The sequence below is a fragment of the Micromonospora sp. L32 genome, from assembly GCF_052068055.1.
GTDB lineage: Bacteria > Actinomycetota > Actinomycetes > Mycobacteriales > Micromonosporaceae > Micromonospora > Micromonospora purpureochromogenes.
In genome coordinates, this window is the sequence record NZ_JBQHDD010000017.1 from 1 (window position 1) to 55,871 (window position 55,871).

55 protein-coding genes (1 of these 55 running past the window's edge) are annotated in these 55,871 nt (G+C 73.2%); 19 read left to right on the plus strand and 36 right to left on the minus strand.

Features of this window, described 5'->3' with window-relative positions; all coding sequences use genetic code 11:
* Positions 1-149: 149 nt before the first annotated feature.
* Both ACTMTB_RS29660 and ACTMTB_RS29665 read right to left on the minus strand, forming a co-directional pair.
* The gene (locus tag ACTMTB_RS29660) at positions 150-806 is read right to left on the minus strand and encodes a DedA family protein (protein WP_441149461.1); all 657 of its coding nucleotides are present in this window, start codon (positions 804-806) and stop codon (positions 150-152) included.
* A 126-nt stretch (positions 807-932) separates the two neighbouring features.
* Entirely contained in the window at positions 933-1,292 is a 360-nt protein-coding gene (locus tag ACTMTB_RS29665) for a VOC family protein (RefSeq protein WP_441149462.1), read from the minus strand.
* A 160-nt stretch (positions 1,293-1,452) separates the two neighbouring features.
* Here ACTMTB_RS29665 and ACTMTB_RS29670 point away from each other — a divergent pair, with 160 nt between their 5' ends.
* Entirely contained in the window at positions 1,453-4,305 is a 2,853-nt protein-coding gene (locus ACTMTB_RS29670) for an aconitate hydratase (RefSeq protein ID WP_441149463.1), read from the plus strand.
* 71 nt (positions 4,306-4,376) lie between these two features.
* Here ACTMTB_RS29670 and ACTMTB_RS29675 read toward each other — a convergent pair whose 3' ends face one another.
* Entirely contained in the window at positions 4,377-4,580 is a 204-nt protein-coding gene (locus ACTMTB_RS29675; RefSeq protein ID WP_441149464.1) for a hypothetical protein, read from the minus strand.
* A gap of 92 nt (positions 4,581-4,672) precedes the next feature.
* Entirely contained in the window at positions 4,673-4,987 is a 315-nt protein-coding gene (locus ACTMTB_RS29680) for a hypothetical protein (protein ID WP_441149465.1), read from the minus strand.
* Positions 4,988-5,216: 229 nt separating this feature from the next.
* Here ACTMTB_RS29680 and ACTMTB_RS29685 point away from each other — a divergent pair, with 229 nt between their 5' ends.
* On the plus strand, positions 5,217-5,984 hold the full coding sequence (locus ACTMTB_RS29685; protein WP_441149466.1) for a DUF5753 domain-containing protein: 768 nt from the start codon (positions 5,217-5,219) through the stop codon (positions 5,982-5,984).
* Positions 5,975-6,163 carry a DUF397 domain-containing protein gene (locus tag ACTMTB_RS29690; protein WP_377608346.1) on the plus strand — a complete coding sequence of 63 codons (189 nt, stop codon included), beginning with the start codon at positions 5,975-5,977 and terminating at the stop codon, positions 6,161-6,163. Before ACTMTB_RS29685 ends, ACTMTB_RS29690 begins: the two co-directional genes overlap by 10 nt.
* A gap of 176 nt (positions 6,164-6,339) precedes the next feature.
* Here ACTMTB_RS29690 and ACTMTB_RS29695 read toward each other — a convergent pair whose 3' ends face one another.
* From ACTMTB_RS29695 to ACTMTB_RS29730, 8 genes are all read right to left on the minus strand, one after another.
* On the minus strand, positions 6,340-6,942 hold the full coding sequence (locus tag ACTMTB_RS29695) for a GTP-binding protein (RefSeq protein ID WP_346533119.1): 603 nt from the start codon (positions 6,940-6,942) through the stop codon (positions 6,340-6,342).
* The gene (locus ACTMTB_RS29700) at positions 6,923-7,306 is read right to left on the minus strand and encodes a DUF742 domain-containing protein (RefSeq protein ID WP_441149467.1); all 384 of its coding nucleotides are present in this window, start codon (positions 7,304-7,306) and stop codon (positions 6,923-6,925) included. The genes ACTMTB_RS29695 and ACTMTB_RS29700 overlap by 20 nt, the downstream gene beginning before the upstream one ends.
* A gap of 5 nt (positions 7,307-7,311) precedes the next feature.
* Positions 7,312-7,734 (minus strand): roadblock/LC7 domain-containing protein, encoded by a 423-nt coding sequence (locus tag ACTMTB_RS29705; protein WP_088961283.1) that lies wholly within the window; start codon positions 7,732-7,734, stop codon positions 7,312-7,314.
* Positions 7,735-7,820: 86 nt separating this feature from the next.
* Entirely contained in the window at positions 7,821-10,373 is a 2,553-nt protein-coding gene (locus tag ACTMTB_RS29710) for a nitrate- and nitrite sensing domain-containing protein (RefSeq protein ID WP_441149468.1), read from the minus strand.
* A gap of 91 nt (positions 10,374-10,464) precedes the next feature.
* Complete coding sequence (locus ACTMTB_RS29715) at positions 10,465-12,078, minus strand: prenyltransferase (protein ID WP_441149469.1); 1,614 nt, start codon at positions 12,076-12,078, stop codon at positions 10,465-10,467.
* The gene (locus tag ACTMTB_RS29720) at positions 12,075-12,977 is read right to left on the minus strand and encodes a terpene synthase family protein (RefSeq protein ID WP_441149470.1); all 903 of its coding nucleotides are present in this window, start codon (positions 12,975-12,977) and stop codon (positions 12,075-12,077) included. The genes ACTMTB_RS29715 and ACTMTB_RS29720 overlap by 4 nt, the downstream gene beginning before the upstream one ends.
* A 5-nt stretch (positions 12,978-12,982) precedes the next feature.
* Entirely contained in the window at positions 12,983-14,365 is a 1,383-nt protein-coding gene (locus tag ACTMTB_RS29725; RefSeq protein WP_441149471.1) for a cytochrome P450, read from the minus strand.
* A 181-nt stretch (positions 14,366-14,546) separates the two neighbouring features.
* Entirely contained in the window at positions 14,547-15,467 is a 921-nt protein-coding gene (locus tag ACTMTB_RS29730; protein ID WP_441149472.1) for an N-acetyltransferase family protein, read from the minus strand.
* An 84-nt stretch (positions 15,468-15,551) separates the two neighbouring features.
* On the opposite strand from ACTMTB_RS29730, the gene ACTMTB_RS29735 reads away from it, so the two are divergent.
* Positions 15,552-15,800, plus strand: coding sequence for a DUF2630 family protein (locus ACTMTB_RS29735; RefSeq protein WP_210776296.1), 249 nt, complete (start codon positions 15,552-15,554; stop codon positions 15,798-15,800).
* Positions 15,801-15,880: 80 nt separating this feature from the next.
* On the opposite strand, the gene ACTMTB_RS29740 is transcribed toward ACTMTB_RS29735, so the two are convergent.
* The 3 genes from ACTMTB_RS29740 to ACTMTB_RS29750 all read right to left on the minus strand — a co-directional run bounded on the left by ACTMTB_RS29740 (position 15,881) and on the right by ACTMTB_RS29750 (position 18,574).
* Positions 15,881-16,810 carry a serine protein kinase RIO gene (locus tag ACTMTB_RS29740; protein ID WP_441149473.1) on the minus strand — a complete coding sequence of 310 codons (930 nt, stop codon included), beginning with the start codon at positions 16,808-16,810 and terminating at the stop codon, positions 15,881-15,883.
* 186 nt (positions 16,811-16,996) lie between these two features.
* Positions 16,997-17,641 (minus strand): HAD family hydrolase, encoded by a 645-nt coding sequence (locus ACTMTB_RS29745; RefSeq protein ID WP_441149474.1) that lies wholly within the window; start codon positions 17,639-17,641, stop codon positions 16,997-16,999.
* Positions 17,642-17,701: 60 nt separating this feature from the next.
* Positions 17,702-18,574, minus strand: a complete 873-nt coding sequence (locus ACTMTB_RS29750) for a carbon-nitrogen hydrolase family protein (protein ID WP_441149475.1) — start codon at positions 18,572-18,574, stop codon at positions 17,702-17,704.
* A 105-nt stretch (positions 18,575-18,679) separates the two neighbouring features.
* Here ACTMTB_RS29750 and ACTMTB_RS29755 point away from each other — a divergent pair, with 105 nt between their 5' ends.
* The 6 genes from ACTMTB_RS29755 to mug all read left to right on the plus strand — a co-directional run bounded on the left by ACTMTB_RS29755 (position 18,680) and on the right by mug (position 23,115).
* Entirely contained in the window at positions 18,680-19,252 is a 573-nt protein-coding gene (locus ACTMTB_RS29755) for a TetR/AcrR family transcriptional regulator (RefSeq protein ID WP_154936047.1), read from the plus strand.
* A 108-nt stretch (positions 19,253-19,360) separates the two neighbouring features.
* Positions 19,361-20,254 carry a TIGR04222 domain-containing membrane protein gene (locus tag ACTMTB_RS29760; RefSeq protein WP_441149497.1) on the plus strand — a complete coding sequence of 298 codons (894 nt, stop codon included), beginning with the start codon at positions 19,361-19,363 and terminating at the stop codon, positions 20,252-20,254.
* Positions 20,251-21,069, plus strand: coding sequence for a DUF692 domain-containing protein (locus ACTMTB_RS29765; RefSeq protein ID WP_441149476.1), 819 nt, complete (start codon positions 20,251-20,253; stop codon positions 21,067-21,069). The genes ACTMTB_RS29760 and ACTMTB_RS29765 overlap by 4 nt, the downstream gene beginning before the upstream one ends.
* A 20-nt stretch (positions 21,070-21,089) precedes the next feature.
* Positions 21,090-21,575 (plus strand): hypothetical protein, encoded by a 486-nt coding sequence (locus ACTMTB_RS29770; RefSeq protein ID WP_441149477.1) that lies wholly within the window; start codon positions 21,090-21,092, stop codon positions 21,573-21,575.
* 47 nt (positions 21,576-21,622) lie between these two features.
* Entirely contained in the window at positions 21,623-22,384 is a 762-nt protein-coding gene (locus ACTMTB_RS29775; protein WP_441149478.1) for an SDR family oxidoreductase, read from the plus strand.
* Between the two features lie 209 nt (positions 22,385-22,593).
* Positions 22,594-23,115 (plus strand): G/U mismatch-specific DNA glycosylase, encoded by a 522-nt coding sequence (gene mug / locus ACTMTB_RS29780; RefSeq protein ID WP_441149479.1) that lies wholly within the window; start codon positions 22,594-22,596, stop codon positions 23,113-23,115.
* Here the strand turns inward: mug and ACTMTB_RS29785 are convergent.
* The 4 genes from ACTMTB_RS29785 to ACTMTB_RS29800 all read right to left on the minus strand — a co-directional run bounded on the left by ACTMTB_RS29785 (position 23,112) and on the right by ACTMTB_RS29800 (position 28,402).
* A complete protein-coding gene (locus ACTMTB_RS29785; RefSeq protein ID WP_358009880.1) occupies positions 23,112-25,091 on the minus strand; it encodes an ABC transporter ATP-binding protein in 1,980 nt (659 codons plus the stop codon). The two genes, mug and ACTMTB_RS29785, sit on opposite strands and share 4 nt — an antisense overlap.
* A gap of 114 nt (positions 25,092-25,205) precedes the next feature.
* Entirely contained in the window at positions 25,206-25,973 is a 768-nt protein-coding gene (locus ACTMTB_RS29790) for an enoyl-CoA hydratase/isomerase family protein (protein ID WP_441149480.1), read from the minus strand.
* A gap of 46 nt (positions 25,974-26,019) precedes the next feature.
* Entirely contained in the window at positions 26,020-26,247 is a 228-nt protein-coding gene (locus ACTMTB_RS29795; protein WP_007462679.1) for a helix-turn-helix domain-containing protein, read from the minus strand.
* A 550-nt stretch (positions 26,248-26,797) separates the two neighbouring features.
* Complete coding sequence (locus ACTMTB_RS29800) at positions 26,798-28,402, minus strand: ABC-F family ATP-binding cassette domain-containing protein (RefSeq protein ID WP_280840736.1); 1,605 nt, start codon at positions 28,400-28,402, stop codon at positions 26,798-26,800.
* Positions 28,403-28,646: 244 nt separating this feature from the next.
* Here ACTMTB_RS29800 and ypfJ point away from each other — a divergent pair, with 244 nt between their 5' ends.
* The gene (ypfJ, locus tag ACTMTB_RS29805; protein WP_441149498.1) at positions 28,647-29,561 is read left to right on the plus strand and encodes a KPN_02809 family neutral zinc metallopeptidase; all 915 of its coding nucleotides are present in this window, start codon (positions 28,647-28,649) and stop codon (positions 29,559-29,561) included.
* A gap of 114 nt (positions 29,562-29,675) precedes the next feature.
* Here ypfJ and ACTMTB_RS29810 read toward each other — a convergent pair whose 3' ends face one another.
* Together ACTMTB_RS29810 and ACTMTB_RS29815 are read right to left on the minus strand one after the other, a co-directional pair.
* Positions 29,676-30,362: a TMEM175 family protein gene (locus ACTMTB_RS29810; protein WP_441149481.1), complete on the minus strand. Its 687-nt coding sequence runs from the start codon at positions 30,360-30,362 to the stop codon at positions 29,676-29,678.
* Between the two features lie 57 nt (positions 30,363-30,419).
* Positions 30,420-31,079, minus strand: a complete 660-nt coding sequence (locus ACTMTB_RS29815; RefSeq protein ID WP_441149482.1) for an acVLRF1 family peptidyl-tRNA hydrolase — start codon at positions 31,077-31,079, stop codon at positions 30,420-30,422.
* Positions 31,080-31,207: 128 nt separating this feature from the next.
* Between ACTMTB_RS29815 and ACTMTB_RS29820 the strand changes: the two genes are divergently transcribed.
* Positions 31,208-34,486: a penicillin acylase family protein gene (locus ACTMTB_RS29820; protein WP_441149483.1), complete on the plus strand. Its 3,279-nt coding sequence runs from the start codon at positions 31,208-31,210 to the stop codon at positions 34,484-34,486.
* Positions 34,487-34,496: 10 nt separating this feature from the next.
* Here ACTMTB_RS29820 and ACTMTB_RS29825 read toward each other — a convergent pair whose 3' ends face one another.
* The 9 genes from ACTMTB_RS29825 to ACTMTB_RS29865 all read right to left on the minus strand — a co-directional run bounded on the left by ACTMTB_RS29825 (position 34,497) and on the right by ACTMTB_RS29865 (position 42,061).
* Positions 34,497-35,120: a LysE family transporter gene (locus tag ACTMTB_RS29825; RefSeq protein WP_441149484.1), complete on the minus strand. Its 624-nt coding sequence runs from the start codon at positions 35,118-35,120 to the stop codon at positions 34,497-34,499.
* Positions 35,121-35,345: 225 nt separating this feature from the next.
* Entirely contained in the window at positions 35,346-35,780 is a 435-nt protein-coding gene (locus ACTMTB_RS29830; RefSeq protein ID WP_210776281.1) for a metal-sulfur cluster assembly factor, read from the minus strand.
* Entirely contained in the window at positions 35,777-36,250 is a 474-nt protein-coding gene (gene sufU / locus ACTMTB_RS29835; protein ID WP_154943622.1) for a Fe-S cluster assembly sulfur transfer protein SufU, read from the minus strand. The genes ACTMTB_RS29830 and sufU overlap by 4 nt, the downstream gene beginning before the upstream one ends.
* The gene (locus ACTMTB_RS29840) at positions 36,250-37,554 is read right to left on the minus strand and encodes a cysteine desulfurase (protein ID WP_210776280.1); all 1,305 of its coding nucleotides are present in this window, start codon (positions 37,552-37,554) and stop codon (positions 36,250-36,252) included. The genes sufU and ACTMTB_RS29840 overlap by 1 nt, the downstream gene beginning before the upstream one ends.
* Positions 37,555-37,579: 25 nt before the next feature.
* Positions 37,580-38,353 carry a Fe-S cluster assembly ATPase SufC gene (sufC, locus tag ACTMTB_RS29845; RefSeq protein WP_179805760.1) on the minus strand — a complete coding sequence of 258 codons (774 nt, stop codon included), beginning with the start codon at positions 38,351-38,353 and terminating at the stop codon, positions 37,580-37,582.
* Positions 38,353-38,679, minus strand: coding sequence for a non-heme iron oxygenase ferredoxin subunit (locus ACTMTB_RS29850; protein ID WP_280840730.1), 327 nt, complete (start codon positions 38,677-38,679; stop codon positions 38,353-38,355). Before ACTMTB_RS29850 ends, sufC begins: the two co-directional genes overlap by 1 nt.
* The gene (gene sufD / locus ACTMTB_RS29855; RefSeq protein WP_441149485.1) at positions 38,679-39,821 is read right to left on the minus strand and encodes a Fe-S cluster assembly protein SufD; all 1,143 of its coding nucleotides are present in this window, start codon (positions 39,819-39,821) and stop codon (positions 38,679-38,681) included. The genes ACTMTB_RS29850 and sufD overlap by 1 nt, the downstream gene beginning before the upstream one ends.
* Before the next feature lie 90 nt (positions 39,822-39,911).
* Positions 39,912-41,342, minus strand: coding sequence for a Fe-S cluster assembly protein SufB (sufB, locus tag ACTMTB_RS29860; RefSeq protein WP_210776277.1), 1,431 nt, complete (start codon positions 41,340-41,342; stop codon positions 39,912-39,914).
* The gene (locus tag ACTMTB_RS29865; protein WP_346539861.1) at positions 41,339-42,061 is read right to left on the minus strand and encodes a helix-turn-helix transcriptional regulator; all 723 of its coding nucleotides are present in this window, start codon (positions 42,059-42,061) and stop codon (positions 41,339-41,341) included. Before ACTMTB_RS29865 ends, sufB begins: the two co-directional genes overlap by 4 nt.
* 128 nt (positions 42,062-42,189) lie before the next feature.
* Between ACTMTB_RS29865 and ACTMTB_RS29870 the strand changes: the two genes are divergently transcribed.
* Positions 42,190-43,149 (plus strand): COX15/CtaA family protein, encoded by a 960-nt coding sequence (locus tag ACTMTB_RS29870; protein WP_441149486.1) that lies wholly within the window; start codon positions 42,190-42,192, stop codon positions 43,147-43,149.
* Between the two features lie 310 nt (positions 43,150-43,459).
* On the opposite strand, the gene ACTMTB_RS29875 is transcribed toward ACTMTB_RS29870, so the two are convergent.
* From ACTMTB_RS29875 to ACTMTB_RS29885, 3 genes are all read right to left on the minus strand, one after another.
* A complete protein-coding gene (locus ACTMTB_RS29875) occupies positions 43,460-44,383 on the minus strand; it encodes an ATP-grasp domain-containing protein (RefSeq protein WP_441149487.1) in 924 nt (307 codons plus the stop codon).
* A 6-nt stretch (positions 44,384-44,389) separates the two neighbouring features.
* Positions 44,390-44,722, minus strand: coding sequence for a hypothetical protein (locus ACTMTB_RS29880; protein WP_210779747.1), 333 nt, complete (start codon positions 44,720-44,722; stop codon positions 44,390-44,392).
* A 252-nt stretch (positions 44,723-44,974) separates the two neighbouring features.
* Positions 44,975-45,928 carry a heme o synthase gene (locus ACTMTB_RS29885; RefSeq protein ID WP_441149488.1) on the minus strand — a complete coding sequence of 318 codons (954 nt, stop codon included), beginning with the start codon at positions 45,926-45,928 and terminating at the stop codon, positions 44,975-44,977.
* 265 nt (positions 45,929-46,193) lie between these two features.
* On the opposite strand from ACTMTB_RS29885, the gene tkt reads away from it, so the two are divergent.
* The 6 genes from tkt to pgl all read left to right on the plus strand — a co-directional run bounded on the left by tkt (position 46,194) and on the right by pgl (position 54,774).
* Positions 46,194-48,332 (plus strand): transketolase, encoded by a 2,139-nt coding sequence (gene tkt / locus ACTMTB_RS29890; RefSeq protein ID WP_441149489.1) that lies wholly within the window; start codon positions 46,194-46,196, stop codon positions 48,330-48,332.
* Positions 48,333-48,348: 16 nt separating this feature from the next.
* Complete coding sequence (gene tal, locus ACTMTB_RS29895) at positions 48,349-49,527, plus strand: transaldolase (protein ID WP_441149490.1); 1,179 nt, start codon at positions 48,349-48,351, stop codon at positions 49,525-49,527.
* A 72-nt stretch (positions 49,528-49,599) separates the two neighbouring features.
* Positions 49,600-51,249: a glucose-6-phosphate isomerase gene (locus ACTMTB_RS29900; protein ID WP_441149491.1), complete on the plus strand. Its 1,650-nt coding sequence runs from the start codon at positions 49,600-49,602 to the stop codon at positions 51,247-51,249.
* A gap of 10 nt (positions 51,250-51,259) precedes the next feature.
* Positions 51,260-52,801, plus strand: coding sequence for a glucose-6-phosphate dehydrogenase (gene zwf, locus ACTMTB_RS29905; protein ID WP_441149492.1), 1,542 nt, complete (start codon positions 51,260-51,262; stop codon positions 52,799-52,801).
* A 61-nt stretch (positions 52,802-52,862) separates the two neighbouring features.
* A complete protein-coding gene (locus ACTMTB_RS29910; protein WP_334574529.1) occupies positions 52,863-53,879 on the plus strand; it encodes a glucose-6-phosphate dehydrogenase assembly protein OpcA in 1,017 nt (338 codons plus the stop codon).
* Between the two features lie 124 nt (positions 53,880-54,003).
* Entirely contained in the window at positions 54,004-54,774 is a 771-nt protein-coding gene (gene pgl / locus ACTMTB_RS29915; protein ID WP_280840720.1) for a 6-phosphogluconolactonase, read from the plus strand.
* A 52-nt stretch (positions 54,775-54,826) separates the two neighbouring features.
* Here pgl and ACTMTB_RS29920 read toward each other — a convergent pair whose 3' ends face one another.
* From ACTMTB_RS29920 to tpiA, 3 genes are all read right to left on the minus strand, one after another.
* Complete coding sequence (locus ACTMTB_RS29920) at positions 54,827-55,171, minus strand: RNA polymerase-binding protein RbpA (RefSeq protein ID WP_441149493.1); 345 nt, start codon at positions 55,169-55,171, stop codon at positions 54,827-54,829.
* 130 nt (positions 55,172-55,301) lie between these two features.
* Entirely contained in the window at positions 55,302-55,562 is a 261-nt protein-coding gene (secG, locus tag ACTMTB_RS29925) for a preprotein translocase subunit SecG (RefSeq protein WP_441149494.1), read from the minus strand.
* Between the two features lie 95 nt (positions 55,563-55,657).
* On the minus strand, positions 55,658-55,871 hold the end of the coding sequence (gene tpiA, locus ACTMTB_RS29930; RefSeq protein WP_154943656.1) for a triose-phosphate isomerase. 578 nt of this gene lie beyond the right edge of the window; only the last 214 of its 792 coding nucleotides appear in the window; its start codon lies off the right edge, out of view; it ends in the stop codon at positions 55,658-55,660.

Sequence of the window (55,871 nt, forward strand, 5' to 3'; positions counted from 1 at the left end):
CCAGGCCTCCTACCGGATGAGCGTCGACAACCTCGCCGACTGGATCGCCACCCGCGGCTACTCCGCCACCGCCTGACACCAGCACCACCGACAAGGGCCGGCCCCACCCGGGGCCGGCCCTTGTCGTCGTCTCTGGTGGTGGCGGCGGGTCAGCCGTCGCGGCCGGCCGGGACCGGCTCTGCCGGCTCCAACGCGGGCTCCTGGTCCAGGTGCCGGGCCCGGCGCCGCAGCCACCAGGTGCTGCCCAGTCCGGCGAGCACCGCGAGGACCAGGCCCGCCCAGGAGATGTCCTTGAGCCAGTGCTCGGCGGCCCGGCCGACGGTGTAGAGCAGGTACGTCGTGCCGAAGGCCCAGACCAGGCCGCCGGCCGCGTTGGCGACCAGGAACCGGCGGTACGGCACGTGCAACGCGCCCGCGAGGGGCCCGGCCAGGATGCGCAGCAGCGCGACGAACCGGCCGAAGAAGACCGCCCAGACGCCGTGCCGGGCGAAGCTCTGCTCGGCCCGGGCGAGCTGCGCGGGGCCGAGGTGTCGGGGGAAGCGCCGCCCCAACCGGGCCAGCAGCGGACGGCCGCCGCGCCGGCCCACCGCGTACCCGATGGAGTCGCCGACGATGGCGCCGAACGCCGCGGCGCAGGCCACCCACTCCGGCTCGACCACCCCGGCGGCGGCCAGCAGGGCGGAGCTGACCAGCACGATCTCCCCGGGGAGCGGGACACCCATGCTCTCGACACCGATCACCCCGGCGACGATCAGATAGACCGCGACCGGGGGCAGCGCGGAGAGCCAGTGCTGTACGTCGACCACCCGCCACCCCTTCCGATCCGACCCCGAACCCTACCCGCGCCGCCTCGGCCGGGTGGGGTGCTCGGCGGCCCGGCCGTCCCGCTCACCCCCGTCGGAGCGGGACGGCCGGTGCGGACCGGGCGGCGGTCAGCCGGTGATCGGGGCGACGAACTCCAGCCGGTTGCCGTGCGGGTCCTCGGTGTGGAACCGCCGCATCCCGGGCAGCTCGTCGTCACCCCAGGTGACCGGGTGTCCGCTGGCGGCCAGCCGGGCGGCGAGCTCGTCGAGGTCGGGGCGGAGCAGGGCCGGGTGCGCCTTGCGGGCGGGGCGGAAGCCGTCCTCGACGCCCAGGTGCAGCTCCGCGCCGTACCCGGTGAACCAGCAACCACCGCGGGCGGCGAGGGCCGGCGGTTTGGGCTTCTCGACCAGGCCGAGCAGGCCGGCGTAGAAGGCCCGGGAGGCCTCCTCGGAGCCGCGTGGGCAGGCGAGCAGGACGTGATGGATCATGGTGGCACCTCCTCGTCCCGAACCCTGGCACGAGGTTGCGCGGATAGCAAGACGGACGTACGGTTTTGTTGACGACGAGAATCGGCGGTAAGTGTCACCTAACCTGGGCGGCGCTCCGGCCGGTGCGACAGACTGCTCAGGACTACTCACGGTCGCTGGTGTGAAGGAGTACGACGTGGCGAGCCTCGACACCTTCGGTGCGAAGACCCAGCTACGCGTCGGAGACGCGAGCTACGAGATTTTCAGGATTGACAAGGTGCAGGGCCACGACCGGCTGCCCTACAGCTTGAAGATCCTGCTGGAGAACCTGCTGCGGACCGAGGACGGCGCGAACATCACCGCCGACCACATCCGCCAGCTCGGCGGCTGGGACCCGACCGCCGCCCCCAGCGTGGAGATCCAGTTCACCCCGGCGCGGGTGCTCATGCAGGACTTCACCGGCGTGCCCTGCGTCGTGGACCTGGCCACCATGCGGGAGGCCGTCCGCGACCTCGGCGGCGACGCCGCCAAGGTCAACCCGCTCGCCCCGGCCGAGCTGGTCATCGACCACTCCGTCATCGCCGACCTGTTCGGCCGCGAGGACGCCTTCGCGCGCAACGTCGAGCTGGAGTACGAGCGCAACAAGGAGCGCTACCAGTTCCTGCGCTGGGGCCAGACCGCGTTCAACGAGTTCAAGGTCGTCCCGCCGGGCACCGGCATCGTGCACCAGGTCAACATCGAGTACCTGGCCCGCACGGTCATGGAGCGCAACGGCCAGGCGTACCCGGACACCGTGGTCGGCACCGACTCGCACACCACCATGGTCAACGGCCTGGGCGTGCTGGGCTGGGGCGTCGGCGGCATCGAGGCCGAGGCCGCGATGCTCGGCCAGCCGGTCAGCATGCTGATCCCGCGGGTCGTCGGCTTCAAGCTGCACGGCGAGATGCCGGCCGGCACCACCGCCACCGACCTGGTGCTGACCATCACCGAGATGCTGCGCAAGCACGGTGTGGTCGGCAAGTTCGTCGAGTTCTACGGCCCCGGCGTCAGCGCCGTGCCGCTGGCCAACCGGGCCACCATCGGCAACATGTCCCCGGAGTACGGCTCGACCGTGGCGATCTTCCCGATCGACGCCGAGACCGTCCGCTACCTGGAGCTGACCGGCCGCGACCCGCAGCAGGTCGCGCTCGTCGAGGCGTACGCCAAGGAGCAGGGCCTCTGGCACGACCCGGAGCGCGAGCCGGAGTACTCCGAGCGACTGGAGCTGGACCTCTCCACCATCGAGCCGTCGCTGGCCGGGCCGAAGCGCCCGCAGGACCGGGTGCCGCTGGGCAGCGCCAAGACGCTGTTCCGCTCCGCGCTGACCGACTACGTCGCCGACGACTCCGCGGGTGAGCGTGACCTCAAGCCGGGCGTCGCCCGCGAGCAGCTGCCACGCGGCGCCAACGGCCCGGCCGACGAGGCCAGCGCCGAGTCCTTCCCGGCCAGCGACCCGCCGGCCAACGAGTTCAGCGACCCGGCCGACGAGCCGCGCGACCTGGAGACCGCCGCGGCGGGCGCCGGCGGGCGTGCCACCAACCCGGTCCGGGTGACCAGCGCCGACGGCGTCGAGTACGAGCTGGACCACGGCGCCGTGGTGATCGCCGCCATCACCTCCTGCACCAACACCTCCAACCCGCAGGTGATGATCGGCGCGGCGCTGCTCGCCCGCAACGCGGTCGACAAGGGCCTGGCCCGCAAGCCGTGGGTCAAGACCACCCTGGCGCCGGGCTCCAAGGTCGTCATGGACTACTACGACCGCGCCGGCCTCACGCCCTACCTGGACAAGCTCGGCTTCAACCTGGTCGGCTACGGCTGCACCACCTGCATCGGCAACTCCGGCCCGCTGCCGGAGGAGGTCTCCGCCGCGGTCAACGAGGGCGACCTCGCCGTCGTCTCGGTGCTCTCCGGCAACCGGAACTTCGAGGGCCGGATCAACCCGGACGTCAAGATGAACTACCTGGCGTCCCCGCCGCTGGTGGTCGCGTACGCGCTCGCCGGCACGATGGACATCGACCTGGCCAACGAGCCGCTCGGCGAGGACAACGAGGGCAACCCCGTCTTCCTGCGCGACATCTGGCCGAACAGCGCCGAGATCCAGGACGTCATCGCGCAGGCGATCGGCGCCACCGGCTTCAGCGCCGCGTACGCCGACGTCTTCGCCGGCGACGAGCGCTGGCAGTCGCTGCCCACCCCGACCGGCGACACCTTCGCCTGGGCGGACGACTCCACCTACGTCCGCAAGCCCCCGTACTTCGAGGGGATGCAGCGGGAGCCGAAGGCCGTCTCCGACATCGCCGACGCGCGGGTGCTGGCCAAGCTGGGTGACTCGGTGACCACCGACCACATCTCCCCGGCCGGCTCGATCAAGGCCGACTCCCCCGCCGGAAAGTACCTCGCCGAGCACGGCGTGCCGCGCCACGAGTTCAACTCGTACGGCTCGCGCCGGGGCAACCACGAGGTGATGATCCGGGGCACCTTCGCCAACATCCGGCTGCGCAACCAGCTGGTCCCGGGCGTCGAGGGCGGCTTCACGGTCAACCACCTGACCGGCGAGCAGACCTCCATCTACGACGCCTCGATGGCGTACCAGGAGGCGGGCGTCCCGCTGGTCATCCTGGCCGGCAAGGAGTACGGCTCCGGCTCGTCGCGCGACTGGGCGGCCAAGGGCACCATGCTGCTCGGCGTCCGGGCGGTCATCGCCGAGTCGTACGAGCGGATCCACCGCTCCAACCTGATCGGCATGGGCGTGCTGCCGCTGCAGTTCCCGGTGGACACCACCGCGGAGTCGCTCGGCCTCACCGGCACGGAGACCTTCTCCATCAGCGGCGTGACCGCGCTCAACGACGGCGACACCCCGCGCACGGTGAAGGTCACCACGGACACCGGCGTGGAGTTCGACGCCGTGGTCCGGATCGACACCCCGGGCGAGGCGGACTACTACCGGCACGGCGGCATCCTGCAGTACGTGCTGCGCCGGATGATCGCGAGCTGACTTCGTACCGCCGAAGGGCCGCTCCCCGCGGGGAGCGGCCCTTCGGGCATTCTCCGGTCGCCAGGCGGGCCTCACTCCTCCGCTCGCGCCGAGAGCCGGATGGCCGGTCGGCATCGCGTGGGACCGGTCGGCGCGGGCCCAGCAGCCCGGCGCACCCCCTCGACCAGCACGAACAGCTCACGCTTGGTGGTCGCGAGGCCCCGGGAGTCGAGCTGGTAGCCCTCGATCCAGGTCCACCCGTGGGGCGGGTGCCGGTCGCGCATCTCGCGAATCACGCGGACGATGATCGGTGCCACGAACTGCGGAGAGGCGGCCCGGGACAGCAGAACCACGTCGCCGGCACCGAACCTCGCACGCGGCCCGCTGCTCATCGCAACCTCAGCGCGACCGCACGGGCCTCCTCATCGGTGAGGGGCAGGAACCAGAGGAAGCGGCGGACGACGGCGATCGGGTCCAGGCCGCCGGGCCGGCCGCGAAGGTCGCGGATCGCGCGGCGGGTGATCCGGGAGAACTCGGGGATCAGGGTCGCCCGTCGGGACGCGTCCGTCGGAGTCGCGCGCAGCGTCGGACAGGGCCAGTCCCGACCGCAGGCGTCGCACCTCCACCACGGTCCGCCTGCGGTGTGCGCGGCGAGCGGACCACTCCCGGTCCGCCAGCGCGGTCCGGGCACGACGTCCGTCACCCCGCCGGGGCCACGGTACGCAGGGGTGAGCGGCCCGATCGACCCGGGCACGATCGGGCGGGCCGGTGGCGAATCGCTTCTCGGCTTCGGAACCGGCCGCAGCTTGTCCTCAGGCATCGTCTTTGCTCCTCGACATCGGCTAACCCGCAGCTTGCCGAGGGTTGTCGGACAATCACACAGCGTTCGCTAATCTTCTTCGGACGGTTGTTTTGTTCCTGAGAGGACAGGCATGAACCATGCGTTTGTCACCGCGCTGGCCGAGGCGGGCCACACGGCCGAGAGCCTGGCGGGCCGCCTGGGGGTGCACCCGAAGACCGTCGCCCGGTGGGCCAACCCCGGGCACATCCCGCAGAGCCGGCACCGCGCCACCGTCGCGAGCATTCTCGGCCAGCACCCCGACACGCTCTGGCCGGACGCGACTCACCGGCGCGAGCCCGTGTGGTTCCGGCCCTGGGTCGACATCGAGCGTGACGCCGTCGCACTGCGTGCTTTTCAACTCGCCTGGGTGCCGGGGCTGCTTCAAACCGAGGCGTACGCGCGCGCGACGTTCATCGGCCAACCGCTCACGCCCGACGAAGTCGCCAATCTGGTCACGGCGCGGATGGATCGGCAAGCGATCCTCACTCGTGAACGGGGACCCTTGTTCGTCGCGGTGGTCGACGAGCAGATCCTCCGGCGCCCGGCCGCCGGGGACCGGCAACTGATGGCCGCGCAACTGTCCCACCTCGTGGCCTGCGCCGAACTGCCCAACGTTCAGCTACACGTGGTTCCGCACGACACGTCGACGTATCCCGGGTTGGACGGACCCTTCACGCTCGCGGAGCTACCGGACGGGACGCGGGTCGGGCACGTCGACAGTCAGGCGCGTGCGCAGATAATCGAGCAAGGCTCCGAAATTGCTACGCTGGAACGACGGTGGGAACGCATCCGGGGCGAGGCTCTTCCTCGCGGGCGCTCCCTGGACCTCTTGAGAGAAGCGGCAGCAGCATGGACCTGAGCGGTGCCCGGTGGCGCAAGAGCACGAAGAGCGGCGGCAACGGCGGCGACTGCGTGGAGGTCGCGGACAACCTCGCGGGCGTCGTGGGCGTACGCGACTCCAAGGACCCGGCCGGTCCGGCTCTCACCTTCGCGCCGGCCGCCTGGCGGCGGTTCGTGGAGACGACCAAGCGCGGCTGATCCGCCGGCTCCCGACGGCCCCCGGCGATCCGCCGGGAGCCGTCGACGCTTTCCGGGCGCGTACGCGGGTCCCCGCCCGCCCGGCCACGCGCTGTGCCGCACGCGGAATGCGGCGTGTCGCCGTATCCGGGTAGCCGGACACCGCGACACGCCGCAAACGGTGTCGATCGCGCGGGTCAGTCCTCCCGGCGGCGGGCCTCCCGGGTCTTCATGGCGTGCTCCATGAGCGTGACCAGCACGTCCCGGCTGGACTCCCGCTGCCGGGCGTCGCAGAGCAGCACCGGCACGCCCGGGTCCAGGTTGAGCGCCGCCTGCACCTCGTGCAGCTGGTAGCGCCGGGCATCCTCGAAGCAGTTCACCGCCACCACGAACGGGGTGCCCCGCTCCTCAAAGTAGTCGATCGAGGGGAAGCAATCGGCCAGCCGGCGGGTGTCCGCCAGCACCACCGCCCCGATCGCGCCCAGGGCCAGCTCGTCCCAGACGAACCAGAACCGGTCCTGGCCAGGGGTGCCGAAGAGGTAGAGCACCAGGTCGTCGCTGATGGTGATCCGGCCGAAGTCCATCGCCACCGTAGTGGTGGTCTTGTCCTCCACGCCGGACAGGTCGTCGACCCCGATGCCCGTCTCGGTCAGCACCTCCTCGGTGCGCAGCGGCCTGGTCTCGCTCACCGAGCCGACCATGGTGGTCTTGCCCGCGCCGAAGCCGCCGGCGATCAAGATCTTGATCGCGGTGGGCAGCGGCGGCGCTCCCGCCGGCCGGTCAGAGTGCCCGTAGTCCATTGATCACCGCCTCGAAGACGCTCTCGTCAGGTAGGTTGGCGCTGCCGCGCGGCGGCCGCACCAAAACCAGTTCGCGGGCCATCAGGTCGCCTAGGAGGACCCGGACGGTCCCCACCGGCAGGTCCAGATGGGCGGCGACCTCCGCCACCGACTGGATCCGCTGGCAGAGCGCGACGATCGCCAGGTGTTCCGGGCCCAGCCCGGACTCCGCGCCGGCGTCCGCGCGGGTCGCCGTCACCAGGGAGATGAGGTCGAACGTGCCGGTGACCGGGCGGGCCCGGCCGCGGGTGACCGCGTACGGCCGGACCACCGGCCCGGCGTGGTCGTCCACCCACCTGTCCTCGGAACCGCCCTCGACCCTCATCGCCGCTACTTCCCGCCGGCCGGCTGGTCGAGCCCCCGGGTCGGCGACGCGACGAACTTGCCCACCCGGGTCACCAGCATCGCCATCTCGTAGGCGATCAGGCCGACGTCGGCGTCCTCGGCGGCGAGCACCGCCAGGCAGGCGTTGCGCCCGGCCGCCGTCACGAACAGGAACGACGACTGCATCTCGATGATGGTCTGCTGAACCTGCCCGCCGCCGAACCGCTTGCCCGCGCCCCGGGCCAGGCTCTGGATCCCGGCCGCCATCGCCGCCAGGTGCTCACCGTCGTCCCGGCTCAGCCCCCGCGACGAGGCCATCAGCAGGCCGTCGGAGGAGAGCGCCACGGCGTGTTCGGCCTGCTTCACCCGACCGACCAGATCGTCCAGCAGCCACGTCAGGTCGGCACTCGAAGCCGTCTTCTGCCCCACTCGTCGTCCTCTTCTCCCCCGGCTGGTGTCGCCGTACGTCGGTGTTGCCGTGCCCCGTCGCGCGGTCGCTTCTCCTCGCGCCGCCGTCAGGTCGCCTGACCGTCCCCGTTCTCCTGCCCGTTGCCGGACCGCGCCCCGGTGGCGGCGCCTCCCAGCAGGCGGGCGGCATCGGTCCGGCCACGCCGGGTGCCCGTCTGGTAGGAGCTCATCATCTTGCGCACCTGCTCCGGCAGGCGCGCCGCCTGCTCGTCGGGCTCGTCGTCGGCCGCCGCCTGCTCAGCGCGCAGCTCCGGCACGATGTTGGCCTGCCGTACCCGCACCGGCAGGCCGGAATCCGTCACCCGGCCGTCCGTGCCGGCCGGCGTCCGGTCGTCCGTGCCGGCGGGCGTCCGCTCGTCGGTGGCCGCGTCCGACACGGCCGCGTCGACCGGCGTCGGGACCGTCGCGGGCCGCTGCGGCGCGGCGGGCCGGGCCACGGTGGTCGGCAGGCCGGTCGGCACGGTGGGGCCGGTCAGGGCACCCTGCGCCGCCCCGGTCCGGGACCGGGTGGGCAGCCCCGACGCGGACGGCGACGGTGACGGCGCGGTCCCGGCCCGGACCGGCAGTGCCGGAGTGTCCACCGGATCGCCGTCCGCGGCGGTGTCGCTGTCGGCCGCCGGAGCCCCGGCCGGCGGCACGCCCTCGACGGCGGCCGGAACCCCGGCGGCCGGCGGGGCCGACCCGGTGCCGACCGGGAAGCCGCCGGAGGTGTTCGCGTCCTGACCGGTCTCCACCAGGTCGAGGGGGATCAGCACGATGGCGGTGGTACCGCCGTACGCGGACTCCTTGAGCTGCACCTTCACCCCGTGCCGCTCGGTCAGCCGGCTGACCACGTAGAGGCCCAGGCGGGCGGCGTTGGCCAGGTTCAGCTCGGAGCGGTCCGCGATGCGGTCGTTGGCGGCGGCCAGGTCCTCCTCGGTCATGCCGAGGCCGCGGTCCTCGATCTCGAGGGCGAAGCCGTTGGCGACCAGCTGGCCCCGCACCTCCACCGAGGTGTGCGGCGGGGAGAAGGAGAGCCCGTTCTCGATCAGCTCGGCCAGCAGGTGGATCACGTCACCGACCGCCCGGCCGGCGAGCGAGACGGGCCCCAGCGGCAGCACGTTGACCCGGGTGTAGTCCTCGACCTCGGCGACCGCGCCGCGCACCACGTCCACCATGGGCACGTTGCGTCGCCAGGCGCGGCCCGGGGTCGAGCCGGAGAGCACGATCAGGTTCTCGGCGTTGCGCCGCATCCGGGTGGCCAGGTGGTCCACCCGGAACAGGTCCTCCAGCTCCTCGGCGTCCTGCTCGCGGCGCTCCATCGCGTCGAGCAGGGTGAGCTGGCGATGGACCAGGGCCTGGGTGCGCCGGGCCAGGCTGAGGAAGACCTCGCGGACGTTGCGGCGCAGCTCGGCCTGCTCGACCGCGGTCCGCACGGCGGTCTCCTGCACCACGTTGAACGCCTTGCCGACCTGGCCGATCTCGTCGTCGCCGAACTCCAGCGGTGGCGCCTCCGTGGCGACGTCGACCTGCTCGCCGTGCCCGAGCCGCTCCACGACGCCGGGCAGCCGCTCGTTGGCCAGCCGGAAGGCGGCCTCGCGCAGCCGTTCGAGCTGACGGACCAGGGCGCGGGCGGTGGTGATCGAGACGATCACCGAGGCGATGACGGCGATCAGGCCGAGGCCGGCGGCGAGCACCATCCGGACGATCACCCAGATCGCCACCGGGGTGGCCCGGTCGACCAGCGCGTCGCCGCTGGCCAGCACCGTGGCCTCCTGCTCCTGCAACGCCGGCGTGATGGCGGCCTGCCAGTCGTCGGCCTCGACGGGCAGTGGCGCGTTGGGGCGGCCGTCCCGGACCAGCCGGTCCTCCATCGACCGCAGCCGGACGAAGGACTGCCCGTCGGTCATCCGCACGTAGCGTTCGCGGTCGGCGTCGGGCAGCTCGGCCAGCGCCTCGCCGGCGAGGAACCGTTGCGCGCCGACCAGGTGGGCGAACTGGGCGTACTCCCGGTCGTTGATCCGGCCGGCGGCGGCCACCCCGGCGAAGAGGGCGTCCTCCTGCGACATCAGCTCCCGCACCCGGACCAGCTGGGTGAGCGTGGCGGTGTCCTTGGCGATCTGCTCGTCGTCCAGTTTGCCCAGGGAGGCGTACACCCGGAACAGCGAGTCGAGCACCCCCGTGTACGAGTCGACGGCGCCGGCCCGGTCGACGGCCCGGGTGGCCACCGCGTCCCGCACCGCGCCCAGGGCGTCCAGCCGGGTGACCACCTCGTCGATCCGCTCCATCAGCTCGTCGCTGGAGGCGAGCCGGGCCCGCGAGCTGCGGGCCGACTCGGCGAAGTCGGCGGCCCGCTCCTCGCTGCGCCGGCGCTGCTCGCGCAGCTGCTCCGCCTGCTCCTGGCTCGGGCGGCCGAGGTAGGCCGCCGACATCCGGCGTTCCCGCTGGAGTTCGGTGAGCAGCGACTCACTCGGCTCGGCGATCTGCGCGTCGAGCGTCTGCACGCCGAGCACGTTGAGACCGTCGCGCAGGGTCACCCAGGCCGCGAAAGCCCAGAGCGCGGCCAGCGAGACCAGCAGGGCCACAACCTTGGTGCGCAGACTTGCACTGCGGGAACCCATCACACCCGTCCCTCGCCGGTCCTGATTCACGTTTCGGATTGGCCGAATAGCGCGACCCCGGCCCCGGCGCACGCTAGCAGTGTCCGGAAGTTCACTCAAGCAGTGCAGACCAGGGGTCTGTCGGGGTATGGGCGCCATCGCGCAGTCGGTCGCCAGCCGCCTTGCGCGCGGCGATCACGGCCGCCCGTACGATCTGTCCAGGATGGTACAGGTCCTTGTCGTGCCACAGTGGAGGGCGTTCGCCTTGATCGTCCATCACGGACAGTCGGCCCGCCGCTGCCGCCACGGCCGCGTCGAGCGAGGGCGAGGGCCGCCCCGCCAGGAGCACGAGCAGGCCGTACGCGGTCTCCTCCGCCGTGCCGGCCCACCGCCCCCAGGAGCCGTCGGGCTGCTGACTGTCGAGCACCCAGCCGACCGCCCGCTCCACCGCCGGCCGGGCCGACGGGCCGCCGTGGTCGCGCAGGGCGAGCACCGCGCAGCAGGTGGCGTAGTAGGGCGAGGCGTGCCAGCGGTCGGACCACCGGCCGTCGGCCTCCTGCCGGTCGAGCAGCCAGCCGGTGAGCCGGCGCACCACTCCCGCCGCCCGGGGGCCACCGTCGCCGAGTTGCCGGCCCAGCGCCTCCAGCACGTGCGCGTTGGTGGTCACCGACGCGCCGTTCTCCCCCTGCCAGGTGCAGAAGTGCTCCCCGGTGTCGTACCCGGCCAAGCACGCCGGGTCGGCCGGCTGGCCCAGCCGCGCCAGCGCGTAGAGGGTGACCGCGGTGGTGTCGGCGTCGGTGGGCAGGCCCGGCCCGGTGGCGGCGCCGTCCGGGCCGAGCGCGGCCCGCAGCTCGGCGAGGATCCCAGCCGGCACCGACAGGGGTACGCCGACCCGGGCCAGGGTGGCGAGCACCCAGGAGCGTTCGAAGACGGTGATCGGGGTGGCGCAGGGCACCGGGCCCCCGTGGCCGGCGATCGCCTGGCGCAGGTAGTCCACGCTGGCCGGTGGGCTCCCGTCGGGGCCGCCGAACCAGGCGGCCGTGGCGGCCGGGGAGGCGCCGACCGCCCCCGACCCGGTGGGGGTCACGGTGGGCAGCCGCCGCGCCGCCGGGCCGAGCACCTCCAACGCGTGCAACAGCTTCGGCGGCATCGGACGGCCGGACCGGGCGAGCCGGCGTACCCGGTCGAGGCGCTGCGAGTCCATGCCGGCCGGCAGCGGTGGCGGGCCGGCGGCGCGCCAGCCGGCGAGCGCCGCCGGCGGCTCGGCCAGCCGGTCGCCGATCCGCTCGACCAGCGCCGGGACGATCAGGTCCGCGGCCGGCAGGTCCGGCACGGGGTACGTCGCCGGGCCGGCCGCCGGGTCGTACAGCAGGCGCAGCGCCCGATCCACGGCGTTGCGCACGCCGTCGTGGGACCAGCCGACGGGGGCGTCCCGCTCCAGCGCGGCGAGCAGCCCCTCGACGGCGCTCAGCGTGGGCACCAGCGCGTAGCCCTCCGGCCCGCCCCAGCCGCCGTCCGGGCGCTGCCCGGCGAGCAGGAAGCGGATCCGCTCGGCGTGCTGCGGCAGCCAGGGCGCCAGGGAGACCAGCCGGCCGGTCTCGTACGGCGACGCGGACGTACGGCCCGCCGGACGGACGGTCAGCCCGGCGACCAGCTCGCCCGCCGCCATCGCGTACCCGGGATCCTCCGGCGGTGCGGCGTCCCGGGCCAGAGCCTCCGTGCTCACGCCACCCCCCAGAAGTCGGTCGACCGGTAGAAGCCGCTGGTGTAGCCGAGCTGCCTGGTGAGGTAGGCCGCCTCCCGGGGGCAGTCGGGGCGCAGCTCGTCGAGGAGTTCGGTGGCCCGCGCGAGAAGGCGGGTCAGTTCCCGCTCGACGACGGCCCGGTCCTCGACCAGCAGGATCGCGTTGAGGTCGCCCCAGCGCAGGTCCCGCTCGTAGGTGGCCAGGTCGTTGACCAGCCGCAGGGCGCGTTGCACCGCGTCGCTGGCGGCGATCAGCCGATCGAGCCGGTCGGGTGCGTCCGGGTCGCCGGTGGAGATCCAGTGCCCCACGTTCACCACCGTGCAGGCCAGGTTGTCGGCGTTGGCCAGGTAGTCGGCGAGCGACGGCAGCGGCAGCAGGCCGTCGCGGCCGGCCGTCCGCCAGTGCCATTCCCGCCGCATCGCCTCCAGCGTCCGGCGCACCGCCTCCCGCCACGCCCCGCCCAGCGTCGCGAAGGCCGGCGCGGCGGCCAGGTCGGCGCGGAACTCGGCGAGGAACCGGCCCAGCGGGTCGTTCGCCGTCGCGGGTGCCCCGGCGGCGACCGCGAGCTGCCGGCGCACCAGTTGGTCGACTTCGGCGGCCGAGGTGGCCAGGTGGTCCACCTGCCAGTCCAGCGCGAACCCCCAGAGCACCGCCCGGTTGGTCAACCGCAGCTCGGCGGCGTCGCACTCGGGGGCGCTGAACGCGATGGCCAGGGCGACGCTGCTGGCCAGGGCCGCGTCGAAGGGCCCGGCGGCGAAGAGGGCCGGGTGGGCGGCCAGGCAGCGTTGCAGGTCCCGCTGGCCGTGCGCGGCGAGGGCGCAGATCCGTCCGTGCTCGGCGGCCTCCCGCTGCTCGTCGACCGCCCGGATGTCAGGTGCCACGGCGGTCAGGCCAGGGCCGGTTGCCGGTGCGGGGTGAGCATCAGCGGCACCGGCCCCCCGGCTCGCAGGGAGGCGGCGAGCTGCGGTGCCGGCATCCCGGGCTCGCAGAGCCGGTACCGGAACCGGCTGAACAGGGTCGCCAGGATCAGCGTCGCCTCCAGCTGGAACAGGTACTGCCCGATGCACTGGTGGGCGCCGCCGCCGAACGGGAAGTAGGCGTACCGGTGCGCGCGCCGGGGCGCGTCGGGGGCGAAGCGCTCCGGGTCGAAGACCTCCGGGCGGTCCCAGAACCGGGCCAGCCGCTGGGTGACGTAGGGGCTGAGGGCGATCGTCGCGCCGGCGGAGATCCGGGTGCCGCCGATGACGTCGTCGGCGACCGCCGTCCGCGGGACCAGCCAGCCCGACGGATACGCGCGGAGCAGCTCGTCCAGCACCATCCGGGTGTAGCGCAGCTCGCCGACCTGCTCCCGGGTGACCACGTCGCCGGGGCCGACCACCCGGTCGATCTCCTCGTAGAGCCGGGCGGCGACGTCGGGCACCTGCTCCAGCAGCGGGAAGAGCCAGGTGAGCACGGTGTACGTGGTCTCGGTGGTGGTGGCGAAGGTGGACACCACGTCGTCGCGGACCCGCCGCTCGTCCAGCTTGTTGCCGTCGGCGTCCCTGGCCCGGGCCAGCGCGGCGAGGATGTCGTCGCCGCCCTCGGGGCTGGCGCGCTCGGCGCGGACCAGTGGGAGCAGGATCTCGTCGATGTTCCGCACGGCCCGACGGAAGGCCCGGTCACCGGGCATCGGCACGGCGTCCGGCAGGAACGGGGCGAGCAGCCGGAACCGCAGCGCGGTCGCCACGGTGTTCTGCTCGACGACCACCCGTCTGGCGTCGGCAGTGTCGATCTTGGCGCCGAAGAAGACCCGGCTGACGGCCGCGCAGATGATCCGGGAGACCTCGGCGGCCGCGTCGACCGGGGTGCCGTCGCGCGCCGGGCCGGCCAGCTCGCCCACGGCGTCGCTGATCGCCCGGCTCATGTCGGCCACGGCGGCGTCGAGCCGCTTGGGGGTGAAGTGCGGCTGGAGCCGCCGCCGGCTCGCCTCCCACTTCGGGCCCTCGGAGAGGATCCCGTCGCCGCCCAGCTTCCGGACCGACCGCCACAGCATGCTGTCGCCGGCCCGGGTGTAGTTCGCGGCGTTGTCGCGCAGCACGTGCTGGACGTGCGCCGGCTCGGTGACCAGGTACGGCCGGATGGTGCCCAGGTTCAGCCGGACGACCTGCCCGGGCGTCGCGTCGGCGAGACCGACCAGGGTGCCCAGCGGGTCGCGGAGCAGCTTGGGCAACGTGTGGCGGAGGGTGGCGACGTGCGGCTTGCGGTGAACCGGGGCGGTCGATTCAGTCATGGCTCACCTGCACGGGTCCTCCTCCGGTGCTGCACCGCCTCGCGCTGCGTGGTGCCGTGGTGATGGTGCGTGACGGTTGCGGTGAGCATGTCATTGATGAAAAGGCTTTTCCAGATTTTGCGTCCGGAGAAATTCTCACAGTCAACGAAAGACGTCCACTGTGCACGGTCCCAACCGGACGTTAGCCTGACAGATCGCGCAGGTAGCGCCACTCCGCAGCCACCGGCCGGTAACCTAATCCGCGGTTCAGCGTGAGCATCGGCACATTACCGGCGTCGTTGCTGGTGTACGCGTACCGCAGCCCGGCCGCCCGGGCCCGGCTCAGCGAGCGGTGCTTGACCGCGCGGGCCAGCCCCCGGCCCCGGTGCCCGCGCCGGGTGCCGGTCATCCCCGACCGGTAGCGGGTCCGGCCGTCGGTGAGCGCGAAGCCGAACGCGAGCACCTCCCCGTCCCGGACGGCCACCGTGGTCAGGTCCCGGTCCAGCTCGGGGCGCTCCCAGTAGGCGGTCCGCCAGTCGGCGTAGCTGATCTCGTCCATCGTCACCTCGCCCGGCTCGTCCCGGGAGGCGTCGAGGTCGGCCAGGTAGAGCGGGTGCGGGTCGGGCAGCTCGGCCGCGGCGAGCAGCCGCACCCCGGCCGGCAGCGCCGGGGCCGAAGGCAGCTCCACCTCGGCCAGGTCCAGCAGCAGGAACTCGGCCCGCCGTCCGCGCCGGTAGCCGCGCCGCTCGGCGAAGCCGGTGCTGGCCGGGTCGTCGGCCACCTTCGCGTACGCGGCCACCGCCCCCAGCTCGGCGAGCCGCCGCTCGGCGGCGACGAGCAGGGCGGTGCCCGCACCCCCGCCGCGCCACGCCGGATGCACGGAGATGTTGGCGAAGCCCAGCCCCGGATCCGCGCTCTCGTGCAGCAGCCCGGTCCGCGCCTCGCCGACCACTCTCCCGGCGCTCTCGGCGACCAGCACGCCGAACCGCTCGGCGGCCGGCGCGCCGGTGAGGCGCCAACCCAGCCACTCCTCGGTGATCATCTGGTACGGCGCGGCGGCGGCCAGCACCTCGGCGACCGCCGGCACGTCGGCGGGTCGCAGTGGGCGTACGACAGGGGCCATGGTGGCCGAACCTACCCCGACGCGGCGCCGTCCGGGGGGTGCGAATCCGGGCGCGCCGGGGCGCCCTGTGCCAGGCTCAGGGGCATGGACGACACCACCATCCTGAACCGGATCTCCGAACTCGTCGACGAGGAGCACCGGCTGCGCTCCGCGGCGCAGGCCAACGAGTCCGGCACCGACGACGAGGCGCGCGAGCGGCTGCGCGCGTTGGAGGAGTCCCTGGACCAGTGCTGGGACCTGCTGCGCCGCCGCCGGGCGGCCCGGAGCGCGCACGGCGACCCGGACGCCCAGGGTGAGCGGCCGATCCCGGCGGTCGAGCGCTACCTCCAGTAGCGGTACGCCGGGCGGCGATGCCCGGCGGGCGAGGCGGGTACGCCCCGGACGGTCCACGGACCGTCCGGGGCGTGCGCGGCTCAGCGGATCCCCGCCTCGCGCAGCAGCAGACCGGTCAGCTCGGCCGGGTCCACCTCGGCCGCCGGCAGCCCCCGCGCGGCGAACCAGGCGCCCACCACCTTCACGTCCCGGGCCAGGAACTCCGGCCCCTGCGGGTTGGCCACCACGTCGACCACCTGCGGCAGGTCGATCATGACGAGGCGCCCCCGGTGCACCAGCAGGTTGTACGGCGACAGGTCGCCGTGGGCGTATCCGGCGCGGGCCAGCACGACCAGCGCGTCCACCATCTGCTCCCACAGCGAGCGCAGCTCGCCCGCCTCGGGGCGCAGCTGGGCCAGCCGGGGCGCCGCCGCTCCCTCGTCGGCGTCGCCGACGAACTCCAGCATCAGCTCGGTGCCGATCAACTGGACCGGGTAGGGCACGGCGATCCGCCCGGAGTCCGCGCCGATCTCCCAGAGCCGGCTGAGGGCGGCGAACTCGGCCGCGGCCCACTGCCCGGCGATCATCTGCCGGCCGAACGCGGTACGCCCGGCCATCGCCCGGTTCTCCCGGGACCGCCGCACCCGGCGCCCCTCCAGGTAGCCGGCATCGCGGTGGAAGAGCCGGTGCTGGGCGTCCCGGTAGCGCTTGACGGCCAGCAGGCAGGACCGGTCGGTGTCCGGCACCGCGCGGCGGACGAGGTGGACGTCCGCCTCCTTGCCGGTCTTGAGCACACCGAGTTCGGTGTCCCGGGCGGCCAGTTCGGTGACCAGCCACTCGGGGTGAGGTTCGGGGCCGTGGACGGCCTCGTCCCAGGAGGACCAGCGGTCCTCGGGCTCGGGCTCGTCGTCGGGCTCGACGAGGGCCGGCTCGACGTGCCGGCCGTGCTTCAGGAAGTGTGGTTCGTCGTCGTCGAAGCGGCTCTTGCCGCGGCCACGGCGCTGCGGCGCCGGGAGGTCGTGTTCGCGCACGGAAGTGGTGATCCCTTGATCGAGGCTGATGGAGGCAGGTGGAACGACCCTGCAAAGACGGCCATGACCGACCTCCTTCTCCTCGACCGGGCTCGACCCGGCTGCGCACCCGCGCGGGACCATGCTGAACCGACGCCCGATCCGGCGGCAACCGAATTACCGGACCCCGCCCGGGCCGCCCGTGCCTCAGCCGGCGAGCACCGTGGCGACGGCCGCGATCAGCGAGTCGACGGTGCGGGTCGGGGCGAACCGGTTGTCCGGCCAGGTACGCCCCCGGTGCAGCCAGACGCTGGGCAGGCCGACGGCGGCGGCCCCGCCGATGTCCGCCTCCGGGCTGTCCCCCACCACCCACGCCCCGCGCAGCGGCATCCGGGCCCGCTGGGCGGCCAGCGCGAAGATCCGCGGATTGGGCTTGCTGACCCCGGCCTCCTCCGAGATCACCCAGTCGGCGACGTACCGGTCCAGCCCGGTCCGCCGGATCTTGGCGTCCTGCTGGCGGACCGAGCCGTTGGTGACCACCACCGGCACCCAGCCGGCGTCGTCGGCGATCCGCAGCGCGCAGGCGACCAGCGGGTCGAGGCGGGTGTTCGCCACCACCCCGTCGTGCAGTTCCTCCACCAGGTCGATCGAGGGGATGCGCAGCGCGTACCGGTCGCGGATGGCGTCGGCGACGTCCCACCGGTCGGTGAGCCCGTCGGCGTCGATGGAGAGCAGCCAGTCGATGTCGGTGTGGGGCGCGCCGATGCTGTCCAGGAACCGCTCACCCCAGGCGCGGAACGGGCCCGCCCGGTCGAGCAGGGTGTTGTCCAGGTCGAGCAGGAGCAGCGGCACGCGGGCACCTTACGGGAGAGGGGGTCGCCGTCGACAGGGCCGGGCGGTCGGCGACGTCCGTCAGGCCGGCAGCGCCGTTCGGGGGAGCCCCTGGTCGGCGGGCCGGTCGGCGAGCATCGAGTGGGCCGAGCGGGTGGCCGCCAGCGCGGCCGGGTCCAGGGTGGCGACCAGCACGGCCTCGCCGTCGTCGGCGCCGCGCACCAGCGGCCGCCCCTCCGGGTCGTAGACCGCCGCGCCACCGTTGAACCGCCACGGTTCGGCGCCCCCGACGGCGTTGGCGAAGACGACGTACATGGTGTTGTCCAGGGCCCGGGCGGCGTAGTAGAGGTCGCGCCGGTGCGCCGACCCGGCGAGGTAGCCGCTCGGGCAGAGGTAGCCGTGCGCGCCGTCGGCCGCGGCGGCCCGGGCGTGCTCCGGGAAGCACCCGTCGTAGCAGATGCCCAGCCCGAGCCGCCAGTCGTCGACCAGCAGGGTGGCGCCCCGCCGGCCGGCGTCGAACAGCTCCCGCTCGCCGCCCCAGAGCTGCTGCTTGTCGTACCCGACCCGGATCACGCCGGTCGGGTCGGCGATCAGGGCGGAGATGGTCCGGCGGTCGTCCGGGTGGCGGACCGCGGCACCGACGACCAGGGTGATCCGGTTGTCGTGGGCGGCGGCCCGCAGCGGGTCGAGCCGGGGGTCGTCGACCGCGCCGTCGCCGGTCGCGGCCACGTCCGTGCCGGCCGGATCGGCGGCCAGCGTCGGCGGATGGTACGCCGGCAGGAACAGCTCCGGCAGCACCGCGACCCGGGCGCCGGCACCGGCGGCCCGGGCGGCCAGGCCGGCGGCGACCCGCGCGTTGCCGGGCACGTCGCCGGGGACCGGGTCGGCCTGCACGGCGGCGACGGTCAGCGGGGCGGACGGAAGGGGGGCGGAGGCGACCGGGGGCGTCGTCACCCGCCGATCCTAACCGGAGCGCCCCGGCCGGCCCGTCCCACCACGCAAGATCCCAAGCCGTACGTACGGTTTGCGTAACGCAGGGTCAGCTGGAACGATCGACCCGTGCCCAGAGTAAGTCAGGACCAGCTCGACGCGCGCCGACAGGAGATCCTCGCCGCGGCGCGGGCCTGTTTCGCCCGGCACGGCTACGAGGGAGCCACCGTGCGCCGGCTGGAGGAGGCCACCGGGCTGTCCCGGGGCGCCATCTTCCACCACTTCCGTGACAAGGACTCGCTCTTCCTCGCCGTGGCCGAGGACGACGCGGCGGCCATGGTGGAGACCGTGGCCCGCAACGGCCTCGTCCAGGTCATGCGGGACCTGCTGGCCCGGGCGATCTCGCCGGACACCACCGGCTGGCTGGGCAGCCAGCTGGAGGTCTCCCGCCGGCTGCGCACCGACCCGGCGTTCGCCCGCCGCTGGGCCGAGCGCTCGGCCGCCATCGCCGAGGCCACCCGGGACCGGCTGGTCCGGCAGCGGGAGGCCGGGGTGCTGCGCGAGGACGTCCCGATCGACGTGCTGGCCCAGTTCCTGGAGCTGGCGTACGACGGCCTGGTGCTGCACCTGGCGATGGGCCGGCCGGCCGGCGACCTGGGACCGGTGCTGGACCTGGTCGAGGAGGCCGTACGCCGGCGCTGACCGCCGGACGTATCGGCTTGGTAACTCGGTCCGCACGGCGGTCGGCGCGTGGCGGCCCTGCTCCACAATGAGGCCGCGGTCCCCTCGCGTGACAGGAGCAGAGCCATGATGCTGGCGGCCGACACCTGGGGCACTTCCGGCCCGACGTTCCTCCGGTTCTATCTGCTGGCGGCCCTGGTGGTCGTCGTCGGCTCGATCGTGTACCGGTCCCGGATCCTCGCCGGTCAGCCGGCGGCCGGGGCCGGCCAGCTCGGGCCGCAGCAGGTCGCGTACCTCAACGGCGGCGACCAGCTCGCGATCTGGACGGCGCTGGGCGGCCTGCGCGGCTGCGGCGCGGTCGGGGTGCGCCCCGACCGGCGGCTCACCACCGGCGGCCCGCCGCCCAGCGGCCTCACTCCGCTCGACCAGGCGGTTCTGCACGCCGCCCGGAACGGTCTGCACGCCCGGGAGCTGGCCCGCGAACAGCGGGTCTCTCACGCCCTCACCGAGCTGCGCGAGGGCCTGCAGCGGCAGGGCCTGGCGCTGCACCCCGAGCAGCGCACCGCGGCCCGACGCGGCGCGTGGCTGGTGGTCGCCCTGATGGCGCTCGGCGCGGCCCGGGTCGCCGCCGGGCTGGCCAACGACCGACCGGTCGGCTTCCTGCTGCTCGCCGTCCTCGCCCTGATCGTCCCGCTGGTGCTGCTTTCCCGGATGCCGTGGCGGACCCGCGCGGCCGACACCGCGCTGCGTGAGCTGCGCCGGAGCAACATCCACCTCTCCCCCGCGTCCGCACCCGCCTACGCCACCTACGGGGCGGCCGGGGCGGCCATGGGGGTGGCTCTGTTCGGCACCGCCTCGCTCTGGGCCCTGGACCCGGGCTTCGCCGAGCAGGCGGAAATCCAGCGGCAGGCGCTGAACAGCAGCGGTGGCAGCGGCGGCGGCTCCTGCAGCGGCGGCAGTTCCTGCGGTGGCGGCGGTGGCGGCGGCGGCGGTTGCGGCGGCGGTGGCGGGTGCGGCGGATGACCGGTCCGAGCGGGGTGGGCATCGGCTGGCGGCCGGAGATCGCCGGGTTCGTCGCCGAGCTGCCCGGGGTGCGCTTCGTCGAGGTGGTGGCCGAGTCGATACCGTCGACCGGCCCGCTCCCGCCGGGGCTCGCCGAGCTGCGCGGACGCGACGTCACCGTCGTACCGCACGGGGTGCGGCTCTCCCTCGGCGGCGCGGAACCGGTCGACCCGGCCCGGGTGACCCACCTGGCCCGGATCGCCGAACTCCTCGACGCGCCGCTGGTCAGCGAGCACATCGCGTTCGTCCGGGCCGGCGGCCTGGAGGCCGGCCACCTGCTGCCGCTGCCGCGCACCCGGGAGGCGGTGGCCGCCGTGGTGGCCAACGTCCGGCGGGCGCAGGCGCAGTTGCCGGTGCCGATCGCCCTGGAGCCGATCGCCGCGCTCTTCGACTGGCCCGACGACGAGCTGGACGAGGCGGACTTCCTCACCGAGATCCTGGACGCCACCGGAGCGACGCTGCTGCTCGACGTCGCCAACGTGCACGCCAACGCCCGCAACCGGGGCGGCGACCCGCTCGCCCTGCTCGACCGGCTCCCGCTGGACCGGGTCGCCTACGTGCACGTGGCCGGCGGTGCCGAACGGGGCGGCTTCTACCACGACACGCACACCGACCCGGTGCCGCCGGAGGTGCTCGACCTGGTCGGCGCGCTCTGCGCCCGCCGCCGGCCCCCGGCGCTGCTGCTCGAACGCGACGGGCACTACCCGCCCGCGCCCGCCCTGCGGGCCGAGCTGGACGCGCTCGCCGCCGCCTCCGGATTCCCGGTGGTCACATGAGCGACATTCCCGGTGGTCACATGAGCGACCGGACGGTCGCCGGTCCGCCCGACGATGGGCCGGGCGGCGAACTGAGCGCCCGGCAGGCGGCGCTGGTGGCGGCGCTGGTCGCCGGGGCGCCGCTCCCGGCCGGCTTCGCGCCCGGGCCGGTGCGGGCCGCCCGGGTCGCCCTGCTCGGCAAGCGGGCCGGCGAGGTGGCCCGGCACTGGCCGCTGCTCGCCGCCGCCCTCGGCGACGCCTGGTGGGACACCTTCCGCGAGTGGGCGGCCGACCGCCCCAGCAACGGCTCGCTGCGCGACGGCTGGGACCTGGCCCGCACGCTGCGCGAACGGGGCACGCTGCCCCCGCTCGGCGCGGAGGAGCTGGTCGCCCGCGAGGCGGGCAGCCGCTACGACGGGCACCACCCGCCGCGACCCCGCCGGCTGCCGGCCGTCGCCCGCGCCGGCGGCGCCGTCGCGGTGCAGCTCGCCGGTCGGGTACGCCTGCTGCGCCCCGCCCGGCGCTGACCGCCCACCCGGTGCGGCCGGTAGGCGGGTACGGCAGGATCGGCGGCATGGATCTCGGACTCACCGACCGGGTGTACGTGCTGACCGGCGCCTCCCGCGGCCTGGGCTTCGCCACCGCCGAGTGCCTCGTGGCCGACGGCGCGCGGGTGGTCCTCTCGGCCCGCGCCCCGGAGCGCGTCGCCGAGGCCGTCGAGCGGCTCGGCGGTCCCCGGCACGCCATCGGGCTCACCGCCGACCTGGCCGACCCGGAGACGCCGCAGCGGCTAGTGGTGGCGGCGCGGGAGCACTTCGGCCGGCTGGACGGCGCGCTGGTCTCGGTCGGCGGCCCGCCCCGCGGCACCGCCGCCCAGGTGACCGACGAGCAGTGGCGGCAGTCCTTCGAGACGGTCTTCCTCGGCAGCGTCCGCGCCGCCCGTACGGTGGCCGGCGCGCTCACCGACGGCGGCGCGATCGGGCTGGTGCTCTCCACCTCGGCCCGCGGCCCGGTGCCGGGCCTCGGCATCTCCAACGGCCTGCGTCCCGGCCTGGCCGGGGTGGCCAAGGACATGGCCGACGAGTACGGCCCGCGCGGCGTGCGGGTGCTCGGCCTGCTGCCCGGACGGATCATGACCGACCGCAACCGGGAACTCTTCGCCGCCACCGGGGACGCCGAGGCGGCCCGGGCCGAGGCGGAGGCCGGCATCCCGCTGCGCCGGATCGGTGACCCCGCGGAGTTCGGGCGGGCCGCCGCGTTCCTGCTCTCCCCCGCCGCGAGCTACGTCACCGGGGTCACCGTGCCGGTCGACGGCGGCGCGCTGCGCGGCCTGTGAGCCCCGCCGACCGCTCCGACGACCCGGCCGGTGCCCGGCCGGGTCGCCCGGCTGCCCGGGCCGGGTCCGGGCCTCGGGGCCACCAGTCCGGCCGGCGGCCGGGGCCGACGTCCGGTCGGCCGCCCGCCGGCGCGCAGCCGGACGCGACGCTAGGGGCCTCCGGCGCGACGCGGGGAGCCTCCGGCGCGGGACGGCCGACGAAGGACGAGTTGGCGGCCGCGGCCGACCGGACCGTCCCGGACCTGATCGCGCCCGGGCTGGACGTGCTCTTCGTCGGCATCAACCCCGGGCTCTGGTCGGCGGCCACCGGCTGGCACTTCGCCCGACCCGGCAACCGCTTCTGGCCGGCCCTGCACCGGGGCGGCTTCACCCCACGCCAGCTGCACCCGAGCGAGCAGGACCAGCTCCCCGGCCTCGGCCTGGGCATCACCAACATGGTGGCCCGGGCCAGCGCCCGCGCCGACGAGCTGACCCCGGCGGAGCTGGTGGCCGGGGCGGAGGTCCTGACCGGCAAGGTCGCCCACTACCGGCCGGCCTGGGTGGCGGTGGTCGGGGTGACCGCGTACCGGATCGGGTTCGCCCGGCCGAAGGCCGGTTTCGGCCCGCAGCCGGAGACGCTGGCCGGGGCCCGGCTCTGGGTGCTGCCGAACCCGAGCGGCCTGAACGCGCACTTCACCCCGGAGACGCTCGGGGCGGCCTTCGGAGAGCTGCGGGCGGCCGTCGCCGGTTAGTTGGCTGCGGCCGGGGGCAGCGCCTCCTGGGCGACGTACGTGCCCAGCGGCACCGTGGTGATCACCGGCTCGGGCTCCGTCGCCGCGTACGGCGCCGGCGAGTCGGCGACCGCGAACTGGGTGCGGTACAGCTCGGCGTAGAGCCCGCCGACCGCGACCAGCTCCTCGTGCCGGCCCCGCTCCACGATCCGGCCGTCGTCGAGGACCAGGATCTGGTCGGCGTCGCGGACGGTGGAGAGCCGGTGCGCGATGACCAGCGCGGTACGCCCGGTCAGCGCGACCGCCAGCGCCCGCTGCACCGCGGCCTCGCTCTCCGAGTCCAGGTGGGCGGTGGCCTCGTCGAGGATCACGATCGACGGCGCCTTGAGCAGCAGCCGGGCGATGGCGATGCGCTGCTTCTCGCCGCCGGAGAAGCGGTAGCCGCGCTCACCGACCATCGTCTCCAGCCCCTCGGGCAGCGCCCGGACCAGGTCGGCGACCTGCGCGCCGGCCAGCGCCGCCCAGATCTCGTCGTCGGTGGCGTCCGGCTTGGCGTAGCGCAGGTTCTCGGCGATCGTCTCGTGGAACAGGTGCGAGTCCTGGGTGACCACGCCGATCTCGTCGCGCAGCGAGGCGAGGGTGGCGTCGCGGACGTCCACGCCGCCGACGCGCACCTCGCCGTCGGTGACGTCGTAGATCCGGGAGATCAGCATGGACAGCGTCGACTTGCCGGCGCCGGAGGGCCCGACCAGGGCCACCATCTGACCCGGCTCGACGGCGAACGACACGCCCTTGAGCACCGGTTCGTTGACCGTACGGTCCAGGGTGGCGACCTCCTCCAGCGAGGCCAGCGACACCTCGGCGGCGGCCGGGTAGCGGAACCGCACGTCGCGGAACTCGACCCGCCCGTTGCCGCGCGGCACCGGCACCGCGTCCGGCTTCTCCTCGATGCCGGGGCGCAGGTCCAGCACCTCGAAGACCCGGTCGAACGAGACCAGCGCGCTCATCACGTCCACCCGGACGTTGGACAGCGCGGTCAGCGGGCCGTAGAGGCGGGTGAGCAGCAGCGCGAGGGTGACCACGGTGCCGGCGCTGACCGCGCCGGTGACCGCGAGCCAGCCGCCGAGCCCGTAGGTCAGGGCCTGTGCCAGCGAGGCGACCAGCAGCATCGCCACGAAGAACGTCCGCGAGTACATGGCCGACTGGATGCCGATGTCGCGGACCCGCTCGGCCCGGCCGGCGAAGCGGCGGGCCTCGATCTCGGGCGAGCCGAAGAGCTTGACCAGCAGCGCCCCGGCCACGCCGAACCGCTCGGTCATCGTCGCGTTCATCTTGGCGTCGAGGTTGTACGACTCCCGGGTGATCTCGGCCAGCCGCTTGCCGACCCGCCGGGCCGGGATGATGAAGATCGGCAGCAGGACCAGCGAGAGCGTGGTGATCTGCCAGGAGAGGGTGAACATCACCCCAGCGGTCAGCACCAGCTGGATGACGTTGCTGACCACCCCGGAGAGGGTGGAGGTGAACGCCCGCTGGGCGCCCATCACGTCGTTGTTGAGCCGGCTGACCAGCGCGCCGGTCTGGGTGCGGGTGAAGAACTGCAACGGCATCCGCTGCACGTGGTCGTAGACCCGGGTGCGGAGGTCGAGGATGATCCCCTCGCCGATCCGGGCGGAGTACCACCGCTGGGCGAGGGAGAAGAGGGCGTCGGCGACCGCCAGCGCGGCGATCACCAGCGCCAGGCGGACCACGGTCGCCCCGGCCTCGGCGCCGCCCCGGGTGATGGCGTTGATGACCTTTCCGGCCAGCACCGGGGTGGCCACCCCGATGATCGCGGCGATCACCACCGTGATCAGGAAGACGACGATGTCCCGCCGGTACGGCCCCGCGAAGGCGACGATCCGCCGGGCGGTGCCCCGCTTGAGCCGGTGCGCGGAGACCTCGTCGCTGCTGCGCATCGACCGGAGCATGCTCCACCCGGCCATGCCCCCACCGGACATCGGGTTGGACATCGGTCACCTCCGGGATCTGCGGCAGCGCGCACCGTCGGGTTCGATTCTCCCGACGACTACGACAACCTCAGTAGTAACCCGGATCTTCCCGAACGGTCCTTACTATTCTCCCCGTCCGGCGAGGTCGCGCAGGCGGCGGGTCTGCGCCTCCCGCTCGGCGCGCTGCTGGTCGGCGTGCGAGCGGCCGGCCGCGCCGGCGAGCAACGCCTTGATCTCGACCACCGCGTCGCGGTTGTTGGCCAGCAGCCCGGCGGTGAGGTCCCGTACCGCGCCGTCCAGGTCGGGGGTGGGCACCACCAGCGTGGCCAGCCCGATGCGGTCCGCCTCGGCGGCGTCCATCCGCCGGCCGGTCGCGCAGATCTCCAGGGCCCGCGAGTAGCCGACCAGCTCGACGAGGCGCTTCGTCCCGGCGAGGTCGGGCACCAGGCCCAGGGTCACCTCGGCCATGGAGAGCTTGGCGTCCTCGGCGAGCACCCGCAGGTCGCAGGCGAGCGCCAGCTGGAAGCCGGCGCCGATGGCGTGCCCCTGCACGGCCGCCACGGAGATCACGTCGGGGCGGTGCAGCCAGCTGAAGCCGCCCTGGAACTCGGCGATCCGGTCGGCGCACTCCTGCTCGGGCAGGGTCGCCAGCTCGGCGAACGAACCCGGCCCGGACGCTCCGGCCACCGACAGGTCGAGGCCGGCGGAGAAGGACCGCCCCTCGCCGCGCACCACGACGACGCGCACGTCGCCAGGGAGATCCCGCGAGAAGTCGCTCATCGCGCGCCACATCGCCGGGATCTGGGCGTTGAGCACGTCGGGCCGGCACAACGTCACCGTCGCCACCGGCCCGTCGCAGTCGAGTCGTACCCCGGTCGTCTCGGCGGTCACCGGACGGCCCGGAACACGACGCTGATGGACGACGCTGGTGGGCGGGTCACGCCTTCTTGCGGCGCCGGGCGCCGCCGCGCTGCCGCAGCTGGACGCCGGACTCGGTGAGCACCCGGTGGATGAACCCGTAGGAACGTCCGGTCGAGGCCGCGAGCGCGCGGATGCTCTCACCCGAGGTGTACCGCTTTACCAGGTCCTTGGCGAGCGTCTGACGCTCGGCTCCGACGATCCGGCGACCCTTCTCAGTGCTGGTGGCTGTGCCAGTGGCTGCCATGCTGATTCCTCACGTCCCAGACTGTGCGGTTCGGATACGGTCCCACCTATTAGACCGCCTCGAACGATCATGCGCCAGATATCAACTCTTCGCCAACCGACACGCTATGCGATGTCAGCTTCCCGATAGAGTGATCCTTCCGACCGGCCCCGCAGGACGTGCGCGCCGGGGCCGGTCGGAGCCCGCAACGCGGCCCGTACCCTGCCTGGCGTCACCGACCCGCTCACCGCCGCGGCCGGCGCGGCCCTGGTGTTCGCCACGACCAACGTGGACGACATCGTCGTGCTCACCGTGCTCTTCGTGGCCGCCCGCGCCACCGGCCGGCCCCGGCCCTGGCGGATCGTGGCGGGCCAGTACCTGGGCATCGGCGCGCTGGTCGCGACCGCCCTGGGGCCATTTGAGCCCGCCCGTCGGGCGCGGCCCCGTCCGGCCGCCGTGATCGACCCCGTTACGGCGAGGTGGCGGGGTCGGGACGCTACCGACACCGCCACGTCGCCGTCATGGAGTCGATCATGCTGGCGGGCGACGACAGCGGCGCCGGACGGGCCCGTCAGGCCAGTTCGACCAGTTCGAGCAGGTCGTCGCTCCAGGCGTCCTCGTCGCCGTCGGGGAGCAGGATCGCGCGGTCGGGCTTGAGCGCGAGCACCGCGCCGGGGTCGTGGGTGACCAGCACGATCGCGCCCGGGTAGTTGGCGATGGCGTCGAGCACCTGCTCCCGGCTGACCGGGTCGAGGTTGTTGGTCGGCTCGTCCAGCAGCAGCACGTTGGCCCCGGAACAGACCAGGGTGGAGAGGGCGAGCCGGGTCTTCTCGCCGCCGGAGAGCACCCCGGCCGGCTTGTCCACGTCCTCCCCGGAGAAGAGGAACGCACCGAGGATCTTGCGCAGGTCGGTGTCGGACTGCTCGATGGCGGCGGCCCGCATGTTCTCCAGCACGGTCCGCTCGACGTCCAGGGTCTCGTGCTCCTGGGCGTAGTAGCCCAGCCGCAGGCCGTGCCCGGCGTGCACCTCGCCGGTGTCCGGCGTGAGCAGGCCGCCGAGCATCCGCAGCAGGGTGGTCTTGCCGGCGCCGTTGAGCCCAAGGATGGCGACCCGGGAACCACGGTCCACCGCGACGTTCACGTCGGTGAAGATCTCCAGCGAGCCGTACGACTTGGAGAGGCCGGTCGCGGTCAGCGGGGTCTTGCCGCACGGCGCCGGGGTGGGGAAGCGCACCTTCGCCACCTTGTCGGAGACGCGCACCTCCTCCAGGCCGGAGATCAGCTTCTCGGCGCGGCGGGCCATGTTCTGCGCGGCGACGGTCTTGGTGGCCTTCGCCCGCATCTTGTCGGCCTGGGCCATCAGGGCGCCGGCTTTCTTCTCGGCGTTGGCCCGTTCGCGGCGGCGGCGCCGCTCGTCGGTCTCCCGCGCCTCCAGGTACGCCTTCCACCCCAGGTTGTAGACGTCGACCACCGAGCGGGTGGCGTCGAGGAACCACACCTTGTTGACCACCGACTCCAGCAGCGCGCCGTCGTGGGAGATGACGATCAGGCCGCCCTTGTGGTTGGCGAGGAAGTTGCGCAACCAGGTGATCGAGTCGGCGTCGAGGTGGTTGGTCGGCTCGTCGAGCAGCAGGATGCCGCCGCCGTTCTCGCCGGCGTCGCGGAACAGGATCCGGGCCAGCTCGATGCGGCGGCGCTGGCCGCCGGAGAGGGTGCCGATGGTCTGGGCGAGCGCCCGGTCGGGCAGCCCGAGGTTGGCGCAGATCCGGGCCGCCTCGGCCTCGGCGGCGTACCCGCCGAGGGCGGCGAACTGGTCCTCCAGCGCGCCGTAGCGGCGGACCAGCTTGTCGTCGGCGTCGTCGGCCAGCTTGGCCTCGATCTCCGTCATCTGGGCCATGAGCACGTCCAGGCCGCGGGCGGAGAGCACCCGGTCCCGCCCGGTGACCTCCAGGTCGCCGGTACGCGGGTCCTGCGGCAGGTAGCCGATCGCGCTGCGCCGGTCGATCTGGCCGGCGTACGGCTGCCCCTCCCCCGCCAGCACCTTCAGGGTGGTGGTCTTGCCGGCGCCGTTGCGGCCCACCAGGCCGATCCGGTCACCGGGCTGCACCCGCAGGGTGGTGTCGGACAGCAGGATCCGGGCGCCGGCACGCAGCTCCAGGCCGGTGGCAGTGATCATTTTCCGGTACTCGCTCTCGGGGTCTGGAAGGGCTGACTCAGGGCACGCGAAACGGCCGGCGGGCCCGATGGACCGTCGGCGCGGGGCGGTTCAGCCTTCGCAGAGCAGCACGAGGCAAGTGTACCGGGCCGGCTTCGGCGCCCCGCCCGGATTACCGAGCAAGATCATCGGGTACCGAAACGCCGTCCGGACCCGGTCCGGTACCGCAACCACCAAACGTGATGAATCGGTGATCGGGGTCAACATGGAGCTGAACGAGAACGCGCAGATCGACACCAGTCAGGTGGACGATCGGCGAGGGTCCGGCGGGGGCGGCGGGATGGGCATCCCCATCCCGGTCGGCGGCGGTCGCGGAGGGATCGTCGGCATCATCATCGCCGTACTGGTCGCGCTGGTCGGCGGCGGCTTCGGACTGAACGCCGCGACCAACGGCGGCGGCGGTGAGCAGGGCGACAACACGTCGCTGCAGCAGAAGTGCTCGGCCGACGACGCGCTCCAGCAGCTGGACTGCCGCAACACCGCGTACGTCAACTCGATCCAGGCCTACTGGCAGGCCGCGCTGCCGGAGAAGTTCGGCGAGCAGTACCGGCCGTCGAAGACGGTCTTCTTCAGCCAGGGCGTGAACACCGGCTGCGGCCAGGCCGACTCCGGCGTGGGCCCGTTCTACTGCCCGGCCGACGACCTGGTCTACATCGACCTGACCTTCTACCGGGTGCTGGCCGACCAGCTCGGCGCGGAGGGCGAGTTCGCCCAGCCGTACGTGCTGGCCCACGAGTACGGCCACCACGTGCAGGACCTGCTCGGCACCGAGGCGCAGATGCGCCGCCAGCAGCAGCGCGACCCGGACAACGCCAACGCGCTGTCGGTGAAGCTGGAGCTGCAGGCCGACTGCTACGCGGGCGCCTGGGCGAAGAACGCCACCGGCACCGCCGACGCGAAGGGCCAGAAGATCTTCAAGAGCGTCAGCGAGCAGGACATCGCGCAGGCGATCGACACCGCCGAGAAGATCGGCGACGACGCCATCTCGGAGCGCGCGAACCGCCCGGTGAACCCGGAGGAGTTCACCCACGGCTCCTCCGCGCAGCGCAAGGAGTGGTTCAGCCGCGGCTACGACAGCGGCGACCCGAAGTCCTGCGACACCTTCGGCGGCAGCCTCTGACCGCCCCGGTCCGAGGCATCCGGCGGCGGCCGGTGGGTTCCCCACCCACCGGCCGCTGTGGCGTTTTCGGATCACCGGTTCCGGCCGCGTCCGGCCAGCATGGCTTTCGTCGAGTCAGGTTCGCCGTCGACCCAACAGCCGCCGGTGACTGCGCCGCCTGAGGCCCTGGCTCGTGACGGCGTGGTAGATGATCATGACGATGATCCCGATCAGGCCCACTACGGGGTTGACGAACCAGCCGACTGCGGCGCTGCCGCCGTAGAGGATCATGCCGGTGATGGGGCGGGCCCGTTGGGCGTGCAGGTGCTCGGGGGAGATCTCGGGTGCCAGCAGTGCGGGATGGCGTTCCAGGTAGGCGAAGAAGGCCAGCCAGGGCACCGACATCAGCGCGGCGGACAGTGCGTACAGGACCACCGCCACCCGCTGGTCGGCGGTGCCCGCTTGGGCGAATGCCGACGCGAGCACCGCGGTGGGAAACGGGATGATCACGGCGCCGAGCAGGAGGGCGAGGTTGATCCAGTTGAGTGCGAGGTTCGTCCGGCCGACCAGGAGCAGCAGCGCGTGGTGGTTCAGCCAGAGCACACCGATGTAGACGAACGAGATCACGAAGGCGAGATAGGCGGCCTTCTCGTGCAGGAGCGCGTCGAGCAGCCCACCGGATTCGTACGCCGGTGGGCGAAGTTCCAGCACCAGCAGGGTGATGACGATGGCGAACACCCCGTCGCTGAACGCCGTCATCCGGTCGGTCTCGGTCGTCGTCGTGCCCCGCGCCGCCGGCACGGCCCCCTCGCGTGCGGCCATTTCCGCAGGCTAGCGGCCGGAACGCAACGAGTTGGCCACGCCACACCGAGCAGCGGTTCAGTCGGCTTCGGGCGCGGCGTCGCGGACCAGGATCCGCACCGCGCGGGCCGCGGCGATCGCGGCGACCAGCACCGCGTGCCGGGGTTCGGGGACGTCGAGCAGCCGCTCGGCCCGCAGCGCGGCGAGCGGGGCCAACCGCCGGTCGGCGAGCACGGTGTCGACGGCCCGCCGGTCACCGCCGCAGACCAGCGCGCGCAGCGTCGCCGCCTCCGGCAGCAGCAGCCGTACGGCCAGCTCGGCCGCGTCGCCGAGGGCCGCCTTCGCCTGGTTGTCCCGCCGCCGGGCGAAGCGCTGCTGCGACCACCCGCCGGCGGCGGTGCGGCCCTGCACGTAGCGGGTGTCCACCTTGGAGACCACCAGGTCCTCCCCGACCGCGATGCCGACCGCCACCGCGCCCTTGCGGGCCAGCAGCAGGCCGATCCGGCGCGGCTCGGCCGCGGCGGCCACGAATTCGGGTACGTCCCGGGTGGGCGACGCCCCGGGCGGGGTGTGCAGCTCGGCGGTCGCGCCGTCCGGGGCGGCGAGCAGCAGGCCGTACCCGGTGAGGGTGGTGGTGGGCGGGCCGTGCCGGTCGGCGAAGCCCTCGACCCAGCGGGCGACGCGGGTCGGGTCGACCTCGACCCACCGGCCACCCCCGGCTGCGGGTCGACTGGTCATGGCCGAACGGTACCGAATTGCCGGACCACGGGCGGCACCCCACTCCGGGCCTTTCATGGGCATCGATGAACGCTTACCATCCGGTAACCGAATGTTTCTCGGATCCATCCTCCGTCTGCGAGGTACCCATGCAGCCACGCGGTCCCGTCCCACCGCACCCCGCCCGCCGCGCCGTCGCCCGCCGGTTGACCGCCGCCGCCGCGGCGTCGGTCACCGCGGCGGCCCTGCTCACCGTCTCCCCCACCGCCCCGGCCGCCGCCGCGCCCGCCGCCACCAACGCCACCACCAACGCCACCACCAGCGGTTTCGCCGCGGGCGACCACTGTCTCGGCGAGTGCTCGGACATCCTGCCGCCGGGGCAGAACGGCAACGCCACCCTCGTCGAGGTGCTCGCCAACCAGACCCTCGGCACCCTGCCCCGGCACGCCGGTGACCAGCTCGGCCGGTACGCCGACCTGGTCTACGGCTACGCGGGGCTGCGCGAGGACCAGCTCGGCGCGTTCTTCAACGACGCCGGCTTCGGGGTGCCGGCCGATCAGGTCGAGCGCCGCTACTCGCCGCGCGCCGACGTGACCATCGTGCGCGACCGGGCGACCGGCGTCCCGCACGTCACCGGCAGCACCCGCGGCGGCACCATGTTCGGGGCCGGCTACGCCGGCGCCGAGGACCGACTGTTCACCATCGACCTGCTGCGCCACGTCGGACGGGGCACCCTCACCCCGTTCGCCGGGGGCGCGCCCGGCAACCGGGCGCTGGAGCAGAGCGTCTGGCGCAACTCGCCGTACACCGAGGCGGACCTGGCGGCGCAGGTGGAGGCGCTGCGGCGCAAGGGCCCCCGGGGCGAGCAGCTCTACGCCGACGTGCAGGAGTACATCGCCGGTATCAACGCCTACATCGGGCACTGCATGGCGCACCGCAACTGCCCCGGCGAGTACGTGCTCACCGGGCACCTGGACGCGGTCACCAACGCCGGCGGGCCCGAGCCCTTCCGGATGACCGACCTGATCGCCATCGCCGGCGTGGTGGGCGGGCTGTTCGGCGGCGGGGGCGGCAACGAGATGCAGTCGGCGCTGGTCCGGCTGGCCGCGCGGGCCCGCTACGGCGTGGTCGAGGGTGACCGGGTCTGGACCGCCTTCCGCAGCCAGGAGAACCCGGAGACGGTGCTGACCCTGCACGACGGGCAGAGCTTCCCGTACGGTGGCGCTCCCGCGAACGCGTCCAGCGTGATGCTGCCGGACGGCGGCTCGGCCCGGATGGAACCCGTCGTCAGCGACGCCACCGGCGCGGCCACCGGCGCGGCCACCGGCGGGCCGTCCGAGCTGGCCGCCGCGTTGTCCGGGCTGACCATCGGCCGGGCCAACCGGGGCATGTCGAACGCGGCGGTGATCTCGGCCGAGCACTCCGCCACCGGCCACCCGATCGCCGTGTTCGGCCCGCAGACCGGCTACTTCTCACCCCAGCTGCTGATGGTGCAGGAGTTGCAGGGACCGGGGATCAGCGCGCGCGGCGCCGCCTTCGCCGGGCTCAACCTCTACGTGCTGCTGGGTCGGGGCCAGGACTACGCCTGGAGCGCCACCTCGTCGGCCCACGACATCACCGACACCTACGCGCTGCCGCTGTGCACGGTGGACGGCAGCGTACCCACCCTGGCCAGCAACCACTACCGCTACCGGGGCCGGTGCCAGCCGATGGAGGAGATCTCGCACGTCAACGCCTGGCGGCCCACCCTCGCCGACGGCACCGCCGCCGGGTCGTACCGGCTGGTCGCCCGGCGCACCGCGCTCGGCCTGGTCGCCTGGCGGGGCACCGTGGGCGGCCAGCCGCACGCCTTCACCCACCTGCGCTCCACCTACCGGCACGAGGCGGACTCGGCGATCGGCTTCCAGATGTTCAACGACCCGGCCGCGATGGGCGACGCCGCGGCGTTCCGCGAGTCCGCCGGCACCATCGGGTACGCGTTCAACTGGTTCTACGTGAACTCCACCCAGGCGGCGTACGCCAACTCGGGGCTCAACCCGGTGCGCGCGGCCGGGTCCGACCCGAACCTGCCGATGAAGGCCGACCCGGCGTACGAGTGGCGCGACTTCGACCCGGTCGCCAACACCGCCGCGTACCAACCGCTGGCCGAGCATCCGTACTCGGTGGACCAGGACTACTACGTGAGCTGGAACAACAAGCAGGCCAAGGACTTCGGCGCCGCCGACGGCAACTTCAGCTTCGGTCCGGTGCACCGGGCGAACCTGCTGGACCGGCCGATCCGGGCGGCGCTGGCGGACGGGCGCACCTTCGACCGGGCCACGCTGACCTCGCTGGTCGAGCGGGCCGGCCTGACCGACCTGCGCGGCGCCGAGGTGCTCGACGAGCTGATCCGGGTGCTGGAGAGCCAGCCGGTCACCGACGCCGACCTGGCCGCCGTGGTGGGCAAGCTCCGGGCCTGGCGTGCCGACGGCGCACTGCGGGTCGAGACGGCCCCCGGCGCCAAGGTGTACCGGCACGCGGACGCGATCCGGATCTTCGACGCCTGGTGGCCGCTGCTGGTCAACGGCCAGTTCAAGGCACCCCTCGGCCCGGAGCTGTACCAGGCGCTGGTCAACGCCATGCAGATCAACGAGTCGCCGTCCGGGCAGCAGCGCGGCGACGAGTCCACCCTGCCCACCTCGGCCAACGAGGCGCAGGGGCACAAGGGCTCGTCGTTCCAGTACGGCTGGTGGGGGTACGTCGACGCCGACCTGCGGGCCGTGCTCGGCGAGCCGGTGCCCGGCGGGTCGGACTGCCGGTACTGCGGCGGCGGTGACCTCGCCACCTGCCGGCAGATCCTGCTGGACACGCTGCGCGGCGCCGCCGCCCGGCCGGCGACCGAGGTCTATCCCGGCGACGCGAGCTGCGCGGCCGGCGACCAGTGGTGCGCCGACGCCATCGTGCAGTCCCCGCTCGGCGGGCTGAAGCAGCCCGTGATCGCCTGGCAGAACCGGCCGACCTACCAGCAGGTGGTGTCCTTCCCGGCCCGCCGCGGCGACGACCTGACCAACCTGGCCGCCGGCCGCCCGGTCACCGCCTCCAGCAGCCAGCTCTTCCTCCCGGCCAGCCGGGCGGTGGACGGCGATCCGGGCACCCGGTGGTCGAGCGGCTGGTCGGACCACCAGTCGATCACCGTGGACCTCGGTGCGGTCCGGCCGGTGGCCCGCGCGGTGCTGCGCTGGGAGGCGGCGCACGCCCGGTCGTACCGGATCGACGTCTCCACCGACGGCGTCGCCTGGCGGACGGTCTGGTCCACCACCGCCGGGGACGGCGGCACCGACAACGACCGGTTCGCCGCGACAAGCGCCCGCTACGTGCGGATGGTCGGGCTGACCCGGGCCACCTCCTACGGCTTCTCGCTCTGGGAACTGGAGGTGTACCCGCACTGAGCCGGCCGGCTCACCAGACCATCCGCAGCGCCAGCAGCACGATCAGCGCGCTGGCCAGCAGCGCGGAGACCAGCCGGCCACGGTCGGAGGTGAGCAGCCGGCCGAGCAGCGAGCCGCCGCCGGCGACCAGCAGTTGCCAGCTCGCCGAGGCGGCGAACGCCGCGGCCACGAAGACCACCTGGCCGGCGGGCGTCCAGCCACCGGACGCCTGCCGGCCGATCACCAGGGCCACGAAGTAGACGATGGTCATCGGGTTGAGCAGGGTGAGCGCCAGCAGCCCGGCGAAGGCCCGGCCGGGCGTGGCCAGACCCCGCTCGGCCGGCGCCGGGCCGGGCGGGCGACGGTGCCGGCGCACCGCGCCCACGGCGAGCTGCCCGGCGAGGAGGAGCAGGATCACGACGGCCGCCCAGCGCAACGGGGTCGCCACCGGGCGCACCAGGCCGGCGAGGGCCGCGCCGCCGAGCACGGCCAGCGCGGCGTAGAGGCCGTCCGCGGCGGCCACCCCGAGGGCGGCGGCGGCGCCGACCCGCAACGACGTACGGGCGGTGAGCCCGATGACCACGATGGCGATCGCCCCGACCGGCACCGCCACCCCGTAGCCGGCGAGCAGGCCGGCGAGCAGCGCGTCACCCATGGCGGCGGGTACCGGGTCGCAGTCGCCGCGGCACCGGCCGCTGTCGCCCGGCGGCGATGGCCGCGGCGACAGGGACGGTGCGGGAAGACTTCGACTCGATCACGTGGCGATTGTCGCCGGCCGCCGTCCGGGCACGCCACCGGTTATCCGTCGGTGCCGCCGCAGGTACGACAAAGGCCCCGACCTGAGGTCGGGGCCTTTCGTCCGGCCAGCCGGCGCGGTGGGTCAGACGTTGAAGCCGAGCGAGCGAAGCTGGTCGCGTCCCTCGTCGGTGATCTTGTCGGGGCCCCACGGCGGCAGCCAGACCCAGTTGATCCGGATGTCGTTGACCAGTCCCCCGCCGGGGCCGGTGGTCAGCGCCTGCCGGGCCTGGTCCTCGATCACGTCGGTGAGCGGGCAGGCCGCCGAGGTGAGCGTCATGTCCAGCGTCGCGACGTTCTCGTCGTCGACGTGCACGCCGTACACCAGGCCGAGGTCGACCACGTTGATGCCGAGCTCCGGGTCGACGACGTCCTTCATCGCCTCCTCGATGTCGGCGACGACGGCCTTGCCGCCCGCCGGCGTCGGAGCGCCGTCGGTCGCCACGGCGCCGGTCGCCGGCGTCGTGGCGGCGTCACCGGCCTCCGGCGTCGCCGCGGTGGCGGTGTCCTCGCTGTTCATGCCTTCACCTCCGTCGGGCTCACGCCCACGCCGGCGCGTGCCGCGGCGTCCTTGAACGCCATCCACGGCAGCAGCGCGCACTTGACCCGGGCGGGGTAGCGGGCGACGCCCGCGAAAGCCACCCCGTCACCGAGTACGTCCTCGTCCGGGGTGACCTGGCCACGCCCGGACATCAACTCGACGAACGCCTCGTGCACGGCGAACGCCTCACCCGCACCCCGACCGCGCAGCAGCTCGTGCAGCACGCTCGCCGACGCCTGGCTGATCGAGCAGCCCATCCCGTCGTACGAGATGTCGTCGAGCGTGTCGCCGTCGGTCGCCACCCGGACGGTGATCTCGTCACCGCAGGTCGGGTTGACGTGGTGCGCCTCGGCGACCCGGGCGTCCGGGTCGGCGTCGCGCAGGCCACGCCCGTGCGGGTGCTTGTAGTGGTCCAGGATGATCTCCTGGTAGAGCTGGTCGAGCTGCATCAGTCGAACACCTTCCGTGCCTGCTCGAGCCCCGCCACCAGGGCGTCGATCTCCTCCGTGGTGGTGTACAGGTAGAACGACGCCCGCGTCATGGCCGGCACGCGGAACCGCGTGCACACCGGCTTCGCGCAGTGGTGCCCCACCCGCACCTGCACGCCGAGCGAGTCGAGGACCTGCCCCACGTCGTGCGGGTGGATGTCACCGAGCGCGAACGAGATCGTCCCACCCCGGCCGACCGGCACCGTCGGTCCGAAGATCCGCAGCCCCGGCACGGTGGCGAGGGCGTCCAGCGCGTACGCCGTCAGCTCCTTCTCGTGCCACTGGATGGCGCGCATCCCGATGCCGGTGAGGTAGTCCACCGCCGCGCCGAGCGCGACCGCCTCGGCGATCGGCGGGGTGCCGGCCTCGAACCGGGCCGGCGGCGCGGCGAACGTCGAGCCCGCCATCGACACCGTCTCGATCATCGACCCGCCGCCGAGCACCGGGGGCATCGCGGCGAGCAGCTCGCCCCGGCCCCAGAGCACGCCGATGCCGGTCGGGCCGCACATCTTGTGGCCGGTGAAGACGATGAAGTCGGCGTCGTAGTCGACCACGTCCATCGGCATGTGCGGCACCGACTGCGAGCAGTCGAGCAGCAGCAGCGCACCCACCTCACGGACCCGCTGGGTGATCCGGGAGGTGGCGTTGACCGTGCCGAGGATGTTGGACATGTGCACCAGCGAGACGATCTTCGTCCGCTCGGTGACCAGCTCCTCCAGCCCCGACTCGTCCAGCCGCCCGTTGTCGGTGACCGGGAACCAGCGCAGGGTCGCGCCGGTGCGCTCGCAGAGCAGCTGCCACGGGACGATGTTCGAGTGGTGCTCCATCTCGGAGATCACCACCTCGTCGCCGGGGCCGAGCCGGAACCGGGGGTCGGCGTCGGGCCGCAGCGAGGCGTTGGAGAACGCGTACGCCACGATGTTGATCGCCTCGGTGGAGTTCTTGGTGAACACCACCTCGTCCACGCTCGGCGCGTTGATGAACGCGGCGATCTTCGCCCGCGCCCCCTCGTACGCCTCGGTCGCCTCGGTGCCCAGGGTGTGCACCGAGCGCGACACGTTGGCGTTGTGCATCGCGTAGTGCTCGGCGAGCACGTCGAGCACCTGACGGGGCTTGTGCGAGGTGTTGGCGCTGTCGAGATAGACCAGCCGGTGCCCGTTGATCTCCCGGTCCAGGATCGGGAAGTCGGCGCGCACTCCTGCCACGTCGAACCGTGGCACGTCGTCGTACTGCGGCATCCCGGACGGGATCGCGATGGTGGTCATCTCAGCCGGCCCCTGTCGTGTCGTGTCAGGCCCGCGCCGAACCGGCCCCGGCGGCGTACCGCTCGTAGCCCTCGGCCTCGAGCTTGTCGGCCAGCTCCGGCCCGCCCTGCTCGACGATCCGGCCGGCGACGAAGACGTGCACGAAGTCCGGCTTGATGTAGCGCAGGATGCGGGTGTAGTGGGTGATCAGCAGCACGCCGGTGTCGCCGGTGTCGCGGACCCGGTTCACGCCCTCGCTGACCACGCGCAGCGCGTCCACGTCGAGGCCGGAGTCGGTCTCGTCGAGGATGGCGATCTTCGGCTTGAGCAGCTCCAGCTGCACGATCTCGTGCCGCTTCTTCTCACCGCCGGAGAAGCCCTCGTTGACGTTGCGCTGGGCGAACGCCGGGTCCATCTGCAGGCGCTCCATGGCGCCGCGCAGCTCGCCACCCCAGGTGCGCAGCTTCGGCGCCTCGCCGTCGATGGCGGTCTTGGCGGTACGCAGGAAGTTGGCCACCGAGACGCCGGGGACCTCGACCGGGTACTGCATGGCCAGGAAGAGGCCGGCGCGGGCGCGCTCGTCGACGGACATGGCCAGCACGTCCTCGCCGTCGAGGGTCACCGAGCCGCCGGTGATCTCGTACTTGGGGTGGCCGGCGATCGAGTACGCCAGGGTGGACTTGCCGGAACCGTTCGGCCCCATGATCGCGTGCGTCTCACCCGAGCGGACGGTCAGGTCGACACCGGCCAGGATCGGCTTGAGCTCACCCTCGGGCAGCTTGACCGACACCTTCAGGTCGCGGATCTCCAGGGTGCTCATTATCGGGTCACTCCATTGCTCGGGGTCAGGCTGACGTAGATGTCGCCGTCGCGGACTTCGACGGGATAGACGGGGACGGGTTCGGTGGCGGGGAGCCCGGTGGGCTCGCCCGTCCGAAGGTCGAAACGGGATCCGTGCAGCCAGCATTCCAGCGTGCACCCCTCGACCTCACCCTCGGAGAGGGCGACCGCGGCGTGCGAGCACTCGTCGTGGACGGCGTAGAAGGTGTCGTCCTCGCCGTGCACGACCGCGATCGCGGTGCCGTCGACGTCCGCGCTGATCACGGTCCCCTTCGGCACGTCCTCGGTCGAGCAGATCTTGATCATCAGGCGCCCGCCTTGGCCAGCCGGGCCTCGATCGCGTCGCCGAGCCGCTCGCGCAGCTCCTCGACCGGGATCTTGTTGATCAGCTCGGCGAAGAAACCGCGCACCACCAGGCGACGGGCCTCGCCCTCCGGGATGCCCCGGGCCATCAGGTAGAACAGCTGCTCGTCGTCGAAGCGGCCGGTCGCGCTCGCGTGGCCGGCGCCGGCGATCTCGCCGGTCTCGATCTCCAGGTTGGGTACGGAGTCGGCCCGCGCGCCGTCGGAGAGCAGCAGGTTCCGGTTGATCTCGTACGTGTCGGTGCCGGTCGCCTCGGCGCGGATCAGCACGTCGCCCACCCAGACGGTGTGCGCGTCGTCGCCCTGCAGGGCGCCCCGGTAGCCGACGTAGCTGCGGCAGTCCGGCACGTTGTGGTCGACCAGCTGGCGGTGCTCCAGGTGCTGGCCGCCGTCGGCGAAGTAGACGCCGTACAGCTCGGCCTCGCCGCCCCGGCCGGTGTACTCCACCGAGGTGTACTGCCGGACCAGGTCGCCGCCGAGGCTGACCTGGATGTGCGTCACCTTGGCGTCGCGGCCCAGCTTGACCTTGAGGTGCTGGGCCTGCACCGCGTCGGCGGCCCAGTCGGCGACGGTGACCAGGATCAGCTTCGCACCCTCGGCCACCGACACCTCGACGTTGTCGGCCAGCGTGGCCGAGCCGACGTGCTCCAGCACCAGGGTGACCTCGGCGAACCGGCCCACGTCGACGAAGGTGTGCCCGAAGGCCAGCCCCTCGGCGCCGTCGCCGACCACCCGCAGGGTCACCGGCGCGCCGACCACGGCGTCCCGGGCGACCTCCACCAGCAGCGCGTCACCCGCGCCGCCGTACGCCAGGGCGCTGACCCGGTCGACCGGGGTGAGCACGCTGCCCACCCGCGGGTCGTCCGCGCCGATCCGCCCGACGGTGACGCCCTCGGGCAGGTCGCCGTACTCGTGCCGGAGCGTGGCGGTGGTGGCCTGCGCCTCACCGACCAGCCCGCGCAGCCGCTTGAGCGGGGTGAAGCGCCACTCCTCCTCCAGGCCGGTGAGGGCCGGGAAGTCGGCGACGTCGTACGAGCGGAGCGCCTGCGTCTTGGTGCTGGGCGGCGCGGAAGCCTGGGTAGTCATCTCTTCCTTGGTCTGTCTGTTCCGGGACGACGAGGTCGGGGCCTGGTGCGGCGGGCCGGGGTTGCCAGCCCGCCACGCGGGGCGGCGGCGTCAGCCGACCGCGCCCTCCATCTGGAGCTCGATCAGGCGGTTGAGCTCCAGGGCGTACTCCATCGGGAGCTCCTTGGCGATCGGCTCGATGAAGCCGCGCACGATCATCGCCATCGCCTCGTCCTCGCTCAGACCGCGGCTCATGAGGTAGAAGAGCTGGTCGTCGCTGATCTTGGAGACGGTCGCCTCGTGCCCCATCGACACGTCGTCCTCGCGGATGTCGACGTAGGGGTAGGTGTCCGAGCGGGAGATGGTGTCGACCAGCAGCGCGTCGCACTTGACCGTGCTCCGGCTGTGGTGCGAGCCCTCCAGCACCTGGACCAGGCCCCGGTACGAGGTGCGGCCGCCGCCCCGGGCGATCGACTTCGACACGATGGTGGAGGAGGTGTGCGGCGCGGCGTGCACCATCTTGGCGCCGGCGTCCTGGTGCTGGCCCTCGCCGGCCATCGCCACCGAGAGCACCTCGCCCTTGGCGTGCTCGCCGGTCATGTAGACCGCCGGGTACTTCATGGTCACCTTGGAGCCGATGTTGCCGTCGACCCACTCCATGGTCGCGCCCTCGTGGCAGACGGCGCGCTTGGTCACCAGGTTGTACACGTTGTTCGACCAGTTCTGGATGGTCGTGTAGCGGCAGCGCGCGTTCTTCTTGACGATGATCTCCACCACCGCGCTGTGCAGCGAGTCGGAGGAGTAGAGCGGCGCGGTGCAGCCCTCGACGTAGTGCACGTACGCGCCCTCGTCGACGATGATCAGCGTGCGCTCGAACTGGCCCATGTTCTCCGTGTTGATCCGGAAGTAGGCCTGCAGCGGGATCTCCACCTGCACGCCCTTCGGCACGTAGATGAACGAGCCACCGGACCACACGGAGGTGTTCAGCGCGGCGAACTTGTTGTCGCCGACCGGGATCACCGTGCCGAAGTACTCCTTGAAGATGTCCTCGTGCTCGCGCAGGGCGGTGTCGGTGTCCAGGAAGATGACACCCTGCTCCTCGAGGTCCTCACGGATCTTGTGGTAGACCACCTCGGACTCGTACTGCGCCGCGACACCGGCGACCAGGCGCTGCTTCTCCGCCTCCGGGATGCCCAGCCGGTCGTAGGTGTTCTTGATGTCCTCGGGCAGGTCCTCCCAGCTGGTGGCCTGCTTCTCGGTGGACCGGACGAAGTACTTGATGTTGTCGAAGTCGATCCCGGTGAGGTCCGCGCCCCAGGCCGGCATCGGCTTGCGACCGAACAGTCGCAGGCCCTTCAGCCGCAGGTCGAGCATCCAGGCCGGCTCGTTCTTCTTCGCCGAGATGTCCCGTACCACCGCCTCGTTGAGACCGCGCTGGGCGACCGCCCCGGCGACGTCGGGGTCGGACCAGCCGTACTCGTAGCGACCCAGGGCGGCGAGCTGCTCTTCCTGGGTCAGGGGCTGGACGATCTGCTCGGTCATCTATCTGTCCTCACAGTGGTGACGGTGTTACCGGACTGGGCACGCGGCTGGGCGGGAATGTGCGTGGTGCACACCCCGTCGCCGTGCGCGATGGTGGCCAGGCGCTGCACGTGGGTGCCGACCAGGCGGGAGATCACCGCGGTCTCGGCCTCGCACAGCTGGGGAAACTCGGCGGCCACGTGCGCCACCGGGCAGTGGTGCTGGCAGAGCTGGCCGCCGGAGGCGATCGTGGACGCGTTGGCAGCGTATCCCTCGGCGGTCAGCGCTCCCGCGAGCGCCTCCGCCCGGGCCATCGGATCGTCGCCGGCGCCCTCCATGGCGGCCCGGCAGCGGGCCTCCAGGGCGGCCACCTGGTCGGCGGCGAACGCCGCGACCGCCTCCGGCCCGCCGTTGCCGGCGATCCAGCGCAGCGCGGCGGTGGCCATGTTGTCGTAGTGGTGGGTGCCGCAGCGGACCCGGGCCGCCTCGGTCAGCAGGAAGACCTTCGCCGGGCGACCGCGCCCGCGGCTGCCGCGCACGGCCTGCTCGCGGGCGACCACGTCACCGTCGGCGAGCATCGCGTCGAGGTGCCGGCGGATCGCGGCCGGGCTGAGCCCCAGCGCCGAGCCGAGCTGGGCGGCGGTGGTCGCCCCCCGCTCCAGCAGCAGCTGGGTGACCCGGTCCCGGGTGGAGAGGTCGGTGGACGCGGCGGTACCGGCGACCGGGGCGGTCGCCGACAGGTGCTCAGGGAGCGCCGACGCGTTTTTCACAACGCCAACGTTACGTAATTCGCCGGAGGCCCGCAAACCCGGCGCCCGGTGATCCCTGACACCGGGCCGGCGGAGTCACCCGATCGTGCTCCACTACGGTGCGTAGGATTCGCTCCGTGAAGCGATCCGTCCGGTTCCCGGTCTCCACCGCTCTGCTGCGCCGCCTCGCGTACGCCTCGATCGTGGCGAACGTGGCCATCGTCGTGACCGGTGGGGCCGTCCGGCTCACCGCCTCCGGGCTCGGCTGCCCGACCTGGCCGCGGTGCACGGACGAGTCGTACCACACCACCGCCGAGATGGGCGTGCACGGGGTGATCGAGTTCGGCAACCGGCTGCTCACCTTCGCCGTCGGCCTCATCGCGCTGGCCACCCTGCTGGCGGTACTGGCGCACCGGCCGCGCCGCAAGGGGCTGCTGGGGCTGGCGGTGGCGGTGTTCCTCGGCATCCCCGCGCAGGCGGTGATCGGCGGGATCACCGTGCTGACCAACCTCAACCCGTGGGTGGTCGGGCTGCACTTCCTCGCCTCGATGGCGGTCATCGCGGCCGCGTACGCGCTCTGGCGGCGGATCAAGGACCCGGACGGCCCGGCGGTCGCCGTGGTGCCCGGCCCGCTGCGCACCCTGGCGGCGCTCACCACGGTGGTCAGCGTCACGGTGCTGGTCGTGGGCACCTGGGTGACCGGCAGCGGCCCGCACGCCGGCGACGGCGGCGCGGCGCGCAACGGCCTCGACCCGGAACAGATCTCGCAGGTGCACGCCGACGCGGTGTTCCTGCTGCTCGGGCTCTCGGTGGCGCTCGTCTTCGCGTTCCGGGCGGTCGGCGCGACCGGCCCGGCCCGGGCCGCCGTGGTGCTGGTCGCGGTGGAGCTGGGTCAGGGCGTGATCGGCTTCGTGCAGTACTTCACCGACCTGCCGGCGCTGCTGGTCGGCGCGCACATGCTCGGCTCCTGCCTGGTGCTGCTGGCCACCCTGTCGGTGCTCTGGTCGACCCGCGAACGCCGCCCGGCCCCCGTCCCGGCCACCACCTCCCCCGAGCAACGCATCCCCGCCACCGCCTGACGGCGCGCACCGCCCCTCTTCCCCTGCCGCCGCCACCGCATACCTTCTCTCCCACGCCAAGCCGCCCAGGCATCGCCACGCCGGCCGCATCCCGCCCAGCCCCACCACGCGCCGAACTCGCCCCGGTCCCACCGGCTCGCGCCGGCGCCCCGTTTGCGGCATGTTGCGGTATCCCAGGTGCCGGACACCCCAACACGCCGCAAACGGAGTCGATCACCAGCAGCACGCCGGGATGAGAAAGAGCGGGTGCGTCCGTCGTCGGTGAGGGACGACGGCCGCACCCGCTGCAGGGTCGGACGGGGGTAGGCGGTCAGGGGTGGCGGCGGGCCAGGTGGGTGAGCACGGCGTCGGCGAGGCGTTCGGCGGCGCCGTCGGCGTAGCCGAGGAAGAGCGACGGCTCGGTCAGCTCCAGCTCCACCAGGACGGGCGCGCCGTCCGGGCCGGGGATCAGGTCCACCCGGGCGTAGAGCAGGCGCTCGGTCCCGCCCGGCACCTCGGCCAGGACCCGCTCCGCGACGGCCAACTGCTCGGCACCGGCGGCGCGGGCGCTGATCTCCTCGGGCTTGTAGAGCCCGTCCACGCCGAGATCCGGGCCGTCCAGCATCGCGCCCTTGCGGATCGCGTGGCTGAACGCCAGCCCCTGCGGGCCGGCCAGGAACAGCAGCGCCGTCTCACCGGCGGTGTCCACGGCATCGAGGTACGGCTGCACCATGGTCAGCCGGCCGGCGTCCGACAGCCGCCGCACGTGCGCGGCGGCCAGCTCGCGGTGCCCCGGGTCGGCCAGGTCGTAGCGGCCGGTGTCCTGGCTGCCGGCGCTGATCGCCGGCTTGATGACGTACTCGCCGGAGTCGGCGGGCGGTCGCCAGGACTCCCCCGGCGCCACCCACGAGGTCGGCACGACCGGCACGCCGGCCGCCGACAACGCGCCCAGGTAGCGCTTGTCGGTGTTCCAGCGGACCACGTCGGCGGGGTTGACCAGGGCCGGCACGCTCTGCGCCCAGGCGACGAACTCGTCGCGGCGCAGCGCGTAGTCCCAGGGTGAGCGGAGCACGACCAGGTCGTACCCGGCCCAGTCGACCCTCGGGTCGTCCCAGACGGCCACGTCGGCGGTGACGCCACGGGCGGCGAGCGGGGCGAGTACGAGTCGGTCGTCCGGGTCGAGGTCGGCGAGCCGGTCACAGGTGACGAGAGCGACCCGGGGTTCCCCCCGGGTCGACTGGTGGTGGTTGGTCAATTTATGTCAACGGGCCATCGTGCGCCGGGCCATCGACCGCCAGAGGTCGTTGCTCGGACGCATCTGGTCCATCAGTTCACGCTCCCAGGCGTTCTCGACGGTGACTCCCGCCTTGGCGCACGCCTGCCGCGCGACGACGGTGTCGTCCGCGAACTGGTCGGCCCACGCGCCGTCCTCGCCGACGAGGACGATCCGTGCGCCACGCTTGCCGACGTACTCGATGACCGCCTTGGCGCCACCGTGGCCGGCGGCGAACGACTTGATGCCCGAGACCAGCCCGTTGGGGGCGTTCTCGGCGGTCTGCTCAGCCGTCAGCGTCGTATCGGAACCATCTGCCATGACGCGAAGCCTAAGCAGACATGCCCCCGTACGTGCGAGAAGGATGAACTATTTGTGATGCCAATTACCCACGGGTTTAAGGAAGACCACAGGTGAATCGCCCGTACTTGTCGGATAAATGAAGGCGAATCGGGCGGACCAGATCGCCCCGATGAGTCCGAGTTGAGTCGATGGGACTCAGACGGAAAACCGACTCTGGAAATTCATCGTCCGGACCGTGCCGGACCGGCCCGGAGGGCCGCCCGACGGCGGTCAGACCAGCGCGTCGAGGGCGACGGCGGCGAAGAGGATGGTCAGGTACGTCGTCGACCAGTGGAACAGCCGCATCGGCTTGACGGCCTCGCCCCGGACCACCCGGCGGCAGAGCCGGTGCGCCTCGACCACGAAGATCCCGCCCACCACCAGGGTCGGCACGCCGTAGATCGGGCTCATCCCCATCGGCCAGAGCGCCAGCGAGAGCAGCACGGTGATCCAGGCGAAGGTCAGGATCTCGGCGTTGACCCGGCGGGCCGAGGCCACCACCGGCAGCATCGGGATGCCCGCCCGGGCGTAGTCGTCCTTGTACTTCATCGCCAGGGGGTAGAAGTGCGGCATCTGCCAGAAGAAGACCACGCCGAAGAGCACCCAGGCCTGCGGCGCCAGCGAGCCGGTCACCGCCGCCCAGCCGATCAGCACCGGGGCCGCCCCGCAGGCGCCGCCCCAGAAGGTGTTCGTCGGGGTGGTGCGCTTGAGCCAGAGCGTGTAGACGACGTCGTAGTAGACGATCGCCGCCAGGGTCAGCCCGGCCGCCAGCAGGTTGGTGAAGGCCGCCATCAGGACCACCGACACCGCCGCCAGCACCAGGCCGAAGACGAGCGCGTTGCGCGGCGAGACGGTGTGCGCCGGCAGCGGGCGGCGCTTCGTACGCCGCATCAGCTGGTCGATGTCCCGGTCGATGTAGCAGTTGATCACGCTGGCCGCGCCGGCCGCGAGCGAGCCGCCGACCAGCACCACGGCCACCAGCCAGAGCGAGGGCAGGCCCCCGTCGGCGAGCATCATCGCCGGCACCGTGGTGACCAGCAGCAGCTCGACGATGCGGGGCTTGGTCAGCGCGACGTACGCGGCGACGACCGCCCGAACGTCGCGGCGGGCCGGCTCCGCGACCACCGTGCGCACCGGCGGCTGCCCGGCAGAGTTGCTGACGGGGCGCTCGGTGATCATGCTCACGGATTGCCACCTTCCGGCATCGGCAGGGGTGATCAGGTCGGCGGGACCGGGAAGGGTCCACACACCGACCCACAGACTACGCGTCGTCGTTTTGGCTGCCCGGGCGACCCGACAACGGTGCGGGCCGTCACACCGAGTCCCCTGAACGACCAGACGGGTCCGACCCGTACCCAACAGGGTGGAGTGATCCCCGGGCGGACGTTTAGGGCCGCTCGATAGGGTCATCAGTGAGGGTTCCGCCCATCTGCCGAGGAGCACAACCATCGTGCCTGCCAACCGACCCGAGCACCCCGCACTCAACTGGACCGACCTCGACCGCCGGGCCGTCGACACCGTCCGCGTGCTGGCCATGGACGCCGTGGAGAAATCCGGCAACGGCCACCCGGGCACCGCGATGAGCCTGGCGCCCGCGGCGTACCTGCTCTTCAACCGGGTGATGCGCCACAACCCGGCCGACCCGAACTGGCCCGGTCGGGACCGGTTCGTCCTCTCCGCCGGGCACTCCAGCCTGACCCTCTACATCCAGCTCTTCCTCTCCGGCTACCCCCTCGCGCTGGAGGACCTGAAGTCCCTGCGGCAGTGGGGCTCGCTCACCCCCGGCCACCCGGAGCACGGGCACACCCCCGGCGTGGAGACCACCACCGGCCCGCTCGGCCAGGGCCTGGGCAACGCGGTCGGCATGGCGATGGCCGCCCGCCGCGAGCGGGGCCTGTTCGACCCGGAGAGCGAGCCGGGCGGCTCGGTCTTCGACCACGACATCTGGTGCATCGCCTCCGACGGCGACATCGAGGAGGGCATCAGCCACGAGGCCAGCGCGCTCGCCGGGCACCAGCAGCTGGGCAACCTCACGGTGATCTACGACGACAACGAGATCTCCATCGAGGACGACACCCGGATCGCCAAGAGCGAGGACGTGGCGGCCCGCTACGAGGCGTACGGCTGGCACGTGCAGACCGTCGACTGGCGGACCGGCGACGCCGACCAGGGCGACTACCACGAGGACGTGGCGGCGCTGCACCAGGCGCTGCTGGCCGCCAAGGCGGAGACCGGACGTCCCTCCTTCATCGCGCTGCGCACCATCATCGGCTGGCCCGCGCCCAACAAGAAGAACACCGGCAAGATCCACGGCTCGGCGCTCGGCGCCGACGAGGTGGCCGCCACCAAGCAGCTGCTCGGCTTCGACCCGGCGCAGAGCTTCGAGGTCGACGAAAAGGTGCTCGGCCACGCCCGCCAGGTGATGAGCCGCGGCGAGGCCGCCCAGCGGGAGTGGACCACCGCGTTCGACGCCTGGTCGCAGGCCAACCCCGAGCGCAAGGCGCTCTGGGAGCGGATGGCCGGCCGGGTGCTGCCGCAGGGCTGGACCGAGGCCCTGCCGACCTTCCCCGCCGACGCCAAGGGCGTGGCCACCCGGGCCGCCTCCGGCAAGGTGCTGGAGGCGCTCGCCCCGGTGCTGCCGGAGCTCTGGGGCGGCTCGGCCGACCTGGCGGAGAGCAACAACACCACCATGAAGGGCGAGCCGTCGTTCATCCCGGCCACCCACGCCACCAAGGACTTCCCGGGCCACGAGTACGGCCGCACGCTGCACTTCGGCATCCGTGAGCACGCCATGGGAGCGATCCTCAACGGCATCGCCCTGCACGGCGGCACCCGCCCGTACGGCGGCACCTTCCTGGTGTTCAGCGACTACATGCGCCCTTCGGTGCGGCTGGCGGCGCTGATGAAGCTGCCGGTGGTCTACGTCTGGACGCACGACTCGATCGGCCTGGGCGAGGACGGCCCGACCCACCAGCCGGTGGAGCACCTGACCGCGCTGCGGGCCATCCCCGGCCTGGACGTGGTCCGCCCGGCGGACGCCAACGAGACCGCCTGGGCCTGGCGGCAGGCGCTGGAGCACACCGACCGGCCGACCGCGCTGGCGCTGAGCCGTCAGGCGCTGCCGACGCTGGACCGGGAGACGCTGGGCAGCGCCGAGGGCGTGGCCAAGGGCGGCTACGTGCTGGCCGAGGCGTCCACCGGCAAGCCGCAGGTGATCATCGTCGGCACCGGCTCCGAGGTGCAGCTCTGCCTCACCGCCCGGGAGCGGCTGGAGGCCGACGGCACCCCCACCCGGGTCGTCTCGATGCCCTGCCAGGAGTGGTTCTACGAGCAGGACGAGGCGTACCGGGAGTCGGTGCTGCCGCGCGGGGTAAAGGCACGGGTGAGCGTGGAGGCAGGCATCGCCATGTCCTGGCGTGGGATCGTCGGCGAGTGCGGCGAGACCGTGAGCCTGGAGCACTACGGCGCGAGCGCCCCGCACACCGTGCTCTTCGAGCAGTTCGGGTTCACCCCCGACCGGATCGTGGCCGCCGCGCACGCGGCGCTGACCCGGGTGGGCGACATCACCGGTTTCACGACCGGCAACTGAGGGGAGCGTGGACGGCATGACTGACAGGCTGGGTGAGCTCAGCGCCGCGGGTGTGGCGATCTGGCTCGACGACCTTTCCCGGACCCGACTGAGCTCCGGCGGGCTGGACCAGCTGCGCCGAGAGAAGCACCTGGTCGGGGTGACCTCCAACCCGACCATCTTCGCCAAGGCGCTGAGCGACGCGGACGAGTACAACTGGCAACTGAAGGACCTCGCCATCCGTGGGGTGGACGTCGAGGAGTCCGTCCGCATGCTCACCACGTACGACGTGCGGTGGGCCTGTGACGTGATGCGCCCGGCGTACGACGCGAGCGCGGGTGTCGACGGCCGGGTTTCCATCGAGGTGGATCCGCGGCTGGCCCACGAGACGGAGAAGACGGTCGCCGAGGCCGGGGCGCTGTGGTGGCTGATCGACCGGCCCAACCTCTTCATCAAGATCCCGGCCACCGAGGCGGGACTGCCGGCGATCACCGCGACCCTCGCCCAGGGGATCAGCGTGAACGTGACGCTGATCTTCGGTCTGGACCGCTACTCGCAGGTCATGGAGGCGTTCCTCGCCGGTCTGGAGCAGGCGAAGGCGAACGGCCACGACCTGTCCAAGATCGGCTCGGTGGCGTCGTTCTTCGTCTCCCGCGTCGACACCGAGGTCGACAAGCGGCTGGAGAAGATCGGCTCCGACGAGGCCAAGGCGCTGCGCGGCAAGGCGGCCGTCGCCAACGCCCGGCTGGCGTACGAGCGCTACGGCAAGGTCTTCTCCTCCGACCGCTGGCAGGCCCTGGCCGACGCGGGCGCCCACCCGCAGCGGCCGCTGTGGGCGTCCACCTCGACGAAGAACCCGGACTACCGGGACGTCATCTACGTCGAGGAGCTGATCGCCCCCGGCACGGTCAACACCATGCCGGAATCGGTCATCCACGCCTACGCCGACCACGGCGAGACCCGGGGCGACACCATCACCGGGGCGTACGACGAGGCCCGCAAGGTCTTCACCGACCTGGAGTCGGTGGGCGTCGACATGTCCGACGTGATCGCCACCCTGGAGCGGGAGGGCGTGGAGAAGTTCGAGGCCAGCTGGCTGGAGCTGCTCGACGGGGTGCGTAAGTCCCTCACCGCCGCCGCCAAGGGCACCGGCGCCCCGAACAAGGCCGCCAAGGACAACGCGCAGGCCGCCGAGCAGGCCGGGGGCAACGCGTGACGGAATGCGTCGGACGCGTCGCGGGGCCCCGCCCCGCGACGCTCCACGCCGCCATCCACCCCGGGTGGCGACATGGGTGACCTGCTGGCCGGCCCGGCGGACGTCGCCGCCGGGCTGGCCGTGCACGGCGCGGACGCGGTCGACAGGTCCGCGCCCGCGTCCGTGCGGGACGCGCTGGCCGGCCGGGACGTCCCGGCCCGGCTGGCCGCCGGGGACCCCGGACTCTGGGGGCCGGCCGTCGAGGAGGAGGCGACGACCCACCTCGGCTGGCTGGACAGCCACCGCCGCAGCCGGGAGCTACTCCCCCAGCTCGCCGAGCTGGCGGCGGAGTTGGAGGACCTTGACCACGTGGTGCTCGCCGGGATGGGCGGTTCCTCGCTCGCCGCCGAGACCATCACGCGCACCCTGGGCCGGCCGTTGACCGTGCTCGACACCACCGACCCGGGCCGGGTCCGGGCGGCGTTGGCCGACCGGCTGGAGCGCACGGTCGTCGTGGTGGCCAGCAAGTCCGGCACGACGGTGGAGACCGACAGCCACCGCCGGGCGTACTGGCAGGCGTTCCTGGACGCCGGGATGACCGAGGCCGAGGCGGCCCGGCACTTCGTGGTGGTCACCGACCCGGGCTCCCCGCTGGAGGCCACCGCCGACGAGATGGGCGTGGTGGTGCTGCCGGCCGACCCGCAGGTGGGCGGGCGGTACTCGGCGCTGACCGCGTTCGGCCTGGTCCCCGCCGCGCTGGCCGGGGTGGAGGTGACCGAGCTGCTGGACGACGCCGAGGCGGTGTCGGCCGCGCTGGGCGGGGACCGGGACAATCCGGGCCTGGCGCTCGGCGCGGCGCTCGCCGCGGCGGCCACCACCGGCCGGGACAAGGTCGCCCTGGTCCCCGACGGCACCGGCCTGGACGGCCTGGGTGACTGGATCGAGCAGCTGCTCGCCGAGTCGACCGGCAAGGCCGGGCTCGGCGTCCTGCCCGTGGTGGTGGAGTCTCCGCAGGCGCCGGGGGCCACCGGACCGGACGTGCTGACCGTCAGCCACGGCGGCGCGCTGACCGCGGGGGACGTCCCCGGCGGCGGCTGCGAACCCGACCTGGCGGTGAACGGGCCCCTCGGGGCCCAGTTCCTGACCTGGGAGTACGCGACCGCGGTCGCGGCGGTGGTGCTCGGCGTCGACCCGTTCGACCAGCCGGACGTCGTCGCGAGCAAGGACAACACCCGGCGGATCCTGGAATCCGGACCGCCGGCGCAGGCGCCCTCCTCCACCGAGGGCGCGATCGAGGTGTACGCCCCGCCGGGCACGCCCGCCGACCTCACCGGCGCGCTGCGCCACCTGCTGGACGGCGTGGGCGACGCGGGCTACCTCGCCGTGACGGCGTACCTGGACCGGGTGGACGACGCGGCGGCGGCGCGGCTGCGGCCGCTGCTGGCGCAGGCCGCCGGGCGGCCGGTCACCTTCGGCTGGGGCCCCCGCTACCTGCACTCCACGGGGCAGTACCACAAGGGCGGCCCGCCGGTCGGCAGCTACCTTCAGCTCACCGGCGCGGTGCACGTTGATCTCCCGGTACCGGGTCGGCCGTACTCCTTCGGAGAGCTGCAGGCGGCGCAGGCCGCCGGCGACCGGCAGGCGCTGGCCGACGGGGGCCGGCCCGTGCTACGCCTGCACCTGACCGACAGGTCGGCGGGCCTGGCCCAGCTGCTGGATGCGATCGAACGATGGCGGGCGTGAGATGAGCGACATGGACCAGACGGAGCGAGGAGGCGGCGTGAACCCGCTGCGCGACGCGCAGGACCGGCGACTGCCCCGGATCCCGGAGCCCTGCGCTCTGGTGATCTTCGGAGTCACCGGTGACCTGGCGCGCAAGAAGTTGCTGCCAGCGGTCTACGACCTGGCCAACCGGGGGCTGCTGCCGCCCGGGTTCGTGGTGCTGGGCTTCGCCCGGCGGGACTGGGGCGACGGCGACTTCGAGTCGCTGGCCCACGACGCGGCCAAGAAGCACGCCCGTACCCCCTGGCGGGAGGAGGTCTGGTCGCGGCTCGCCGGCAACATCAAGTTCGTCGGTGGCTCGTTCGACGACGACTCCGCCTTCGACCACCTCGCCGCCACCCTCGACGAGCTGCGGGACAGCCACGGCATCCACGGCAACGCCGCGTTCTACTTCTCCATCCCCCCGGCGGCCTTCCCGGTGGTGCTCAAGCAACTGGCCCGCACCGGGATGGCCGACAACGCCAAGTCCGGTGGCTGGCGCCGGGTGGTGGTGGAGAAGCCGTTCGGCAACGACCTGCCGTCGGCCAAGGAGCTCAACGACCTGGTCGACGACGTCTTCACCCGCCAGGACGTCTTCCGGATCGACCACTACCTCGGCAAGGAGACGGTCCAGAACATCCTCGCCCTGCGGTTCGCCAACAACCTGTTCGAGCCGCTGTGGAACTCCAAGTACGTCGACTCGGTGCAGATCACCATGGCCGAGGACGTCGGCATCGGCACCCGGGCCGGCTTCTACGACTCCGTCGGCACCGCCCGGGACGTGCTCCAGAACCACCTCCTCCAGCTGCTCGCCCTGGTGGCGATGGAGGAGCCGACCAGCTTCGACGCCGACGAGATCCGGACCGAGAAGCTGAAGGTGCTCAAGGCGATCACCCTGCCCGAGGACATCTCCCAGGGCACCGTGCGCGGGCAGTACCTGCCCGGCTGGGTCGGCGGCGAGCGGGCGCTCGGCTACCTGGAGGAGGAGGGCGTCCCGGAGGACTCGACCACCGAGACGTACGTCGCCGTGGAGCTGGGCATCCAGAACCGCCGCTGGGCGGGGGTGCCGTTCTACATCCGGGCCGGCAAGCGGCTGCCCCGCCGGGTCACCGAGGTGGCGGTCGTGTTCAAGAAGGCGCCGCACCTGCCGTTCAACGCGGCCGACATGGAGTCGCTCGGCCCCAACCAGCTCGTCATCCGGGTGCAGCCGGACGAGGGCGTGGTGCTGAAGTTCGGCTCCAAGGTGCCGGGCACGACCATGGAGGTCCGGGACATCGCGATGGACTTCCAGTACGGCGAGGCGTTTACCGAGTCCAGCCCCGAGGCGTACGAGCGGCTGGTGCTGGACGTGCTGATCGGCGACCGGACGCTCTTCCCGGACGCCGCCGAGGTGGAGCAGAGCTGGCAGGTGGTGGACCCGCTGGAGCACGCCTGGGCGGGCACGAAGCCGGAGCCGTACCGGGCCGGCGAGTGGGGGCCCCGGGCGGCCGACGAGATGCTGGCGCGCGGGGGCCGCGCCTGGCGGCGGGCATGAGCGCGCGGATGATCGGACACAGCGGCGTGCGCGGGCACAGCCAGCGGACCGGGAGGCTCCAGTGATCGGCCTGTGGGACACCACCGGGAACGAGGTGGTCAAGGCGCTCGCCGCCGAGCGGCGCAGCGCGGGCGGGGTGGCCAGCGGCATGGCGCTGACCCTCATCGTGGTGGTGGACGAGAAGCGGGTCCGCGAGGCGGAGGCGGCGGCGACCATCGCCGCGGCGGCCCACCCGTGCCGGCTGCTGGTGGTCGTGCGCACCGACGTGGAACGGGAGCGCAACCGGCTGGACGCGGAGATCGTCGTCGGCGGGCGGCTCGGCCCGTGCGAGGCGGTGGTGACCCGGATGTACGGCCGGCTGGCCCTGCACGCGGAGTCCGTGGTGATGCCGCTGCTGGTGCCGGACGTCCCGGTGGTGACCTGGTGGCACGCCGACCCGCCGGCGGAGATCGCCACCGACTTCCTCGGCGTGGTCGCCGACCGGCGGATCACCGACGCCGCCCAGGCGGTCGACCCGATCGAGGCGCTGCGCCAGCGGGCCCACGACTACGCCCCCGGCGACACCGACCTGGCGTGGACCCGGATCACCCCGTGGCGCACCCTGGTCGCCGGGGCGTTCGACACCACCGAGGCCCGGGTCACCGAGGCGACGGTGGTCGCGCCGCGCACCGACCCGACCGCGGCGCTGATGCGCGGCTGGCTGGCGGCCCGGCTCGGCATCGACCCGGTGTGGGAGCACACCGACGAGTACCCGCGCATGCGCGAGGTGCAGCTGCGCTGCGCCAACGGCGACGAGCTGACGCTGACCCGCGACGACAACATGGCGGTGTTCCGCCGTACCGGTCAGGAGGACCGGGCCCTGCCGCTGGTGCGCCGCCCGCTCGGCGACGAGCTGGCCGAGGAGCTGCGCCGGCTCGACGCCGACCAGGTGTACGCCGAGGCGCTGGGCGCGGCGGCCGGCATCTCCGGCCTGGACCAGCAGCCCGCCGGGCGGGTGCACGTCTGGAAGGACCCGGCGACCGCGCAGCGGGCCGAGGCCGGGGTCACCGCCCACGCCGGCACCAGCGCGACCCCCTGACCGCTGTCCCCGGGGGGCCGACACGGTTCCCCGAGGCGCGGGAGGGGGCGACGGACGGGCCGACCGGCCCCCGGGCACGACGAACACGGACCGCGCGTGCGCGGTCGGGAGACGAAGGCACAACATGAGTGAGGCGAGTGTCGCCGTACACGCCGATGCCGACCTGCTGGCGCAGGCGGTGGCGGCCCGGCTGGTGGTGAAGCTGCTCGACGCGCAGGCGGACCGGGGTCAGGCGTCGGTGGTGCTGACCGGGGGGCGGATCGCCGCCGCGGTGTACCGGGCGGTGGCCGCGCTGCCGGCCCGGGACGCGGTCGACTGGGCGCGGGTGGACGTCTGGTGGGGCGACGAGCGGTTCCTGCCCGCCGGCGACCCGGAGCGCAACGAGACGCAGGCCCGGGCGGCGCTGCTGGACTCCGTGCCGCTGGACCCGGCCCGGGTGCACCCCATGCCGGCCTCCGACGGCCCGCTGGGCGCCGACCCGGAGGCCGGGGCCGCCGCGTACGCCGAGGAGCTGGCCCGGGCCGCGCGGCCCGGCCACGCCGCGCTGCCCCACTTCGACGTGCTGATGCTCGGCGTCGGCGAGGACGGGCACGTGGCGTCGGTCTTCCCCGAGCACCCGGTGCACTACGACAACCGGCCGGTCAGCGCGGTGCGGGGCAGCCCGAAGCCGCCGCCGCTGCGGACCACGCTCACCCTGCCGGCGATCAACACCGCCGAGGAGGTCTGGCTGGTGGCCAGCGGCGCCGACAAGGCCCGGGCGGTCGGCATGGCGCTGGCCGGGGCGGGCCCGGTGCAACTGCCGGCGGCCGGCGCGCGGGGCGTGTCGCGTACCCTCTGGCTGCTGGACCGGTCGGCGGCGGCCGACGTGCCACCCCGGTCGCGCAGCCTGCGCTGAGCCATCACGACGATGAGCCCCGGCCCCCGGTGGGGGTCGGGGCTCCGGCGTGTCACTCCCGGCCGCGACGGCGGCGCAGCGCGGCGAGGGCCTCGGCCAGGATCGCCGCCCCCTCCTCCTCGCTGCGCCGCTCCTTCACGTACGCCAGGTGGGTCTTGTAGGGCTCGGGACGGGTGCGGCCGGGCGGGTTCTCCGCGTCCCGGCCGGCGGGCAAGCCGCAGCGGGGACAGTCCCAGAGCGAGGGCGCCTCGGCGTCCACCGCCATCCTGATCTCGGTGGCGTGCCCGTTGCGGCACCAGTAGGTCACCGGCTGGCGGGGTGCGGGCTCGTAGCGCTCGGCGGGGCGTTCCGGGGCGGACCCGATGCGTGAGCCACGGATGACGTTGCCACTGGGCACGGCTGCTCGCTCCTGTCGTCGGAGGGACCGCCGCCCGGGAGGGGGCGGGCGGCGGCGAGGCGGTGCACAACGAACTGCGCGCGGTCCGTGACGGACCGCGCGCAGATTGTACGCCGAGACTCCGACGCGCTCAGGCCCCGGTGTTGAGCTGGAGCTTGAGCCAGAGGCCGAGCCCCACGATGCAGGCGAACCAGACGATGCTCACCAGGACGGTGTAGCGGTCGAGGTTCTTCTCGGCCACCGACGAGCCGGCCAGGCTGGAGCTGACGCCGCCGCCGAACATGCTCGACAGCCCGCCGCCCTTACCCCGGTGCAGCAGGATCAGCATGGTGAGCAGAACGCTCGTGATGACCAGCAACACGATCAACGTGTATGCGAACCAGATCGGCATGGCTGGGGTCAGTCCTCTCGTTACGATCCTCGCCCGGACAGATCGGGCACGGTGGCACCGACCGGTGGACGGGCGGCCTCAAGGATAGCGAGCGATCAGCGGGCGGTGTGCTCCGGGAACCGGCAGATCTTCGCGAACTCCTCGGCGTCCAGGCTGGCACCGCCCACCAGGGCCCCGTCCACGTCCGGCTGGGCCATGATCGCGGCCACGTTCGAGGACTTGACCGACCCGCCGTAGAGGATCCGGACCTGGTCCGCCGTGCCCTGGTCGAAGGTCTCGACCAGCCGCTTGCGCACCTCGCCGCAGACC

Coding starts and splice junctions, on each gene's coding strand:
- ACTMTB_RS29665 (WP_441149462.1), bottom strand. CDS start 1,292: ATGATCCATCACGTCCTGCTCGCCTGCCCACGCGGCTCCGAGGAGGCC.
- ACTMTB_RS29685 (WP_441149466.1), top strand. CDS start 5,217: ATGAACCATGCGTTTGTCACCGCGCTGGCCGAGGCGGGCCACACGGCC.
- ACTMTB_RS29690 (WP_377608346.1), top strand. CDS start 5,975: ATGGACCTGAGCGGTGCCCGGTGGCGCAAGAGCACGAAGAGCGGCGGC.
- ACTMTB_RS29695 (WP_346533119.1), bottom strand. CDS start 6,942: ATGGACTACGGGCACTCTGACCGGCCGGCGGGAGCGCCGCCGCTGCCC.
- ACTMTB_RS29700 (WP_441149467.1), bottom strand. CDS start 7,306: ATGAGGGTCGAGGGCGGTTCCGAGGACAGGTGGGTGGACGACCACGCC.
- ACTMTB_RS29710 (WP_441149468.1), bottom strand. CDS start 10,373: ATGGGTTCCCGCAGTGCAAGTCTGCGCACCAAGGTTGTGGCCCTGCTG.
- ACTMTB_RS29725 (WP_441149471.1), bottom strand. CDS start 14,365: ATGACTGAATCGACCGCCCCGGTTCACCGCAAGCCGCACGTCGCCACC.
- ACTMTB_RS29730 (WP_441149472.1), bottom strand. CDS start 15,467: ATGGCCCCTGTCGTACGCCCACTGCGACCCGCCGACGTGCCGGCGGTC.
- ACTMTB_RS29735 (WP_210776296.1), top strand. CDS start 15,552: ATGGACGACACCACCATCCTGAACCGGATCTCCGAACTCGTCGACGAG.
- ACTMTB_RS29760 (WP_441149497.1), top strand. CDS start 19,361: ATGCTGGCGGCCGACACCTGGGGCACTTCCGGCCCGACGTTCCTCCGG.
- ACTMTB_RS29765 (WP_441149476.1), top strand. CDS start 20,251: ATGACCGGTCCGAGCGGGGTGGGCATCGGCTGGCGGCCGGAGATCGCC.
- ACTMTB_RS29770 (WP_441149477.1), top strand. CDS start 21,090: ATGAGCGACCGGACGGTCGCCGGTCCGCCCGACGATGGGCCGGGCGGC.
- ACTMTB_RS29775 (WP_441149478.1), top strand. CDS start 21,623: ATGGATCTCGGACTCACCGACCGGGTGTACGTGCTGACCGGCGCCTCC.
- ACTMTB_RS29785 (WP_358009880.1), bottom strand. CDS start 25,091: ATGTCCGGTGGGGGCATGGCCGGGTGGAGCATGCTCCGGTCGATGCGC.
- ACTMTB_RS29795 (WP_007462679.1), bottom strand. CDS start 26,247: ATGGCAGCCACTGGCACAGCCACCAGCACTGAGAAGGGTCGCCGGATC.
- ACTMTB_RS29800 (WP_280840736.1), bottom strand. CDS start 28,402: ATGATCACTGCCACCGGCCTGGAGCTGCGTGCCGGCGCCCGGATCCTG.
- ypfJ (WP_441149498.1), top strand. CDS start 28,647: ATGGAGCTGAACGAGAACGCGCAGATCGACACCAGTCAGGTGGACGAT.
- ACTMTB_RS29810 (WP_441149481.1), bottom strand. CDS start 30,362: ATGGCCGCACGCGAGGGGGCCGTGCCGGCGGCGCGGGGCACGACGACG.
- ACTMTB_RS29815 (WP_441149482.1), bottom strand. CDS start 31,079: ATGACCAGTCGACCCGCAGCCGGGGGTGGCCGGTGGGTCGAGGTCGAC.
- ACTMTB_RS29820 (WP_441149483.1), top strand. CDS start 31,208: ATGCAGCCACGCGGTCCCGTCCCACCGCACCCCGCCCGCCGCGCCGTC.
- ACTMTB_RS29825 (WP_441149484.1), bottom strand. CDS start 35,120: ATGGGTGACGCGCTGCTCGCCGGCCTGCTCGCCGGCTACGGGGTGGCG.
- ACTMTB_RS29830 (WP_210776281.1), bottom strand. CDS start 35,780: ATGAACAGCGAGGACACCGCCACCGCGGCGACGCCGGAGGCCGGTGAC.
- sufU (WP_154943622.1), bottom strand. CDS start 36,250: ATGCAGCTCGACCAGCTCTACCAGGAGATCATCCTGGACCACTACAAG.
- ACTMTB_RS29840 (WP_210776280.1), bottom strand. CDS start 37,554: ATGACCACCATCGCGATCCCGTCCGGGATGCCGCAGTACGACGACGTG.
- sufC (WP_179805760.1), bottom strand. CDS start 38,353: ATGAGCACCCTGGAGATCCGCGACCTGAAGGTGTCGGTCAAGCTGCCC.
- ACTMTB_RS29850 (WP_280840730.1), bottom strand. CDS start 38,679: ATGATCAAGATCTGCTCGACCGAGGACGTGCCGAAGGGGACCGTGATC.
- sufD (WP_441149485.1), bottom strand. CDS start 39,821: ATGACTACCCAGGCTTCCGCGCCGCCCAGCACCAAGACGCAGGCGCTC.
- sufB (WP_210776277.1), bottom strand. CDS start 41,342: ATGACCGAGCAGATCGTCCAGCCCCTGACCCAGGAAGAGCAGCTCGCC.
- ACTMTB_RS29880 (WP_210779747.1), bottom strand. CDS start 44,722: ATGGCAGATGGTTCCGATACGACGCTGACGGCTGAGCAGACCGCCGAG.
- tal (WP_441149490.1), top strand. CDS start 48,349: ATGACTGACAGGCTGGGTGAGCTCAGCGCCGCGGGTGTGGCGATCTGG.
- ACTMTB_RS29900 (WP_441149491.1), top strand. CDS start 49,600: ATGGGTGACCTGCTGGCCGGCCCGGCGGACGTCGCCGCCGGGCTGGCC.
- zwf (WP_441149492.1), top strand. CDS start 51,260: ATGGACCAGACGGAGCGAGGAGGCGGCGTGAACCCGCTGCGCGACGCG.
- pgl (WP_280840720.1), top strand. CDS start 54,004: ATGAGTGAGGCGAGTGTCGCCGTACACGCCGATGCCGACCTGCTGGCG.
- secG (WP_441149494.1), bottom strand. CDS start 55,562: ATGCCGATCTGGTTCGCATACACGTTGATCGTGTTGCTGGTCATCACG.